This is a genomic window from Metabacillus lacus (genome assembly GCF_009674805.1).
GTDB lineage: Bacteria > Bacillota > Bacilli > Bacillales > Bacillaceae > Metabacillus_C > Metabacillus_C lacus.
In genome coordinates, this window is sequence record NZ_WKKI01000012.1 from 1 (window position 1) to 57671 (window position 57671).

Consider the following 57671-nt stretch of genomic DNA (forward strand, 5'->3'; position numbering starts at 1 on the left):
GAGATACTATAACAAAGCGTGTTGTTTTGTTCTACTATAATGGGAAAACGGCGAGATAGTATAACAAACAGGGCATCTTTGTTCTACTATGGGTGAGATACTATAACAAAGCGTGTTGTTTTGTTCTACTATATGGCAAAAAACGCAAGATAGTATAACAAACGGAGGCTCTTTGTTCTACTATGGGCAAGATAGTATAACAAACGGAGGCTCTTTGTTCTACTATGGGCAAGATAGTATAACATAAGGGTGCTCTTTGTTCTACTATGGGTGAGATACTATAACAAAGCGTGTTGTTTTGTTCTACTATAATGGGAAAACCGCGAGATAGTATAACAAACAGGGCATCTTTGTTCTACTATGGGCGAGATAGTAGAACAAAAGGGTGCTCTTTGTTCTACTATGGGTGAGATACTATAACAAAGCGTGTTGTTTTGTTCTACTATAATGGGAAAACGGCGAGATAGTATAACAAACAGGGCATCTTTGTTCTACTATCAGCGAGATACTATAACAAAGCGTGTTGTTTTGTTCTACTATATGGCAAAAAACGCAAGATAGTATAACAAACGGAGGCTCTTTGTTCTACTATGTGCGAGATACTATAACAAACAGGTGCTTTTTGTTCTACTATCAGCGAGATACTATAACAAACAGAGCCGTTTTGCTCACCTATCATGCAAAAACCGCAAAATATTATAGCAACTATACGCACTTTGTTCTCCAAACCCATATAACCCAGAAATCTTATATACTGCCATCAGCAAATTCTATAACAAACAGATACTATGTACCTACCAAATTATCCTGAATAACATTACCTGCAACTATTTCACCAAAAATTTCACACAAGAAAAGCCACCCACTATGTAGAAAGCTGTAGAATTTAATCGATTTTTAATTTTTTTGTAATATTTTTGTAACATTCAAGGAATATGTAACTTAACTGTTAAACTCCTAAGTGCCTAAGTCAGTTATACTAGATTTGTGAAAAAGGAGTGGAAAATATACATGAAGAGACCTATTATCGCATTAGGAGTAGCATCATCATTATTATTTGGTTCATTTATTCCCACTGTCACTCAAGCCAGCAGTGTATCATATGAAAATAGCCTTATTAATATTAGTAAACAATACATAGGGGTACCATATAAATGGGGTGGAACAACTCCATCTGGATTTGATTGTTCCGGATTTATCCAATATGTATTCAACAAAGTTGGTATTCAGCTTCCAAGAACAACAGGCGAAATGTTCAGCTCAAGCAAAATGACTTCCGTAAGCAAGAAGCAAGTTGGAGATATCGTATTTTTTGCCACAACGTCAAAACCTACTGTATCACACGCAGGGATTTATATTGGGAACAACCAATTTATCCACGCTTCTTCCTCTAGAGGAATCACGATCAGTTCTCTCAGTGAGTCTTACTGGAATAGTCGCTACCTTGGAACGAAACGTCACAATGCAGGCGGAGCTGTTTTGGCTGCATCCAGTGAAAACCTTGTGCAATCTTCTAAGGAATTATGGAGCAAGTATGAAAATCGTTACTCATCCGTGTCTAATATTAATGGGCAGGACCAGAATCTTTTAAAAGAATATAATTCTATCAAATCAAAAATTACATCTAGTACCCCTGCTGAAGCAAATGAGTTTCTTCTTCGTTCTGCAAGAATGATTGACAGTGTAAAAGTGGGTCAGGAATTAGATAGCAAGTTAAATTCTTTCCGTCAACAATTGATTAATGACCAAACAATGAATCCAAGTACATCTGCACTTTATGATCAATTTTCTGATGATATCCGCAAAGCAGAAAGTGTTGTAAGCAGAATTTATGGGCCGGATAATCGCAAAGTGTTCAATGACCGATTTGTCACACCAGCTAAAATTGCAAAAGAAACTGTTATCTATGAAGTTTCCATTTATCGTTTGCTAGACAGAATTGAAGGATTCGTAAATGCAGACAATAAACAAGCGGCGATTGAACATTTTGCTATGCTCGAAAGACTGGAAAAGAGAGCAGCATCCATTAAAGCAGATGGCAATGCATTGCACTCGGGTCAGTATCAAAGTCTGCCGAAAATGAACCAGCAGTTTGAGACTAAAAAAGCAGAATTGAATACAAGAATTAACAATATGTAATTCTTCTTAAGTGAATCCAATTTGCAGTTGGATTCACTTTTTATTTACCCGGATGATGAATTTCAAAACTCTTTTTTTGGAAAAAATTAAAAAGAAAATTTATCCATGTTACAATATTAGTAGAATGCATGGAGAGAGGAGTTTATTAGATTGAAAGTATTCTTAAAGGCTGTAATGTTTTCACTTTTACTATTTGTTCCGGTACAGACTTTTGCGGCAGGTGAAGACACTGAGTTAAGTGTGAAGGAAAAGAAAGAGTTTATGACGAAGACTGCCCAGGAGCACAATATTCCCCCTGAGCTGCTAAAAGCGATTGCTTATTCCGAGACAGCCTTTATGCAGTTTAAAAACGGGCAGCCTATTGTTGCGGCTGACGGAGGCATTGGCATTATGCAGATTACGATGAGTGATGCTGAATATGCTTCAAGAGGCATTGATAAAGAAAAGCTCCTCTGGGATACAAAGTATAATATAGAGTGGGGCGCTAAAATACTAAAGGAAAAATGGAACTGGGCAGGAACGCATATTCCAAAAATTAATAACCATCATCCCCACATGCTTGAACATTGGTATTTTTCTGTTATGGCATACAACGGCGTATCCAGAAGAAACGATCCAAACCACAGCTCTTCCACTTATCAGGATAAGGTGTACCGTTACATAAAGGATCATGCCCTCGTTGATATGCGCAGCTTTTCCTTTCAAACAGGCTACAACGCACAAAACTCATTAAGATTTCCAGTGATGAGCTATCAGTGGAAGGATGCCAATACAAGAGCGATGTCCACGCTGAAAAAGGGAGAAAAGGTTATTACAAAAAGCGGAAACTCCAATTTGCGAAACGGTCCTGACACAGTGGGTACGTCAGTGATTGCAAGCGTTCCTGGATACTCTGCTGTGGAAATTGTCAGAGGTCCCTATGAATCTCAAAGGGTAGAAAACTTTTTTTCCTTTTTTGAAGTAAAAGTAAACGGCAGGACTGGCTATTTAGCTACCACTAATCTGCAGGAGCTGGTCATTCCGCAGGTTGATATCTCTCTTCTTCCGCGGAAAGAGTCAGTCGGCAGGCTTGTCATTTCCCGTGACGTTCCGATTATGACAAGAAACGGAAACGGAGAAACGCTGTTTAGAATGGCTAAAAGGGGAGAGATGCTCCGCCTGTACGGCACTTCAGGTGCTTCCTATTATATTGGAGGACAGCAGTATGTGAATTTTGATTCCTCTAAGATGAATGTGATGATTGGCAGGCTGTCAACGCAGGGGCCAACGAGAATGTATAAAAAAACAGGAAACAAGCTGGAGCTTTTCCGTACGATCGGTAAAGGCGAAAATATTAGAATTTACAATTATGATGATCAAAACTACGATGTTGGCGGAGGGTACGTGATTCCGAAAACAGAGCGTCAGACAAGGTACTATCTTGGCTTCACAAAAGTTAAATCAGATACTGTATTGTACAGGCCGGATGGTACCCCCGAAAGGACGTTAAAAGCAGGTGAGTCTTTCCGTACTTATGAAATATCTCCGGATTCCTATGATTTAGGCGGCGGATATTATGTGAGAAAAGACAGAGTAGAATACCTGCCTCATTAAGTTGGTGAAAAAGCTCCTTTGCAGAGGAGCTTTTTGCTTTCAACTCCCTGCCCCATCAGTGAGTTTTTAATTTTGCAGACCGAAGTACATCTATTCCAAGTGTATGGTAGGTTAATGGTATAATAGATGCTAGACTGATAGATTGGAGGCAGAATATGAACAAAGTTATATCAGCGCTTTTCCTTGCTATGCTCCTGTCTTTTGCTGGATTAACAGTATCTGCTGGTGCCGCAGACCCCTTTCAGACGGCCAGGCAGGAAGGTGAAAAGCTTGCTGTTCAAAGAGCATATTTTACAGAGTTGATTAACAGCGGTGACGTTTTTTCAGTAAACGCCGCGTATGATGAGTTTACAAAACAGATTACGGTAACTGAATCTGCGATTGGCAGAGTTTCTGGCAAGGAACGCAGAAACAGCTTGAATGCATCTTATATAAAGCCTGCGAAAATTCAAAAAGAAAGAGTCATTTACGAGCTGTCTCAGTACCGTTTGATGAACAAGGTGGGCTGGGATATGATCTCAAACAGAACCAGCACAAATAATGGTGATCTTGCTAAACTTGCAAGATTAGTAACGAGAGCTGAACAAATTAAAAAGGATGGCGGTTATGGTGTTTTACCCGCTTTTTTTAATCAGTATTTAAGATCTTATGAAGGTCAGCTGAAAAGCAGAGAATTTGTTTCTTATGTGAGAGGGCCGAAAATTGGTCAGTTTGATTACGATGTTTTATTAATCACAAACGAAGAGCGTGTGAAAAACAAACTTAAACCTTTCACACTGGACATGAAGCTGTCCAATGTAGCACTTGAAAAATCGAAAGACATGTATACTAAAAAATATTTTAATCATCAATCACCTACTTATGGAAGCCCGTTTGATATGATGAAAAAATTTGGTATTACTTATCATTATGCAGGTGAAAATATCGCACAGGGCTATAATAATCCAAAAGCGGTTGTGAATGGCTGGATGAACAGTCCTGGACATAGGGCAAATATCCTAAATGCTAACTTCAGCCGGCTTGGAACCGGCTATCACCAGCAATTATGGACACAAATGTTTACAGGATGAAGAGAAAATCAAGAAAGCCTCCCAAAAAATAATAGGGGGGGCTTTTTTTAATCTATTAATTTTTTCCGTTCAAATAACCTTAAAAATTCAGATATGGTGCGGGTTGAAGCTGTTTAAATTAAGTTCATAAGAACCGTAAAATGCAATGAAAAAAGTCATTGTTTTTCGGGGTTAGAAATAACTAGGCCGAAAATGCAGTTTATTGCAGAATATTCAGTTTTATTAAATTATTCTTGTCGAAAATTTACAAATATTTATAAATAATCAACCAATAATTTACAAAATTAATAAAACTCTCATACTCTCTTAACAAAACGGGAATATAATTACTTTTGAATCTAGGAAGATATTAGGAAGGTGAGGAAATTACTGACATAATATAAACCTAATGAACTAGTTCACTATTTTATAATTCTATGGAGGTAAAGAGGATGAAACATCAGCTTTCGAGTTTAGTAGTTGCTTCTGCAGTGCTAGCGGGCAGTGCATTTACCCCGGTTCTGATAAATGAAGCAAGTGCTGCCAGTATCCAGAACAGTGTGAAAACTGCTGTGGAAAAGGTAGTTGTAAACGGCCAGGTGAAAAATGTTACAACAGTTGTAATTGGTAAAACAAAGCTTTATTCAACAAAAGACTTAGCAAGAGCGGCTTCCGCTTCAGTAACGTACAATCAAAACACGAAAGTTTACTCGGTTGCTAAAGGTGCTGGAAAGCAAAAAAAGGTGATTGATTATAAGGCAGATCATAACACTGCTGTAGCCAACGGAAAGAATATCAAATTAGGGACTCCGTCTAAAGTTGTAGGAAAGACTTTGTTTGTGGAAGCGAAACCTTTCGTACAAGCATTAGGCGGAGATATATTAACAGATGGTGGTCTATTAATATCATTAAATGGTGGAATTAAAGTTTCCTCAGCCAGCCTGAATGTAGAAGGCGCATCCAAATCAGTGGGCGTTCTCACAATCAACGGCAAAAAGCTTTATTCCGTTCAAGATGTTGCGAAACTTTTCTCTGCTACTGTAAAAGTGGACAAGCATCAGGAAGTAACATTATCCAAAAAAGGAACAACTGTTAAATTTAAAGTTTCGACCAATAGTATATCAGTTAATGGGGAATCTGACAATACAAAAGCCTTCCCTGTTTCAGTAAAGGGCACTGTGTACGCTGATCTTGCTGATCTTGTCACAGCACTTGGCGGTGACATCATCACTTCCGGCAAAAGTTCTCTTATCTCTTTAACCGGTTTGGTGAGCGGCGAAACATTCGGTCCACAGTGGGTCAATCCTTCAAGCATTCTTGTAACGAATGAAACAGAAGAGGGTGCTAGAACACTATTGATTGATGTGAACACGAAAAAGGTGCTTTTTGAAGTGAACGGCACTGAGCTTGCTGTATCTCCTAGCGGCAAACAGGCGCTCTACTCCGATGAGAACGGATTTGTCTACCTTGTTGATCTTCTTTCTAAGAAAACCATCGTTCTGAATGGTGAAGATGATTCAGTAAAGGTTGAATTTGTCTGGAGTCATGATGGCAAAAAAGCTTATTTCATTCAAGGTGAGAAGAGTGACAAAATCTACTCTGTTACTTTGGCTGATGGAAGTCTGAAAAAGATCTATGAAGACAGCAAAGCATACAAATCTGATCTTCGACTTTCAAAAGACGGTTCTAAAATCTTGTATTCCGTAGGTGCAGAAGGAAAAACAAAGTACACGGATGATGACAAAACAGATGTAGACACTATTGATCTTACGGATACAGAAGCACAGTTCTATACTGTCAGCCTGCTGGAAGCAGCCCCTAAAGCTGCAGCAATTACTGTTACGAAAGATATCAAAATCTTCCCTGAGTTCCTTGCCAATGGAAACGTTGTTTATGTAAGTGCTGATGCTGAAAGTGACGAGCTTCCTAAGCTTCACTTAATTGGTGCTGACAATAAGATGACTGAACTGGTTGTTAACAAAGACATCGTGGCAAGCACGGTTACGGCTCAAAACAAAGTGATGATTCTTGTTTGGGAGTCAAACAACACTTCTGTTATTTACGAAGTAAACCCTGTCAGCAAAAGGCTGGTAAAAGTAGCTGCTACACCTCTTGAATTAACTTCATTCTCAGTTTCTGCCAATGGCTTGTCCATCGCTGCCACAACAGAGGGTCTTGATGGCGAGAAAGTTGTATTCTTTAAAAACGGCGTATTCGAATCTGTAACAAAATAATTTAATTAAAAGGAGAATGTACACAATGAAAATGTTTAAGAAACTTTCCATTGCAGCAACGGCTGCTGTAGCTGCCATAGGTCTATCTTTCGGAGGATTTGCCGGTACTGCTGATGCTTCTTCCAAGCTATCAGGTAAGGTTGTCATCGCAGGATCAACTGCTTTGCTTCCATTAACTCAACAGGCTGCAAAAGAATTCAAAAAAGCTCATCCAAAAGTATCCGTTTCAGTATCAGGTTCTTCTTCAATCGCTGGACCTCAATCAGTACAAAAAGGATCAGCAACACTTGGAGCTTGTGACTGGGATGCGACTCGATCAGTACCTGGATTCAAAGCATTCAGCGGATTAAAGTCTCATAAAATTGCTGTTATTCCTTTCGCAACAATCGTTCATAAAACAAATACTGTTGGAAACCTTACAACAAAACAACTTCAAGATATCTATGCTGGAAAAATCACTAACTGGAAACAAGTTGGCGGAAAAGACGCTGAAATCGTAGTAGTAAACCGTGCGCATGGTTCTGGTACTCGTGTTAACTACCAAATGAAAGCTCTTAAAGGTGCTGCATTCATGACAAAAGGCGACAACTATAAAGAAGTTGGAAAAAGCGGAGACATGCTGACGAACGTTTCTAACAATCCTAATGCAATTGGCTATATCGATCTTGCTTATGTTAAAGGAAATGTTAAAGCTGTAAGCTATAATGGAGTTGCTGCAACACCTGATAACGTAATCAAAGGAAAATACCCGGTATGGAGCCACGGCTACCTGTTAACTAAAGGAGCTCCAAAAGGTGCAGACGCTGAGTTCATCAAATTCATGCAAAGCTCTAAGTTCCAAAATGGATCTCTTAAGAAGTTAAAATTCATTCCTGTGAGTGCAATGAAGTAATCTAAGTTCATTAGCACAACCTGCCAGCCCTTTAGGGGGCTGGTTTTACATTCGTTTAATTTTGGAGGGCCGCCTTATGGCAAAGATTGAACAGGATTTGCAAACTCCTGAAATTACGATTGGAAGTGAAATTACTAAAAATCGTAAAGGAACGTATTTTAAAAACTCTTCTTTCCAAATTTTTTGTTTTTCAAGCGCGATTATTCTAGGAATTGTACTCTTATCCATTATTGTTTTTATCGGTAAAACAGGGCTTTTGGTTTTTGAAGACGTATCAGTAACAGAGTTTTTCTTTTCTACAACATGGGAGCCTTTTGATGAAAAGTATGGTGCCGCGACGTTTATTATTGGAACTCTTTCCCTGACGGCTCTTACTCTGGTGTTTGCGACACCTATTTCTATCGCAGTTGCTGTCTTCATTGTGGAGGTGGCTCCAGATTCAGTAAAGAGAGTGATGAGGCCGATCCTCGACCTTTTGGTAGGCATTCCTTCTATTGTATATGGTTACCTCGGACTGACGATTTTGATTCCCTTTATTAGAGAAGCGACAGGCTCCATCATGGGAGACGGACTGCTGGCCGCAGCCCTGGTATTAACACTGATGGTACTCCCGACGATTACCAGGATCAGTGATGATGTGATTGCTTCTGTGCCCCGGGAATTCCGTGAAGCCAGCTACGCAATGGGCAGCACCAGGCTGCAGACCATTTTTCGAATCATCCTTCCTGCTGCAAAGCAGGGGATTGTAACAGCTGTGATTTTAGGAATGGCCAGAGCAGTGGGAGAAACAATGGCAGTTGTTATGGTCATTGGAAACACACCGCAGCTTGCAACAGACCTGCTAACTCCAACGTCTGTTCTGACAAGCAACATTGTTATGCAGATTTTAAATGTTGAGTTTCAATCAACCTGGAACTATGCGCTGTATATGATGGCGTTTCTCTTATTGTTAATTTCAATGTTCATGATCATCGTGATTCGCAGAATCAGAACTAAAGGAGTTTAGTTATGGAAGAAAGTACAGTATCACCACTCATCAAAAGAGGAAAAAAGAAAAAGTACATTGCAGACCGATTGTTGACGGGTGTCCTATGGGGACTTTCTGCAGCAGTGATGATTATCATTTTCCTTTTGCTGTTCCGTATCCTGGCGCAGGGTCTTCCGAAAATAACTCCATCATTTTTGATAGATTTGCCGGATGAGCTTGAAGCCGGGGGAGGAATTGGACCTTTCCTATTTAACTCGTTTTATATTCTGGTGCTTTCTATGATTATCTCCATTCCAATTGGTCTGGGTTCCGGCATCTATCTTGCCGAATATGCACCTCAAAACCGTTTAACAGAATTTATCCGAACGTGCGTCGAAAGCCTTGCTTCCGTACCGTCCATCGTATTTGGACTGTTTGGTTATGTGTTGTTCGTTGACCTCTTTGATGTCGGCCTGACGATTCTTGGGGCTGCTGTTGCTCTATCACTGCTCAATCTCCCGGTACTCACACGGGTATCTGAAGAAGCAATCTCTTCCGTGCCTAATGAACTTAGAGAGGCTTCGTATGCATTGGGCGCGACCAAATCTAAGACCATTTTGTCAGTCGTCATTCCTGCTGCCATTGCCGGCATTGTGACTGGCGTCAGTTTAACGGCATGCCGGGCATTTGGAGAATCAGCTGTTATCCTGCTTGCCGGAGGAAGCGGCACATCAGGGAATATGTGGGATTTTAATTTATTCTCACAAGGCGGATCGCTTCCGGTTCATCTTTGGTACATCCAATCAGAAGCACTGGTTGAGGATGCACGGGAAATTGCCGATAAATCTGCGGCTATCCTTGTGCTCATCATTCTATTTATCAGCTCAGTCACAAGGCTTCCTATCTGGCTGAAAGATTTTCAAATGAGAAAGCGTTCTAACTGATTTCCTTTGTTGTTTCCCTAACAATAAATGAATATAGCAAAAAGACACGTTCCCAGAAAACGTGTCTTTTTGTTTTGTGTTTGAAGCTAATTATTGCCCTTCTTGAAGAGGTGTCACTCTCCAAGAAGATAAATCAGGTTCTTCTTTTCTCAACAGCGCCGTTGGGAAAACAAATGACCACGGCTTGCTTGTGTTTGCTTTTACAGTGAAATCCTTCAGCTGAAATACGCCTTGCGCAACAACATCGTTTGCTGCATCTGTGACCATAAGCGGAAGCTGCTCCAGCTGCACATCATTCAGGCTGCCGTTTCTGATCAGCAGGGTGACATGCAGTTCTTTAGAGGGAGCCAAACCTGCATTCAAACCGATAAAGTTCACTTCATTTTGTTTTACCGGCGGCATTTTTTCCATAAGTGCCTGCAGGTTTCGGCTTTGTTCTTCTGAAAAAGCATTTTCTCCAAGATCCAGCTTGTGTTCCTGTTTCTTTTTCAGCTCAAAGGCGAGGACCCAGCCTTCTTCGGGTACTTTCTTTCCTTCTTCTATGCTGCTCGCAGGGAAAAAGAATTTCCATGGTCTGGAGCTGTTGGCAGGAAGGTCGCCAAATTGATACATATCAAAAGATTCTCTTGCGACGATGTTTTCCTCTGCATCCAGCAGCAGCAGCTGCAGCATTTCAAACTTCAGCGGCTCGCTGACCGTGCTGCGCACAAAAGCTGTTACGGAAAAGAAGTCTTCAAAGGACTCAAGCTTGATGCCGGTTATATTGATTTGGTTTTCCTTCATAGGGAGAAGCTGCTGATGGTGAAACTGATATACATACTCTTCCTGCTTGCTGAGCTCCCATTGAGGATGAAGGGAGAGTGTCGTGTTGACGGCTGCATGTTCTGTCATAGGGAAGTGTCCTCCATTTCTTCTGTTCTGTTGTATAGGTTATACAAATTCTTAGCAACAGAATGGTGATAGTTGTGCAGCGTTTCCTGAAATGCTTTATAGCCTTCCATTTGAAACAGCCTGTATGGATCCTCCTGGGCATATGAACGGAGGTGAATGCCATCTTTTAATTCTTCCATAATATCAAGATGCTCCACCCAGGCAAGATCAAGCTGATTCAGCAGGTGTTGTCTTGTTTCATACACTGCTTGTTCTTGCTGAAGCTTCATGGCAATATCCTGCTTGTATGACTGAAGATCGGGGGAGACAAGCGCCTCGATTTGATAACGCTCTTTATAAGAAAGTTCTTCAAAGGCAAGTGACAGCGGCAGGATATTGCTTAGTTCTGCATGCAGTCTATCAAACTCCCAATCTTCCATATTCACTTCATCAGGAAGGTAGGTGTCCAGAATATCTTGATAAACAGTGTTGTATGTTGTGAGAACTGTATCAGTCAGCGTTTTGCTCAGGAGAATGCTGTTTCTCATTTCATAGACCGTTTTGCGCTGCTGATTCAGGACGTCTTCCAGCTTCAGCAGATGAACGCGGCCTGAGAAATGCTGATTTTCAATGCTTTCCTGAACCTTATTGATGAATTTTTGCGGATCAGGAGAGAGAATTTCGCCTTTTTCATTGCTTTTCATCTTTTTTGTCCACTTTTCAAGATCTTCAACATCATATTGGTGAAGAAGGTCATCTTCCAGTGAAACAATGAACTGAGAAGAACCCGGGTCGCCCTGGCGTCCTGCGCGGCCGCGAAGCTGCATGTCAATCCGGAGTGATTCATGACGCTCTGTGCCAAGAATATGAAGGCCTCCAAGCTTTGCAACGTCCTCGCCAAGAAGAATATCAGTACCTCGGCCGGCCATGTTGGTTGCGATGGTAATCTGGCCTTTTTGGCCTGCCATTGAAATTGTTCTGGCTTCCTGTTCTTCTGTTTTCGCGTTTAACAGCTCATGTGGTATTCCGTTCTTCTTGAGAAGGGCGGAAATTCTTTCTGACTGATGAATGCTGGTCGTTCCAATCAGGATTGGGCGCCCAGTTTCATGATATTTTTTTACCTCAGCAAGAATTCTGATATCCTTTCGCTCCAGAGTGGAATAAATGGCATCAGGAAAGTCCTCGCGAAGTTTAGGTCGGTTTGTGGGAATTTCGATGACATCAAGATTGTAGATGTCCATAAATTCTTTTTGTGCGGGAAGTGCACTTCCTGTCATCCCGGAAAGTCCTTTGTACATACGGAAATAATTTTGGACTGTTACGGAAGCCTGTGTCAGGTTTTCTTCATTGATCTTTACGCCTTCTTTGGCTTCCAGAGCCTGATGAAGGCCGTAGCTTAAATTGCGCCCTTCCATAATTCTGCCTGTAAATGCGTCAACCAGCTCGATTTTTCCTTCTCTCACGATATAGTCTACATCCTTGCGCAGAATAAATTGAGCCTGCAGGGACTGATTGATATAGTGCATGAGGACAGAGTGTTCAGAAGAGTAAATGTTGTCAATGCCGAACACCTTTTGAATACTTTCAATTCCTTCTTCTGTGAGATGCACCTGCCTGAAGGAAAGCTGCACTTCTACTTCCTTGTCGGGCTGAAAGGACTTAACAAGCATGGAGGTAATGTGAAAAAGCTCAATGGACACATCTGATTTGTTGGCAATAATCAGGGGTGTTCTGGCTTCATCAATCAAAATGCTGTCAATTTCATCAATAATGCTGTAAGCTTGTCCGCGCTGTACCTTTTCAGATTCACTCATGACCATATTGTCCCTGAGATAATCAAAGCCGAATTCGTTGCCCGTTCCATATGTAATGTCTTTTGAATAGGCAAGCTGCTTTTCAGAAGTTTCCATTTTGGAAAGATTCAATCCGACCTCAAGACCAAGAAAACGGTGAATCTGCCCGATTAATTCGTAATCGCGTTTTGCAAGATATTCATTTGATGTGATCACGTGAACGCCTTTTCCTTCCAGGGCAAACAAAAAGGACGGCAGAGAGGAGACAAGCGTTTTTCCTTCACCTGTCTGCATCTGGGCGATATTCAAATCAGAGAGCACCAGCCCGCCGATTAATTGGACATCATAATGACGCAATCCTGTTGTCCGCTTTGAAGCTTCTCTCACCAATGCAAAAGCTTCGGTCCGGATGTCTTTCAGGGATTTCCCCTCTTTGACGGCGGCTTTCAGCTCAGCTGTTTTCTCCTGAAGCTGTTCATCAGACAGTTCGCTGAAGCGGGGTTCAAGATTGTTTATAGCATCAACAATTTTATATAGTTTTTTTATTTCAGAACGAGATTTAATCTCCATATACTTATCGTAGATTTTCGACATTTTCAGTGCTCTCCCATATGAAGTATTCCTTTTAACACCGCAATTATATCATATTGGGCACTCTTACTTTGGTAAATTTTCTAAATTTTGTAGTGTGTTAAAAAACTATTATATAGGAAGTGTTTAATTTTTTTGGCAGGTATGATATGTTGAATGGGGCAGTTTTATGATAATCCTGCAGCATTTGGCTAACCTACACATAATGATAGTAAATGACAATCCTATGTCTTCTCGACATTGAATGACAAAAGAAGCAGCAATTGTGCTAAAATGAATTTGTTTGAACTATTTTCTTAATTAAGGAGAAGATCATACTATGAAAGTACCTATGCTAGACCTTTCTGAACAATATATGAGTATGCGTGAGGAAGTATTGGCGTCGCTCGATGAAGTGATGAAATCTTCCCGTTTTATCTTGGGTGATCACGTTAAGAAACTTGAAGCAGATGTTGCTGAATACAGCAATGTTCCTTATGCAGTAGGAGTTGCAAACGGAAGCGATGCTATACATATTTCCCTGCAGGCTGGGGGCGTAAAGCCTGGTGATGAAGTAATTACGACTCCTTTCACATTCTTCGCAACCGCGGGCGCAATCGCACGCTGCGGAGCTGTCCCTGTTTTTGTTGATATTGAACCGGTTACTTTTAATATTGACCCAACTAAGATTGAAGCGGCAATCACGGAGAAAACGAAAGCGATCATTCCAGTTCATTTGTACGGACAGATGGCTGAAATGGATTCCATCATGGAGATTGCGGACAAACATAATCTTCTGGTTGTTGAAGATGCTGCCCAGGCAATTGGCGCGACATTTAAAGGAAAGAAAACAGGTGAATACGGCCACACAGCAACGTACAGCTTTTTCCCTACTAAAAACCTGGGAGCTTACGGAGATGCGGGCATGATTGTTACACGTGATGCTGATATCGCAGAGCAAATGCGCGTGATCCGTGTACATGGAAGCAAGCCGAAATATTATCATCATGTTCTTGGCTACAACAGCAGGCTTGATGAAATGCAGGCTGCAATTCTGAATGTGAAATTCCCTCATTTGAATGACTGGTCTGAAAAGCGCCGCGCGCATGCTCAGCGTTATACAGAACTTCTGAAAGAGCGTCTTGGCACTGCTGTTGTGACGCCGATTGAAGAAAGCGATCGCCATCATGTGTTCCATCAGTACACAATTCGCGTTGCAAAACGTGACGAGCTTCAGCAGTTTCTGAAAGAACAGGGTGTTGCCACAATGGTTTACTATCCAAAGCCATTGCACGTTCAGCCTGTATTTGCAGAGCTTGGTTACAAACAAGGAGACTTCCCGGTTTCCGATCAGGCTGCAGAGGAAGCAATTTCCCTGCCGATGTTCCCTGAGCTGACTGCAGAACAGCAGGATTATGTTGTGGAGTGCATCGAAAAATTCTATCAATAAACACAATAAAAAGTCACCTGTTGCCAGGCTGAGCCAGCCGGCAACAGGGGCTTGTTTTTTAGTAAATAAAACTATTTTTTTCAAGGAGCTATAAATGGAAACTGGAAAAAGGTACGCATTATATGAATATTTGGTATTTTTCTGGAAGAAAAAATGGCTGCTCATTCTGATTCCCGTGATTGCAGCAGCTCTTGTTTATGCATTATCTGCATTCGCAGCAAGCGGCTATGAAGGCAAGGCGGTTTTTTATACGTCCTCCACAAAGCTTGATAGCTTAACATCTCCTGAGATACTCAAGGCAGATCTCTCACAAAAGCTTGGGCACAAAATTGAGGCTGACGTACTGAGTAAATCCAGAATGCGTTTATCAATGAGCGGCGGCAGTGAGGCAGAAATTGAGGAAGCCTTCTCACAAGCGGTAGAAGATTATGAAAAAGAGCTCTTAGAAGACTATCGGACACGCTATGACTTTACTGAAGAAAATATAGGGAATGCACAGGACACCCTGGCAGATGCAGAAGAGGCTTATGGCATTATGATAGGGGTTCTTCGCAATAGCAATGAGTCCAGCCTGACGGAGGAGTTTGCTGAATTGGCTGAAGCTACCGCATTAACTTTGGACAATGTATCCAGTGAAAGAACGAAGATTAAAAATATGAGTACAGATTTATTGTTCTTTGAAGAACCTAGATTGATTTCATCTGAAATCGAAAAAAACGATTCCAATGCACTGGCCAACAGCATCCTCACTTTTGTGATTTCATTATTTCTGACTGTACTTGGGTTGATGCTGGCCAAATATATTCTTGATGCCAGAAGGGGACAACTTCATGATTAATTTTGCCATCGTCGGAGCAGGATTTATTGCAAAAAAACATATAGATGCAATTGAAAAAACAGAAGGCGCACAGCTTGTGGCTGTTTGCGATACAAATCCTGAGCGCCTTGCAGAATACGAAGGAAAAGTGAATACATTTACGGATCTTGAAGAGATGCTGAAAAATCAGGGTGATCTTCATGTCGTGAACATCTGCACACCTTCCGGGCTTCATGAAAGACTTGTCTCCACTGTTGCTTCCTACAAGAAGCACATCATTGTAGAAAAGCCAATGGCACTGACTGTGGAGGACAGCGAAGCGATTATAACAGAAGCGAAAGAGCATGGAATCAAGCTTGCTGTGCTTCACCCGAACCGCTTTCGACCTGCCATCAAAAAGCTTCGCGAAGTGTATGATGCAGGAAAGTTCGGCAAGCTGAGCCATGCGAATGCAACTGTGCGCTGGAACCGCGGACAGGAATACTATGATCAAGCGCCTTGGCGCGGAACGAAGAAATTTGACGGCGGTGTCCTGATGAATCAGGCGATTCATAATCTGGATCTTCTCCTTTGGTTTATGGGCCCTGTTGAAAGTGTACAGGCTATGGCAGCAACAAGATTCCGCAAAATCGAAACAGAGGATCTTGCTGCGGGTGTCATTCAATTTCAATCAGGTGCTTTAGGCATCATTGAAGCAGCTACAACGATTTATCCAAAAAACCTGGAAGAATCCCTGAGCATTTTCGGGGAAACAGGAAGCGTCAAGATCAGCGGCCGCAACGCCAATTTTATTGAAACATGGGATTTCCAAGATGTATCAGAAGAAGAAGCACAATCACTGGCTGAAGAAATCAAGGCTGATCCATTCGGCAAGCCCGGCCATCAGTGTATTGTTGAAGATATGGTTGCTGCTATTAACGAAAACAGAGAACCGGTTGTCGGCGGTGAAGACGGCCTCGCGCCGGTCAAACTGATCGCGGCATTGCTGGAATCTGCAGAAACAGGAAAAAAGGTTACATTTAACTAAGGAGATGACATTATGGGAACTCACTTTCATGAGTTACTTTCTAAATTAGAATCAAAACAAGCAACAATCGCTGTAGTAGGGCTTGGCTATGTAGGGCTTCCGCTTGCTGTTGAAAAAGCGAAAGCGGGCTACAAGGTTATTGGCTTTGACGTGCAGCAGTCACGTGTAGACATGGTTAACGACGCACAAAATTATATCGGTGACGTTGTAAACGCAGACTTGAAAGAGGTTATTGACAGCGGCATGCTGGTTGCAACAACCGACTATTCCAAAATTCAGGAAGTCGATGCAGCAGCAATCTGCGTACCGACACCGCTGGATCATCATCAGCAGCCTGATACTTCATATGTAGAAAGCTCTTCAAAAATGATTGCGGAAAACGCACACCCTGGCATGCTGGTTGTTCTGGAGTCAACAACTTACCCTGGCACAACTGAGGAAATTGTTGTTCCTGCCTTAACGAGCAAGGGCTACATTGTCGGCGAAGATGTATTTGTTGCTTACTCTCCTGAGCGTGTTGATCCGGGAAATAAAGAGTTTAAAACAAAGAACACACCAAAGGTTGTCGGCGGTGTAACAGAAAATTGTACAATCGTTGCATCCACTATGTATCAAAACGTGCTGGAAGGCGATGTTCATGAAGTATCCAGCCCGGCAGTAGCTGAAATGGAGAAAATCTTTGAAAATACGTTCCGCCACATTAATATTGCACTAGCCAATGAAATGGCGATTCTTTGCGAAAAAATGGGCATTGACGTATGGGAAGTCATTGACGCCGCAAAAACGAAGCCTTACGGATTTATGGCATTCTACCCTGGTCCAGGGCTTGGCGGGCACTGTATTCCAATTGACCCGTTCTATCTTACTTGGAAAGCAAGAGAGTACAACTATCATACCCGTCTGATTGAGCTTGCCGGTGAAATCAACAACTCTATGCCTGAAATTGTAGTAGAACGCAGCATGCGCCTGTTAAACAGAGAAGGTAAAGCACTCCGCAACTCTAACATTGTTGTACTTGGCGTTGCGTATAAAAAAGACATTGACGATGTCCGTGAATCTCCAGTGCTTCACATTCTGAACAGCCTGTACAATGAGGGTGCCAACGTGACCGTTGTTGATCACTACGTGAAATCTTTCAAAATGCATGGAGACATCAAAGAGACGGTAAACCTGTCTGCAGATGTGCTGAGAGATGCTGATCTGGTTTTGATTACGACTGATCACAGCGACTTTGATTATGAAATGATCGCAAAGGAAAGCCCGGTTATTTTTGATACAAGAAATGCGCTAAAAGGAATTGAAGTAAAGCCGGAGAAATACACAAAACTATAAGTAGTAGCGGGGGAATGTACCATGAATATGATCGATCCTTCAGTCAAGCTGGATGATTCTGTTGTACTCGGCCACTTTAACGTGATTGAGAGCGGTGCGGAGATTGGGAGAGATGTAACAATCGGCAGCCATGTGACCATTTATGGGGGAACTGTCATCGGCAACGGCGTGCGTATTTCTGACGGTGCTGTCATCGGCAAGCAGCCGACACCGGGCAAAACCAGTACAGTGAAGCTTTCTGCAGCTGTACCTGGCTTGAAGATCGGAGACGGCGCTACGATAGGCAGCAACGCAGTTCTTTATGCAGGTTCTGTCATTGGCAGCTCCACACTTGTAGCCGATCTTGCCAGCGTTCGTGAAAACGTCGAAATCGGTGAAGAATGCATCGTCGGCCGCGGAGTAACTGTTGAAAACTATGTAAAAATCGGCAAACGTGTAAAAATTCAATCTAACTCCTATATCACAGCATACACGGAGCTTCAGGATTTCGTCTTTATTGCTCCTTGTGTGACAACAACGAATGACAACTATATGGGCCGGACGGAAGAGCGCTTTGACAAAATTAAAGGCGCAGTGGTGAAAAAGGGTGCACGCGTAGGCGGTGCCTCGATCCTGCTTCCGGGTGTAACAGTTGAAGAAGAAACCTTTGTCGCAGCAGGTGCACTTGTGACGAAGGATACGGAAAAAGCAACGGTTGTAAAAGGCTTTCCTGCCAAATATCTCCGTGATGTAGAAGAGCGGGAGTTGTTATAAGCCTTGTTGAATCAGCTTAAGCGTCTTGGAGGGGATTCCCTCCTTTACGCATTAATGAACGTGGGTACAAAGCTGATTGCGTTTCTGATGATTCCGATTTACACTTCCTACCTGGGAAGAGAGCAGTTTGGTGCTCTGGGAACGATTGATTCTTTTACTAGCATGATGACATTTCTTGTGATATTCGGAACAGATTCCGCACTGGCTTATTATTACTTTGACAAAGATCATAAAGGAAACAAAATTGAGTATGTCCGGAACGTTCTTCTGTTCCGGTTTTATGTGGCATTATCGCTTTTGATACTGTCGGTTTTGTTCGGACCGGCGCTGTCTTATGCAATCACAGGCACACGAGGGTTTGAACTTGTGCTGCAGCTGTCATTTATCGTTCTTTTGCTGGAAGCACTGATTACCCTAGTGCTGACATATTTCAGATATGAATTTCTTTCTAAAAGAGTTGTCATCATGACGGTGCTAAGGCTCGGACTTGTTGCGCTTCTGTCTTATGCATTTTTGCGTTTCATCAGTCCTGATGTGGAAATGGTCATTTACGGGCGTATGGCAGCAGCATTGGCCATTATTGTATTTCTTCTTCCGCAGCTCAAGAGATTTGCAGCATTCAAGTTTAACGGCAAGCTGATGAAAGAGCTCCTGACATATGCGGCGCCGCTCGTTCCTGCTTCCATGGCATTCTGGGTAATCTCTCAGTCCAACAAGCTGTTCATCACGCATTTTGAGGGGCTGGAGTCAGTCGGGCTGTATGAAGCGGCACTACGGTTTGCCACTGTGATCACACTGTTAACGTCGAGTGTTCAGATGGCCTGGCGTCCATATTCGATGTCCATTAAGGATAAACCAAACGCCAAGAGTATTTTCAGAAATGTGTATGTGCTGATTTTTGCAGTGGGCATGTTCGGTTTGATGGGAGTTGCAACCTTTGTCCCGTTTATTTTCGAAGCATTCCTGGGAGAGGACTTTCATGAAGCAAGTATGTATATACCGCTCTTGAGCCTTGGTACGTTTTTGAACTTTTACTATTTAATTATTTCAGTAGGATTGTTTATCGAAAAGAAAACCAAGCCGATATCTTTCTATTTTGGAATAGCAGCCGTCATCAGTGTGATACTAAATTTGATACTGATTCCGCTGTTTTCGCTATGGGGAGCAGCTGCAGCCGTAACCGTTGCGTACGGTTTTGCCTGCGTGAGCATCTTCCTGCGCAGCCAAAAAGAATATTATGTTCCAACTCCTGTTGGAAGTATCATGTTTATGTTTGTCACAGGCCTCCTGTCAATTGCTGCAGTGCAATATGTACTGCAATTCTCTGAATTGAGCATATGGTATGTGCTGATTCCATGGCTGTTTTTTGCATTAACAAACGGCGGGGTTCTGGCGACGCTTAGAAGAAAAGGAAGAGTGGAGGAAACAGCTTGAAGAAGATTGTCACAATTATTGGAGCGAGGCCGCAGTTTATCAAGGCGGCACCTGTTTCAAGAGAAATCCGCAAACATTTTACAGAAATCATTGTTCATACAGGACAGCATTATGATAAAAACATGTCAGATATTTTCTTTGAAGAGCTTCAAATTCCGAAGCCTGATTATTCTTTGAATGTTGGGTCAAGTTCACACGGAAAGCAGACCGGCGAAATGCTGATACAAATTGAAGAAGTGCTGCTAAAAGAAGAGCCGGACTATGTGCTGGTTTACGGAGACACCAACTCTACTTTGGCAGGATCACTTGCAGCTTCTAAGCTTCACATCCCTGTGGTGCATATAGAAGCGGGTCTTAGAAGCTTTAACAAGAAAATGCCGGAAGAGATCAACCGCATTATGACCGATCATGTGTCTCAATACCTGTTCTGCCCGACGCAGACAGCGGTTGATAACTTGAAGGACGAAAACATCACGCAAGGTGTGCACAATGTAGGTGATGTAATGTACGATGCCGTTCTTTATAATTTGCAGCTGGCAGAGAAATCATCTGTTCTTGAAAATCACGGTCTTGAGAAAAACAGCTATCATCTAATTACACTGCATCGTGCAGAAAATACGGATGATCAGAAAAGAATGGAAAATATCATTTCGGCATTTCAGCAGATCGACAAAACACTGATTTGGCCCATTCATCCAAGAACCAAAAACAAGCTGGAAGGCTACGGCATTCGTCTCGATGAGATTTCTAACCTGAAAGTGATTGAGCCGGTAGGCTATCTGGATATGCTGACACTTGTCAGCAATGCGGAAAAAATTCTGACAGATTCCGGCGGCGTCCAAAAGGAAGCATACTTCTTAAAAATTCCTTGCGTGACACTTCGTGAGGAAACGGAGTGGGTCGAAACTGTACAGAACAAAGGCAATGTCCTTGTCGGTTCTGATACGGAAAAAATTCTTGCAGCTGCCAATAGCAGCTATGTATCAGAGTATCAGCCCGCTTTTGGTGATGGCGAGAGCGCGAAGCATATTGCAGAGTTGCTCAAACGTTAGTTTAAGAATGGGGCGGGCAGTATCTGTCCGCTCACTTACTTTGTAAAGGAGTTATTTTTGAACCATGTTTTATTTTCTGTTATGGATCCTGATCCTGGTTACTTCTTTTCTTCTGTTCCGTAAAGTTTCCGGATCAATGTCCCTTTTAACGCCGAATTTAATATCCATAACGTTCTATTACTCCCTTTTAGCTTCGTCTTACATCGGATCGCTTCTCATTGTCCTCAATATTGATGAACACTATATGATTCGTTTACTATCAGACGACATTTACCGTTTATATGGCTTTGTTTTTATTTGTTTTATTATGATTTTCATGCCGTTAACCATGTTTCTGTTCAGCAAGCTGATTGGCTTTGAGGCTGAAGCTGAATTTAAACGATACGTGGAAGCTCCTGTTTACAAGGAGGAAAATCCTAACCTGCTTTTTCTGACGTATGCAGGATTAACACTTGTTTCCCTGGCGGCAATCGGCTATACAGTGATGAAAATAGGAATCGGCAACGTCCCAATACTATCACTGCTTCGCGGCGGCGGAAATTTGGATGCGATGAGGATTGAAGCATCACATAATTTTAGCGGAAACACGATCATCAGGAATATTTTTGGTGTTGCACTAACGCCGATTCTTTCAATGATTACGTTCATTTATTTTCACCAGACAAAGCAGCTCCGCTGGCTGGCACTGTTTGCCATCACTGCGGGAGGAGCCGTATTTATGCAGGTGTACGACCTTGCAAAAGGCCCGATCATCTTTTATATGATGATGGTGATTCTCCTTCTGATTTATTTACGGATTATCAGGCTGACCTGGCTGAAAATTTCCGTTCTTGCCGGCTTTGGCGTCGGATTGATTCTGGTGATGTACATCTTTATCATGGGCGTAACCGATACAGAGGCTTTTCTCTCCTTTAACAGGGGACCAATTGGAAGGGTCATTCTCTCGCAGATCGCGCCGTTTTATTTGCATCTTGATTTGTTTACAGATCGTCTGCCGCTTTTGATGGGGCAGAGCCTGCCATCCTCTTTGATCGGCCTGTATGATCTTGAGCAAATTCGTTCCGCAAGGCTTGCGATGGAAGTATTCTTTCCGCAAAGAGTCGAAGCCGGTACAGCAGGAGTGCTGAATACGCTGTTTGCTGCAGAAGCTTATGCCAACTTTGGTTATGCCGGAGTGATGATTGGCACCATTTATGTGGCACTGTACATTCAAATCATCTACGTCCTGTTTATCAGGCTTCCAAAAAATCCGTTGTTTTTAACGCTGTTTGTTTACTTTTCTGTCAACATTCCGCGTGTCGTGATCGGCGGCTTTGCAGACTTTCTGCTCAACACGCTCTGGGTTTCCATACTCGTGGTCCTGTTAACACCGTATTTAGTGCTGCAGGCTTATAAATTGTGGAATAACCGTAGGCAGCTGCAGGAGCTGTCATAACCTCTATAGATATGTGTTTTACCCGCAGACAGCGTCTGCGGTTTTTTCATTAGTAAAGCAAAAAAAGATGACCCAAAGGCCGTTTTCAGCGGCTGCTTTGGATCATCTTCTGGTCTTTATTTTGATACGGTTGTGCCCGGGTAGTAATGTCTTACGATGTCTTCAGCTTTTGTGCCGTTTTCAGCGAAGCCTTTAGCTCCGTATTGACTCATCCCGATACGGTGGCCCCAGCCTTTTCCGTTTATCTCGATGGATTTAGGATCAGCTTCTCTTGTAATCGTGCCAGATGCTGTTTGAATGGTCGCAGTCCCGCTATTTACAGCGACTGTTGAACCGTTTGCGAGCATCACTTGTGCTCCGTTTACACTGTAAGCCCCGTCAGAGGATGATGCTCTCTGAATGGTATATCCTTTGCTCGCTGAGAGTGTAAACCAGTTGGAGCGAAGCATATTGTATGCTGCCGGAACAGGGAAGAGCTTGCGAATGTCATTTTCATTGCCGGAAAGTGTTTTAGTCCCGTTAGACGTAGTAACAGTCACACTGCCGATTTCCCCGTTTGCTCCTTTTGGATTGGCTTTTACATCATACAGTACAGTGTTGCTAGGATTGTATCCAAAGCTTGTAAGTATCGTACTTGAACTAAATGTTTCCCTCCAGCTGCTGTGCGGGGAAGACTCATATGGATCTGCCACTGATATCAGGTAGGGAAAGCTTGCCTGACTGGAGTTCCATACATCTCCGACATTTGCTGTTCTTCCTCCGCTTGTTGAGTAGAAGAAGGTTTGAATCGGCTTGTTGTTGTATTTCACCATTATGCCGTCCGTGTCAGTGACTGCTTTTGTTGTTGAAGCCGTTTCAGATGAATATCCTTTATACACCTGGCTGGCTGTAGTGCTGCTGAGCGACATGGTGTTGGCAGCATAGCTTCTTGCTACAATCGCTTGTGCTTTTAACGCTTCAATATGCCATGATGCCGGCATTTCATTTGGCACAACACCTTTAAGATAATCTTCAAGAGCAAGGGAATTGGTTAAACGGATTTTGCTTCCGTTCGCTTTCAGCTCTGCACTTCCTCTGTATGAAGCATGATTGTAGCGGATCGTCGAAATGCCTGCTGGTGAGTTTTCAAGAAGAGTTGTTTGAGAACTGACCCATCCTCTTACCCCGTCAGAAAGCTGAATGTTGTACCAGACAACTCCACCGCTAGTGATCGATGAAATATACTCTGCAGCTTCGTTTCTTGTTAAAGTTCTAACAGCATCATAGCTTGCGCCTGCACCCTTGCGAACAACAGTGTCACTCGTAAATTTAGCATATCTGGATGTCGGGTTTTTTGTCTCAGATATGCGGAAGCCTGCATTTGCTGTATATGTTTGACCGTTTGCAGTAAGTGTCGGCCTGCTTCCCGGTGACGAAGCGGAGAGTGTTAATCCCGGCAAAAGAAGGACTCTGTCCCGTGAAGTCAGGTTTTCAAGCTCAAACAGCCCGTTTAGCTGAAAAGATAGTGATGCATCTTCCTTCAGCTGAACATTTACCTGGCTGCTGTAGCTTGCTTTTTCATAGGCTGAAGCTGCAGGTGCACCGGCACCCGCAATCAAAGCAGCTGAGAGGGCGATGCCTCCGAACCATTTTTTACAGTTCATGTGATTATTTCACCTCGCCGTGCTTGGCCTCTATCCAGCCTCTCGTACCGTTTGCAAGCTCAATATTATACCAAACTTCATTTTTATTATTCTTAAATGCAGTGATATATTTCAGGTTCTGACCTGCAGAAGCGGTTCCGACCTGTCTGTAATCTGCAGTAGCTCCGCTGCGTACTGCTCCTGTTGTTTTCACACTGAATGTTGTAAAAGGAGCAACTGCAGCTGTGGTGACTTCACCAGCCTGGATCCAGCCGAAGGTACCGGAAGAAATTTCTACTCTGTACCATTTTCCTTCCGCATTTGTATGCTCTTGAACTACTTTTAAAGAACTGCCGGCAGGAAAACTTTTAAGGATGCGGTATTGTTTTAAAGCGCCGGAATGCACATCTGCAATAACAGATTTCACGTTTACTGAGCTTGGCAGGGCAGGAACAGCAGCTCCGCCTCCGTTGCTCACTGCCTGGCGAAGAGCTGCCACTTCAGCCTCAAGGCTGTTTACTTTTGTTTTCAAGGGATTCAGCTGGGAATTGACCCATTCAACGCTTGCAAGAATCACATTGCTGTTGGCAGAAGAGATTGCAGGTGTTACCATGCTTCCCAATAAAATACCGCTGGCAAAAATCAGTGCAGCCTGTTTCTTTTTCATAGCTTAATAGCCTCCATCAAAATATTTTTTAATTCCGTTATAAATACCTTCTGCCGCTCTTTTGCGAACAAGGTCCTGTCTCAGCATATTTTCTTCTGTCGGATTAGACATAAAGGCAAGCTCAACTAATGCACTTGGAAGATTGTTATAACGCAGCACGTAGAAATTAGCTGCTTTTGAACCTCGATCCGTTGTATTCAGCTGCTTAACAAGCTCCTGCTGAATCAGACGGGACAAGATGGAGCTCTTGTCTCCATTAAAGTTATAAGCCAAGTTAAAGAATGTTTCTGTTCCACGGGCTGATTTATTCGTGCTGGCATTTGCATGAATGCTCACAAAAATATCATGATCGGAAGAATTTGAAATGGTTGTTCTCTGATCGAGAGTTAAATAGATATCAGTTTCTCTCGTATATGACACATGTGCGCCATTGCTGGTTAAATAGGTTGCTAGATGTTTAGCGACAGCAAGTGCCACTTCTTTTTCACGCAAACCTGTAGGACCTATCGCACCTGGATCTGTTCCGCCGTGGCCTGCATCAATGATGATTTTCTTTCCTTGTATTCCAACCGGCATCACCGTCAGGCTCAGCTGGTTGTTTTTATCCCTGACCGTAAACATGTAATTTGCCTGAGGCTTGATTGTCAGGAAGTCGCCGGAATGAGAAATGCTGCTGACACCTTTTAATGCTCCAGCCGGCAAATCAACCATTAATCCTTTCACGTTCACCTGAATAGAACGGTCGCTCAGCAGTTTATAAGATAATGCAGCTGAAGTGGTTTTGTCCCAAGTAAGCTCAGTATCAGTTCTGCTGTTTGAGGTGACTCTGAAGTTCATCAATCCATTAGGCTGATACGCAGCGACCTTTGTGCTTTGAATCCATCCTCTGACGCCTTTCAGCGTTTCCACGTTATACCATCCGTTGATTTCATTCAGAAGCAGCAGTGTTTCTCCGCCGCTGACAGAAGCCCTTGACGCGTAGGATGCGGAAGCGCCTCTTCTGATAACATCACTGGATTTCACGTAAACGAACTTTCTGGAAGAGAGCGTGTCGTAAAGCTCCCAGTGCGGAACCCAGCCTCTGCGCCCGTTGGAAAGCTCAACGTTTACCCAGCGCTCTCCAGTGTTTGTTAAAAATTCAGACAGGGATGTGACTCTGCTGTTGTAAGGCAGTTTTTCCACCACAGCATAAGAGTAGCCTGCACCTCTGCGCAATTCGGCATTATAAGTACCGATTAATTTGCTGATGCTGCTTTCCATAGGCTTGTCCTGCAGCAATGTTGACAGAACCCACCCGAACGTACTTTGGTTTAGCTGGACTCTCAGCCAGCGTTGACCTGAACTGTTTACATATTGATCAACGACCTTAACAGATGTTCCGCTGTTCAATGCAGTAAGTATTCTGTAATCAGTTGATGCGCCTGAACGTATATTTGTGTTGTTTACTCTTACATAGAAAATCCCGTTAAGTGTCGGCTCTGTACCTGTTTGGACGTTATGAATCCAGCCAAACTGGTTAGGTGCAAATTCTACGCGGTACCATTTCTCATTAAGATTGTTTGTAAAAGAGCTGACAACCGAAAGCTTTTCGTTCAGCTTAGCCTGATATACAATGCGGTAACTATTCAGAGCCCCGCTTCTCACAGTGGCTTGATCTACTTTTGCATACACAATTGTTGAGTGTTCGATCAAGTTGGAGGGACTGGCAGTTGCTCTTAATGTTAATTGTGCGGCAGGAACCCAGCCCATTGTGCCATTGGACAGTTCTAACCGGTACCATGGTTCATGATTTGAATTGGTGAAGAAGTCGATGATGCTGACCCTTTCATCCTGTTTCAATGTATGAATTGTCAGGTAGCCGGACTCTGCTCCGCGCTTGACAGCAATTCCGCCCTTTTCTACAAAGCCAGATAACTTTTCGGGTTTCTGGCTAAGATCGTTCATCAATACCCATCCAGTAACTGAGTAAGCTTCTATGCGAAGCCAAATTTCATGGTTTTGGTTGACAAATGAGTCGAGTACCTTCACCATGGTGTTTTTTTCCAATGTCTCTGTAATGCTGTAATTCTTCGTGGCACCTCTGTGGATCGTTACATTGCTTTTTGCAGTAAAAAGAAATGCATCCAACTTCGGGCTGGTTGAAACGGCATTGCTCATTGTCCAGCCGGTTGTGCCCCCATGCTGAATCCTGAACCATTTTTCTCCTGAATTGTTTACAAATTCATCCATTACAGTAACCTTATCAGGTCTATGAATTGTCTTCACAACAGCATAGTCCGCAGTGGCACCTCTGTGAATTGCAGTTGAGTCTGAAATTACCTCGCCCAGCAGGGGTTTAAAGATAGTTTCAGCGTTTGAATGAATGGGTAAAAGTCCAATGACAGTAAAACATACGATAGCAAACACCCATTTTTTCAATTTACTTTGATCACTCCCTATATTTTATTCAAAAAAAATACCTCTGACTGCCATCAGAGGATATTTTTGTCTATATTTTAACAAATATGTCGGGATATGTCCTAGGACTTTTTAAACATTTTACAGATTATTATTATTTGTTTACGAAATTGTAAGAAAAAATGGATTGATTTTCTAGAAAAATAGGTAACTGGACCTAAACATCTTTTTATTCAGTATTTTTACGGCTGTAAGCGGGGCGTGCATGCTCCAAGTGGACTTGAAGCTCTTCCTGAATGGTCAGCAGGCTTTCATCATCGGGTTCAAAATAATATACTCCGCCAATGTAGATGTCCTCGCCTTCCAGTGTCAGCTTATCAATGCTGGAGCCGGAAAATCCTGAATAGCTTCGCTGAAAAGAAAGTGCTTCTGAGATTCTCAGATTGCTATTCACATTTTGGCCGACATGATAGGCAATATCATCAATTTTCAAGAGGTTAGAAGGTGAAATGGCTTTATCAATGGCAGCAGAAATAATTTGTTTTTGTCTTTCGTTTCTGCCAAAGTCTCCGCGGGGATCACGCTTTCTCATTCTTGCATATGCCAAAGCTTCTTCGCCGTTCATCGTCTTAGGGCCTTCTGAAAAGTAAATTCTTTTTCCAGTTTCATCGCTTTTTTCCCAAAAGTCGAAAGGAACGTCTACTTCCACACCGTTCAGCTCGTCAACGATTTCTTTAAAGCCGTCAAAGCCGACAGTCGCATAATAATCAATTGGTATCTCAAGAAGATCCTCTACCGTTTCTATCGTCAGGTCTTTCCCGCCGTATGCAAAGGTATGATTGATTTTAGTTTTTCGCTCTCTGCCTGGGACGCTCACACGTGTATCACGGGGAATGCTGAGCATTTTCATCGTTTTCTCTTTTGGATTCAGCGTCATCAAAATCAATGTATCACTGCGCCCGTCTGCTCCGCCTGTCGAATAGTCCTCCACTCCCATAATCAGGATGCTGACCGGATCTTTGGCAAGCTCAACTGCTTCTTCACGAAGCTTCGACTTTTCTCCGCGGTTTAGCTCTTCAAAGGATTGGTTGGCTGCATCATAAGCAGTGTAGGCGAGATAGGCGGCATAGCCCCCGACAATCAGGAAAGACAGGACGAATACCGTCAGCAATACGCGAAGCCACCTGATTTTTTTCTTTTTCTTCTTCTTATTGGATCTTCGTAAATCTGTCATGAAATCTACTCCTCTAGATAGGCTGCTCTAAGTATGTGACTTCCCCTTCGGCCACGGTGCTTTTTCCATTGGTCAGCTCAGTCATCCACTCGCTGAACTCTCCTTTTTGGCCTTCTTCCACGTACACTTGAAATTCAACATCCTCTACATAAGAAATGTCTTTTATTGTATATATGGAAGATCTCAGCTCGTTCTCTATTTTTCCGAGCCAGGTATATTCAATTTTAATATGCATCACCCGCATCAGTGTTCTCTCTACGATGCCGATCGCATCCAAACCTTCCGAGACAGACTTTCCGTAAGCACGGATCAATCCGCCCGCCCCAAGCTTGATGCCGCCAAAGTAGCGGGTTACAACCACCACTGTGTCCTTCAGCTTCCTTTTCTTCAGGACTTCCAGCATCGGCACTCCGGCTGTTCCGCTTGGTTCGCCGTCATCATTGGCTTTTTGGATGGAATCGTGCTCGCCGATTAAATAGGCAGAGCAGTTATGATTTGCATTATGATGTTTTTTCTTGATTTCCTGAATGAACGCCTGTGCGTCTTCTTCCCTTTCAGCACGCTTTGCATAACAAATAAAACGTGATTTTTGAATGGTAATCTCATGCTCTCCGTACTCTTTTACTGTATAATAATGAGAAAGCACGCTTATACACCTCCTAGCGGACAATTTGTATATCGAAACCGAAAGCATTTCGATGTAAAGTCTGGACTATTGTATCTGTTATTTTGTTCAAAGTAGCCTTTATACTAATTTGTGTACTTTTATTGAAAGATCCTATAGAAACTGACTTCAAAGCATAAAGCTGAGACAAGCAGGAAGCGAAAGGGTATACATAAGGAAGGGTGTCGCTTTTTACCCGTTTCTGTTCAAGGTATTCATGCTGGTCGGAGCCCGACAGGATGTCGAGTCATGCGTTGCCACAGGACGTGGCGCTTTTAGCATGACATCCTTAATAAGGCGCCTTCCGCTTTTCGTTGTCCAGCTCCGGCAGCCAGGCCCTCGAGGTCATAAGTCAATCATCTCAAAAGGCAAAAAGCGCCTTTAGAGATGCTCGCCTTATGCTGGTCGAAGGCCGACAGGATGTCGGACAGTCATGCGTTGCCACAGGACGTGGCGCTTTTAGCATGACATCCTTAATAAGGCGCCCTGCGCATTTCCTTGTCCAGCTCCACCGGCCAGCCGCTCGAGGTCATAAGTCAATCATCTCAAAAGGCAAAAAGCGCCTTTAGAGATGCTCGCCTTATGCTGGTCGAAGGCCGACAGGATGTCGGACAGTCATGCGTTGCCACAGGACGTGGCGCTTTTAGCAAGACATCCTTGGTTTGTGTTTTCTACCTTGTCCAGCTCCACCGGCTAGGCCCTCGAGGTCATAAGCCAATCATCTCAAAAAGGCAAAGAGCGCCTTTTAGAGATGCTCGTCTTATGCTGGTCGGGCCTGACAAGCCGGTTCCGCTTTTCGTTCTTGTCCAGCTCCGGGCGCCAGGCCTTCGAGGTCATAAGCTGTCTAGGCCATAAGGGCAAAAAGCGCCCTTACGTCCAAGCCATCTTATGCTTGTCAGGCCTGTGCAGGCGCCCTCCGCTTTTCTGGTCATTCTTTCATTATAAAGCGACAGTATTTTCACTTCAATAAATTTTTGATGCCTTTGAGCTGCATCGATGGGGGTAATTGGCATGGCTTCCAATAAGCTGGATAGCAGGCTGCTGGATGACATTATTGGCAAGATGGTCACAACTGTTGATTCCAGCAAGGATGAGATATTTCAAATTGGCGAACATAGCCGCCAGCAGTATGAATCGCTTGTAGAAGAGCTGAAGGATATAAAAGAACAGGTAACAGATGTGATTGACAGCGGGGACAAGCTAGAAGTGCATGCCCGCCTGGCCAGAAAGAGATTGTCGGAGGTTAGCAAACATTTTGACAGGTTCAGCGAGGATGAAATTCGTGACGCCTATGAGAAAGCTCATACGCTTCAGGTAGAGCTAAGCATGATGCAGCAGCGCGAAAAGCAGCTGCGCGACAGGCGGGATGATTTAGAGCGGAGGCTTCTGGGCCTTCAGGAGATTATTGAAAGATCAGAATCGCTTGTGGGTCAAATTTCAGTTGTGCTGAATTACTTGAATCAAGATTTAAGGCAGGTTGGCATTCTTTTGGAAGATGCCCAGCAAAAGCAGGACTTTGGACTGCGAATTATAGAAGCGCAGGAAGAAGAACGCAAAAGGGTGTCCCGTGAAATTCATGACGGACCAGCGCAAATGCTCGCAAATGTAATGATGCGGTCAGAGCTGATTGAGCGCATTTTCAGGGAGCGGGGAACCGAAGAAGGCTTTGGGGAAATCCGCAGCCTGCGCCAAAACGTCCGCAATGCTTTGTATGAAGTCCGCAGAATTATCTACGACCTTAGGCCAATGGCACTAGATGACCTTGGACTCATCCCGACATTGCGAAAATATCTTCATACAATAGAAGATTATGACGGAAGTACAAAGATCCTGTTTACAAGTGTTGGTGCCGGGGAAGAGAGACGGCTTCCTTCCCGCTTTGAGGTCGCCCTGTTCCGAATGGCTCAGGAGGCAGTGACAAACGCCTTGAAACATGCGGAAGCAAAGGAAATTTCAGTAAAAGTTGAAGTTAACTCAGAAAATGTCATTCTTATCATTAAAGATAATGGAAAAGGGTTTGAATTGGGAGAAATCAAGACAAAAGAAGTGAAATCTTTCGGGCTGCTCGGAATGGGCGAGAGAGTGGAACTGCTGAACGGGAAGATGACAATCGACTCAAAGGTAGGCCTTGGGACATTTATTATGATTCAGGTACCGCTCATTCTTCAATAACCTAGATATATGTTCCCATTGACGCAGGGAAGTTCCGATAGAATACTATGAACATAGGGAGGCGTGAGCATGAAGACTAGAATAACAATTATAGACGATCATCAACTTTTCCGTGAAGGAGTAAAAAGAATCCTCGACTTTGAACCAAGCTTTGAAGTTGTTGCGGAGGGCGATGATGGAGACGAAGCACTAAGACTGGTAGAAGAGCACAAGCCTGATGTTGTGATTATGGACATCAATATGCCGAACGTGAACGGAGTGGAAGCAACAAGACAGCTTGTTGAAGCCAATCCAGAAACAAAGGTTATTATCCTATCCATACATGATGATGAAAACTACGTAACGCATGCGCTGAAAACCGGTGCCCGCGGATATCTGTTAAAAGAAATGGACGCTGACACACTGATTGAAGCTGTTAAGGTTGTAGCGGATGGAGGCTCTTATCTGCATCCGAAAGTAACACATAACCTTGTGAACGAATTCCGCCGTCTTGCTACAAGCGGAGGATCGGGCGGAGGGCATCATATTCAGCCTGAAATCCGCAGGCCGCTGCATATTTTGACGCGCCGCGAATGTGAAGTTCTTCAAATGCTTGCTGACGGAAAAAGCAACCGCGGTATAGGGGAAGCTTTGTTTATCAGCGAAAAAACAGTTAAAAACCATGTAAGTAATATCCTTCAAAAAATGAATGTAAATGACCGTACACAAGCAGTAGTCGTTGCCATTAAAAACGGCTGGGTGGAAGTTCGGTAATTCGATAAATATCTACAGGGGCAGGTTCCCATGCATAAATGCATCGGCGCCATGCCCTTTTTCTATAGTTTCTAAACCTTTTTCCCTTCCCTTTCACAAAATCTTAATGAAAATTTATATCTTCTTCTATAGAATAGATAGTATGATACTAGATAGATAAATTCTATTGTGAGGCAGGTTCTGTTTGAAATGAAAACTGCAATCGTAACCGATAGTACAGCTTATATTCCGGAAGAGCTGCGAAACAAGCATGATATACATATGATCCCTTTGAGTGTCAATTTTGGAGGAGAAACCTATCAAGAGGAAGTCCAAATCTCCGCAGCAGATTTTTATGAAGAATTAAAGAACAGAGAAGACCTTCCCACAACATCACAGCCGCCAATCGGACAGTTTCTCGATTTATTTGATCGTTTGTCCAAAGATTACGATGCTGTAATCAGCGTTCATCTTTCAAGCGAAATCAGCGGTACATATAATGGAGCAGCGGCAGCAGCAGAGATGCTGGAAGGAATGAAAATATATCCTTTTGATTCAGAAATCAGCTGTATGGTTCAGGGCTTCTACGCAATCGAGGCGGCAGAAATGGCGAAAGCTGGAGTTTCCCCGCAAGATATTTTGAACAGGCTGAATGAAATGAAAGTAAGCATGCGTGCTTATTTTATGGTGGATGATCTTACAAATTTGCAGCGCGGCGGGCGTCTCAGCGGCGCGCAGGCACTTATCGGAAGTCTGCTGCAGGTAAAGCCAATTCTCCATTTTGTTGACAAGAAAATTGTGCCGTTTGAAAAAATCCGCACAAAGAAAAGAGCGCTGAGCAGGGTATATGACCTATTTCGTGAAGATGCGGCCCTTGGAATTCCCATGAAAGCAGTGGTGATTCATGCCAATCGTCCCCAGGAGGCAGAACTAATGAAAGCGGAGCTGCAGGTGACCTATCCTCATGTTGAATTTGAAATCGGTTATTTTGGCCCTGTCATCGGGACCCATCTTGGTGAAGGTGCTTTAGGACTGGGCTGGTATAAAAAGTGAAAATTTTGTTATGAAGGCGCACTATGAATATTCTCATAGTGCTTTTTTACTAATTTACACCTGGTTCCAATGGCATATTTTGTAAAACGCTACCGAAAACCTAGAAATATTATCTAGACAAAGGGTATATATTCCAACATAATACAGAAGACGAAAGGAGATTGATGACTTATGGTACTTCAGCGAAATGAGCAAAAACAGCGAACATACAAGCATTGGACAACTCTTGAGGATAAGAGGCTTATTCAGCTTCGCGAGAGTGGAATGCGGTACAGGCAAATAGCTGAAAAGCTGAAAAGAACTCCTCTCAGCGTAGAAAAAAGATATCGAAAAATTACCAATCCAAACTATATGATGGACTAGCATGAAATTTATCTTATCCCAAGGTAAATTACTCTCTTCAATTTCCAACCATTCAAATGGCAGGCCAATTTCAACATTTTCCGCACTGCCTCATCTTCCATTAACACAGAATTATCCTTTTTCACAAAGTCTTCAGAGTTTTCTGTACGGCAGAAAGCTGCTGATGGACGAGCTGCCGTTTCCTCTAGAGGAAATTCAAACACATTATGAAAATGGTTATATCTCCTATGGATACGGCGTTATTCAAAAGGGACGCAAAGCTTTCTGCTGCAGATGCGGAAACGAGGAAGCAGCACTTTTTGCCTCCTTTCCTTGCAGCAGATGCAATGAGGACTGCACCTATTGCAGAAGTTGCTTGATGATGGGCCGGGTAAGTGAATGCACGCCGCTTCTCACCTGGAGGGGGCCGCAGCCGTCAGAAGTTAACGGCAACCCTGCGCTCGCTTGGAATGGTGTGCTTTCACCGGGACAGCAGACTGCCTCCAGCAGGATGGTGAGTGCAATAAAATCACGATCAAAGCTGCTGATCTGGGCAGTTTGCGGGGCAGGTAAAACAGAAATTCTGTTTGAAGGCATAGAATATGCTCTTCAAAAAGGGCTCAGAGTCTGCATTGCTACGCCACGAACAGATGTAGTGCTCGAGATCGCCCCGCGACTAGCAAAGGTTTTTCCGGGTACAAAGGTTGCCGCTTTGTATGGCGGCAGCGAAGACAGATTTCAACATGCTCCTCTTACCATCTCAACAACTCATCAGCTTCTTCGCTTTCAGCATAGCTTTGATGTGCTGGTCATTGATGAAGTAGATGCCTTTCCTTATTCCGCAGATATTACTCTTCATTATGCCGCAAACGCTGCAAGAAAAGAAAAAAGCGCCCTGATCTACTTGTCTGCTACTCCTGATAAAGCTCTGCAGCGTCAAGCAAGCAGAGGAAAGCTTCCCTTTGTTAAAATCCCACGCCGTTTTCATCATCATCCGCTGCCTGTGCCTTTCTTTTACTGGTGCGGCAATTGGAAAAGTAAGCTGAAGCAGGGAAAGCTGCCAAACAACCTGCTAAGCTTTCTGGAGACTCAGCAAACTGCGCAAAAGCCCCTTTTTCTGTTTGTCCCTACTGTAAAAACCCTGTCAGCGATTGTACCTGTTCTGAAGAAGTTGTTTCCCGCAGTGGAAGGAGTTCACTCTCAGGATCCGCAGCGAAAAGAAAAGGTTGAATCCTTCCGTGAAGGAAAAGTGACCATTCTTGTCACAACAACAATACTGGAAAGAGGCGTGACAGTCCCTTTTGCAGATGTGGCGGTGCTGGGAGCGGAGGATGATATTTTTACAGAAAGTGCGCTTGTCCAGATTTCCGGGAGAGTCGGGCGCCATCCGGACTGTCCGGATGGAAAGGTCTACTTTTACCATTACGGAAAAACGGAGAATATGATAGCTGCAAAAAAACACATCGAAAGAATGAATGATCTTGCACAGGGAGAATGACTATTCTACCAATTTAACATCAATATATTTCCAATAACTGCGCTTTATGCAATAATGAGGGAAAATAAAGTACAGGAGGTGTTTGCTCTGATTTACAATGTCATGGAGCAGATTATGATCGATTTATTTGACGAATACAGAGACCGCCTTGGAATGAAATGTACCTGCAGCCGCTGCCAAAGTGATGTGCTGGCACTTGCCCTGAATAAAACGCCTCCTAGATATATCTCTCAACAGGATAAAGCTGCCTATGTGAAAGCGGAATTTGTTGACAAGCAGGAGATGACAACTCTTTTGGTCAAGCTTGCAGAATGCTCTAAAATTGTCTCTGATCAGCCTTACTGCAGAAAAAGCGGGGTGGCGGAAAATTCAGTGCCTTATTTGTACAGATAGCCTTACTGTAACGGTCTCTTGGCGCAGCCTCCTTTTTCTGGAGAAAGAAAAGCGAATTTGCGAAGAATGCAGCGCTCAGCTTCTCCCGATTTCTGGAACAGTCTGCAAAAAATGCTGCAGGCCCCAAGAAACAGAAAGTCTCTGCGATGATTGCAGCATTTGGGAAGAAACAGAGGAGTTTCGCGATATGCTTCAAAGGAACGTGTCTCTTTTCAGCTACACTCCTTTTATGAAAGAAGTGCTATCCACCTATAAATTCCGCGGTGATGCGGAGCTTGCGAAAATATTTCAACCTCTTATGGTCAAAGCGTATCAGCAGCATTTCTCCTCCTTAAAACCTCTGCTTCTTCCCATTCCACTCAGCCCTCAGCGATTATATGAACGCGGCTACAATCAGTCAGAACTCCTGATAGCCCCCTTGCTCAGAAACAGCACTTCTTCTCCCCTTATTAGAATAAGCAGTGAAAAACAATCCAAAAAAACAAAAAAAGAACGCATGCAGGTACTTCCTTTCAAACTCTCTGGACAAATTCCCCAAAGACCAATTCTTCTGATCGACGACATTTATACGACAGGGGCCACGCTTCATCATACAGCTAAGCTGTTGAGAGATAATGGAGCTTCCGAAGTTTATTCTCTTACGCTGATACGAAGCTAAACGTTTTCCGCTTTCTGCCGATAATAAAGATATAGTAAGATGTAGGAGAAGAGTGAATGAACAATTTAGAAAACTGTCCTCAATGCTTTCAAGTTTTTGTGAAAAATAATCTGCAAACCGTCTGCAATGACTGCTTTCAGGAAGAAGAGCAGCTCTTTCAGAGGGTATATATATTTTTAAAAAAACGGAACAACCGCTCCAGCACCCTTTCTGAAACTTCAGAGGCAACTGAAGTAAAGGAAGATCTGATTCTCAAGTTTATCCGCCAAGGCAGAATTCAGCTTTCCAACTTTCCGAATCTGGGCTATCCTTGTGAAAAATGCGGAACTCTCATTCGCGAGGGTAAACTGTGCTGCAGCTGTAAATCCAGCTTAACCAATCAGATCCGTCAAATGGAACGGGAAGAAGAGCATAAAAAAGAGCGAAACGAATTGTCGAAATCAGCCACTTTCTATGCCAATAAGCCCAAAAGCATCTAAACTGCTAAACTAGCTGGAGCATCAGTCGATAAGTATGATATCAGCATATATGAAAGGAATGATACTGCCGTGAAAATTAACCAATATGGTACTCAGGGAATCAATCCTTATAAACGAAATTATGAAAAACAGTCACTTCCAGAACAAGGACCAGTGACGAAAAAATCCGATAAAATCGAAATTTCATCCGCAGCAAAGGGACTGCAGCAGTCCAATGAGATTGTCCGTTCCAGACAGGAGAAAATTTCTTCTATTAAGCACGCAATAGAGACAGGAAACTATGAAATCTCTTCAAAAGAAATCGCGAAAAGTGTGCTTGATTTTTACAGCAAGCAATAAACAGGGAGTGTGAAAAAGTGTCTGCAAAATCATTGATCCTCAGCCTGGAGTCCCTCTTGGAAAAGCACCATGAGCTGTACAGCATCGGACTGGAGAAAACAGAGCTCCTAAAGTCCAACAGAGTAAAAGAGCTTCAGCAGCTGATTCAGAAAGAACAGGCAGCTCTCTCCTCTCTTCAAAAATTAGAAGAAAAAAGAATGCAGGAAACAGCTTCCTTTTTGGGAGTATCAGAAAACACAACACTGTCGGCATGCGCGGAAAGGGCACAACCTTCGGAAAGAAAAACCCTAGAGAAGCTGATGGAGAGTTTTTACGATATTCACGAAAAGCTTAGGGCTGTAAACACATTAAATCAGCAGCTGACTCATCAGGCGATGCAGTTTGTCACACTAACCATGGATATGCTGATGCCGCAGGAAACAGCAGCTGTTTATACAAAACCGGCCGCAAAAACGGAAAATAAGCGCCGGCCGCTATTTGACTCAAAAGCATAACGCACGGAGGTAAAAGGAATGCGCTCAACATTTATGGGATTGGAAACAGCAAAACGGGGTATGTTTGCTCAGCAAAGTGCCCTTTACACAACAGGGCATAACATTTCAAATGCGAATACAGAGGGCTACTCCCGTCAGCGCGTCAATTTCAGCGCAACAGATCCGTATCCGACTGCTTCTATTAACCGTCCGCAAATACCGGGCCAGATGGGCACGGGCGTGGAAGCGGGAAGCGTTCAGCGCATTCGTGAAAGCTTTCTGGATGTTCAATATCGAACAGAAAACAATAAGCTCGGCTATTGGGAATCCAAAGCTGCAGCTCTTACTAAAATGGAAGATATCATGAATGAACCGTCCAACTACGGCCTTTCAAAAACAATGGACCGCTTTTGGCAGTCGCTCCACGATCTGGCGCTGAATCCTTCCAAAGAAAATTCAGGTGCCCGTGCGGTTGTCCGTGAACGGGGAATTGCTGTTGCGGATACATTTCAGTATTTATCAGGTTCTCTCCAAAGCATTCAAAGAGATCTAAAAGAAGAAGTGAATATTACCGCTAAAACAATAGACTCGCTTGCAAGGCAGATTAACAACATCAACAGGCAGATTGCTGAAACAGAGCCGCATGGCTACCTGCCAAATGATTTGTACGATCAGCGCGATCTGCTTCTTGATCAATTGTCTTCCCTTGCAAATATTAAAATCACTACCGAAAAAAGCGGCGGAAATGCCCTCGCAATAGCAGAGGGTGCCTACACAATTGAACTTCTCAACGACAAGGGCCAGCCGCTTGCTGTTTTAGTTGATGGCAAAACGCTCCAGGCGAACAGTGTTGAAGTTGGCTACCATGAGAGCGGCTTTACAGAAAAAATAATCATTGGCGGCCAAGAAATCAATATTTCTGATTTTACGAGCACAGGAAAACTTCGCAGCCTGATTGATTCCTATGGCTACATGGACGGAGCCGAGGTAAAAGGCCTTTATCCGGAAATGCTCCATGAGCTTGATAAAATGGCGTTCGCTTTTGTTACTGAGTTTAATGCAGTGCATCAATCAGGCTATAACCTGAAGGATTTTGAAACAGATCCTCTTGTTAAAACGCCGGTAAACTTTTTCGCTGAATTAACTGACTACAAGGGTGCGGCAGGAAAAATCAGTCTTTCGAATGAGATAAAAAGCTCGCCAGATTATATTGCAGCGGCCTCAGCTCCTTATGTAGGAAATGGACAAAACGCAATAAGATTGGCTGAAGTGAAAAATTCTGTGATGACAATCGGCGGCAGAAGCACCTCTATTCAAAACTTTTACGAAAGCCTGATCGGCAAAATGGCTGTAGAAACTCAGGAAGCACAGCGACTGACAGGAAACAGCAGGTCGCTGCGTGATTCTGTTGAAAACAGACGTCAGTCTGTAAGTGCAGTGTCACTGGATGAAGAAATGACCAACATGATTCAATTTCAGCATGCGTATAACGCATCAGCCAGAATGATTTCGCTTCAAGATGAAATACTCAATACTATCATTAACGGACTTCGCGGAAGGTAGGTGACAGCAGATGCGCGTAACTCAAGGAATGCTGGCCGGCAACTCGCTGCGCCACCTCAGCAACAATTACAGCAAAATGGATAAATACATGGATCAACTGGCAACAAACAAGAAAATCACCAGACCGTCTGATGACCCTGTTGTTGCCATGAAGGGTATGTTCTACAGAACCAACCTGTCAGAAGTTGAGCAGTACAAACGAAATCTGTCAGAAGTGTATCAATGGATGGAAAACTCAGAGAGCGGCATTGAGCACAGCACACAGGTACTGCACCGTGTGCGAGAGCTTGTTGTGCAGGCTCAGAATGGGACAAACAGCCCTGAAGACTTGAACTCTATTAAGGTTGAGATCACTCAGCTCAAAGAAGACTTGGCGAATGTAGCAAACACAAAGGTTGCCGGCCGTTATATTTATAACGGTAATGACACGTCGAAGCCTCCTGTCACGCTGGGTAATCCTATTGGAGTTAGCATGGATACCGGTGACTTTACGGTGGAAGTTTCTAAGGGTGTACAATTAAAAGCCAATGTGAACCCGATTAACGCGTTTGGCGGAATTGTAGACGGAAAAAGCTTGTTTGCAACATTGGAGAGTTTAGAAACAGCATTGGGAAGCGGAAGCTTGGGGGACAGCAGCTACTTAGATCTTCTCGATCAGCACTTCTCTAACATGAGTGCAGAGCGATCTGACCTGGGTGCAAGGCATAACCGCCTGGACCTCATCAGTGACAGAGTCAACAGTCAGGAAATTATTGCAACACGAATTCTCTCAGACAATGAAGATGCAGATGTGGAGAGGGTTATTACAAACCTGAAAACACAGGAAAGTGTCTTAAGAGCATCACTGTCAGCCTCTGCGCGAATCATTCAGCCAACACTGATGGATTTTCTACGATAAAACTTTCAAGCTATCTTTTCCTAAGATAGCTTTTTTACTAGGAGGAGAAGTGAGTTGAACATTCCTTCAATACGGATTGAAAGCACAAGAGCACAGCTGGGAATGAAAACACTGCCACCACAGATGGAGCAGGAGCAGAGACCGGCGGATGTATCTATTCAGCAGCCATCTGCAGAGGTTACAATGGAAACAACCCCTTCCGTCCTGAACATTGATCAATCAAAAGCCCGCGAGGATATGGATTTAAAGTCTATTGGAAGGCGAATAGAGGAATTTGCACAGCGGGGTTACCAGGACTGGCTGCAGGGCATGGAGCGCCTGTCCATACAGGGAGATCAGCTGATGAAAATCGAAGGGGGAGGCAGCCCGATTGCTGATCAGGCGATTGAAAACAGCGGCTCACCTCAGTACGAGTTTAATATAGGATTTGTTCCTTCTCACGGCAGTGTACAGATTACCTATCAGCCTTCACAGCTGAAGATTGAAGTTAATCCAAGAAAGCCGATTATTGAAGTACAGCAAAATAAACCGCAGCTAGTTTATCAGGCGGGAAAAGTTCAGTTTGAGATGCTGCAGCATCCCCAACTGGAAATTGATTTCATAAATTATAAAGCATAGGAGGACTGTTATGCTGATACAGACGAAATATCATGGTGAATTAAATATTGAGGAACAAGAGGTACTGAGGTTTGAAACCGGCATACCTGGCTTTCTGGAAGAAAAAGCATTTGCGCTGCTGTCACTGGATGAAAATTTATGGATTCTTCAATCGATCACAACTCCGCAACTTGCATTTGTTGTCACGAATCCGTTTCTCTTTTTCAAGGGCTATGAATTTCAGCTTTCAGAGCAGGTGAAAGAGCTGTTAAATATACAAAGTGAAGAAGAGGTAAGTGTTCTCTCCATTTTGACAGTTGCGGAACACTTTCAAAATAGCACGGCCAACCTGCAGGCACCGATTATCGTAAATATGCGCACTAAGGATGCGAAACAGGTGATACTAACTGACACAAACTATCAAACAAAACATGTTCTTGCTGGATAAGGAGGGGAAAGCATGCTCGTATTAAGTAGGAAAATCAATGAAATTCTGCAAATTGGAGATGATATTGAAATTAAGATCCTCTCCATCAGCGGCGATTCAGTAAAGTTAGGAATAGATGCTCCAAAGCATATTGATATTCATAGAAAAGAAATCTATCTGTCCATTCAAGAAGAAAACAGCAAGGCAGCCAATCTTTCCCCGGACTTCCTGAAAAATTTACCAAACAACAAACTACAGCCTTAAACAAACGTTTGAGGTTTTTTTTATTTTTTCCATATAAAACTATAAAACTCCCTGAATCCATGACGATATAAAGAGTGTAGCAAGCAGGGGGAAGGCGGCCGACTTTCCCGCTGTTTGCAAAATCTAAAGCATTCACAAGGACGTGAATCGCTACACATATCAGGGAGGAAACAAAAAATGAGAATTAATCATAATATTGCTGCTTTGAACACTCACCGTCAGTTGAATAGTGCTAATGGTTCACAAATGAAATCAATGGAGAAGCTCTCTTCCGGACTTCGTATTAATCGTGCTGGTGATGACGCAGCTGGATTATCAATTTCAGAGAAAATGCGATCCCAAATCCGTGGTCTTGATCAGGCCAGTAAAAACTCTCAAGACGGTATTTCTCTAATCCAAACCGCAGAGGGAGGACTAAATGAAACACATGCTATCTTACAACGCATGAGAGAGCTTGCAGTACAGGGGGCAAATGGAACAAATGACTCTTCGAATGATTTAGCAGCTATAAAAGCAGAGTTAGATGAATTAACTTCTGAAATTGACCATATTGCAAGTTCAACTAATTTTAACGGTACTAACTTGTTGAATAATTCATCTGGTTCGGTAACTCTACAAATTGGTGCTAATAATCAATCATATGATCAACTAACGTTATCACTTTCTGATTTTCAGGCTGATGCTACAACTTTAGTCGGGGCTACAACAATCACTTTGGCATCTACATCAGATGCACAAGGTTTAATGGATACTCTTGATACAGCAATCAATACAGTTTCAACTGCACGTTCTAAGTTAGGTGCTTACCAAAACAGACTAGAGCACACTATAAATAATTTAAATACTTCATCAGAAAATCTAACCGCTGCAGAATCACGTATTCGTGATACTGATATGGCTAAAGAAATGATGGAACAAACTAAAAATTCTATATTAGCACAAGCTTCACAAGCAATGCTAGCTCAAGCTAATCAACAACCGCAAGGGGTATTACAATTACTACGTTAATATAAAAATTATTAACAATCCTATCTCCCATTTTGGAGATAGGTTATTTAAAAAAGGGGCCTTATTTAAGGGAGTAGGACCTTTTTTTAAGTAATTCTAAGTCATCTAAGTAGGAGTGTTACAATTGAGACCGACATTATCTATCTGTATGATCATTAAAAATGAAGAAGAGGTATTAACAAGGTGCCTAGAATCAATTAAAGGAATAGCAGATGAAATAATTATAGTTGATACAGGTTCTACAGATAGTAGTAAATTTATTGGAATAAAATATACCAACATGGTATTTGATTATAAATGGGAAGGTAATTTTTCTAATGCCCGTAACTTTGCAGCTTCAAAGGCAACAGGAGAATGGATATTAGCTCTCGATGCAGACGAATATGTTGATCGTGAAAGCCTGTTAAACTTCAAGGAAGAATTGAAGGAAAATCCACCAGAGGAAAATATTATTGCAGTCCAAATAGTTAATTTTTTAGGAACCAGTGGAAATAGTACATCATTAAATTATCATGAAAGACTTTATAAGAATGATGGTTCTATTATGTATTACAGAAATATTCATGAGCTATTAAAGCACAAAGATTCAAAGGAAAACAGAGGATTAGTAGAATTTCAAATTTTTCATACGGGTTATATGGGAAAAGTAGAAAAAGAAAAGGATAAATCTAAAAGGAATTTATCCATGTTAATTAATAAAAAGGATAAAGAACCGATTGATTATTACTTTATAGGTAATGAATACGATAAGTTAGGAGAACTAAACGAAGCAATCGATTATTATAAAAATGGTTTTGCTTTGAAAGATAACATTAATTCCTATTGGGTAAAGAAATTGTTAGTAAGACTTATAAATTCTCTTCAAAGAGCTAATAAAAATAATGAGGCATTAGAAATTGCTGAAACATGCGAAAAAATTTATAGTGACATAGTTGATTATAGATTTTTTAAAGCAAAGATTTACTATGAAAAAGGGGATTTTGGGTTTGCTAAAAGTATCTTTGAAGACATATTAATGAAAAAAGATGTCTTTATTGCAAATTCCAGTGGTGATTATCTAGAATTTCTACCCCATCTATATCTAGGTGAAATTTTTGAAAAGGATAATCAATTGCATTTGGCTGTTCAACATTATACTAAAGCGATTTCAATTAATGATTTAGACGATTATGTTTGGATGAGATTAATAAATTTATTAGGACAACATTCTACAAAGGATGATTTAGAAATCTTCATAAATAAAAATTGTTTGAACCGTAAGTCTATGAGTCAAGTAAGAATGGTTAAAATACTTTTGAGTGTTCCAAATTTAAATATACAAAAACTTACTAAGTCGATCGGGAATTCTGGACTGAGTAATAATGAACAAGAAGCCCTTTCTATTAAGTTACTTTTTATTGAGGGTGAATTTGAAGGAATTATGAAAATATTGGATGAAAAGAGTATCAATGAATTGAATAAGCTATTATCTATTGGGATATTTAATTTAGTAGATTTTATTTTATTAACGATTGTGACAAATAAGCCACATTTCAAAAGTTTCCTAAAAGATCTTAAATCTAAAAACTCTATAAATAATTTATTAAGTGTTTTATTTGGCAAAAGAAAAAAACTATCTTCCTTTGAGGAGGAGTTATTTATTGCTCTTTTAAAACAAGCTCATATTATTAGTAATAGTAAATTAATGATTAATTTAAATAAAAAAATAGACACTCTAAGTGTTAAAAGTAAGATTAGGTATAAAAAAGAAATGACCCAATACAAGTTAATAAAATAAATTAAAGTGAAAAATATTAATTTGTCAATACTATTTGGAGTTTGGGAGTGAATGGGACAAGAAATGAAAGTATTACAAAAGGTTGAAAGATATATCACTGAGAATAGGTTAGATGAAGCCCTTGAATTCATAAATAGGTTTCATTCTAGTTTTATAAATAACACTGAATATTTTAATCTAATGGGAGTAATCTACCTTAAACTTGAAAATTATAAAGCTGCTATTGAAAGTTTCGAAAAAAGCTTATTAATTGATAATGAAAATGCTGATGCTAGCTATAATCTTGCCTATTCATTTGAAAAATTAGGCTGTATTAATGATGCTAATAAATATTATGAATTGTCTTATCATTTTACAAAAGATGATAGTCTAATAGAAGAGTTAAGAGAAAGAAAAAAGCGGACATCCAAGAGTCCGAAAACAAGTGTAATAGCGCTTATGTATAATCATCTAGATACTACAAAAAAATGCTTTGAATACTTAGTGAAGTACACTGATTTAAAGGAAGTTGAAATAATTGCTGTTAATAATGGATCAGCGGATGGAACAAAGGACTGGTTAGAAGAACAAACTTATATTTCTAAAATAATACACTTAAAAGAAAATGTAGGCCTTACAAAAGGATATAATTTAGGAATTAAAGCTGCAACATGTAATGAAATTTTTCTTTTAGCTAATGATATCCTTTTAACTCCAAATTGGCTCGACAATCTTAGAGCTTGTTTATATCATGAGGAAAACGTTGGTGTTGTTTCACCGATTATGAATGTTGCAGCTTATCATCAAGATATTCCTGTACAATATAAAACTTTTGAAGAGATGGAAGAATTTGCATTAACCTATAACAAATCGAATCCTGAAAAATGGCAGTATCGTACAATGGTTGTGACTTGCTGTGCATTTGCTAAAAGGAGGGTTCTTGAAAAAATTGGATATTTTGACGAAAGGTATCCAGCTGCAGGTAGTTACTGTGATGTGGATTTGACACTTACTGCTACAGAAATGGGTTATAAAAATTATGTGTGCTATGATACCTTTGTTCATCATTACGGATCACAAACGATAAGTAAAGGGCTTGCCATTAATCTTAAATTAGGTAAAGGATTATTTAGAGAGAAAAAAGGATACTGTGGGGATGAAAACAGTGGAACAAACAGTTTAGTTCTTCAGCTAAGGCAGTTTATTCAAAATCAACCAGATAGTTTAATTGAAATTGGTACAGGTTTTGGTATAAGTTCATCCATCTTTAATTATAATTTCCCATATATACAATATGTTGGATATGAAAAAAATAGGACTGTAGCAGATATTGCTGGAAAATTTCTAGATATTAAATACGTAGATAATTATAAAAACATTCCATTAATAAAATATGATTATGTATTTTTAAACGGAATATTAATGGAAAAAAATTTAGATTTAAAAAGTTTAGAATATGCCCTAAGTCTAACTAATGATAGGGGATTTATATTTGGGTATTTTCAGAATAAAGACTTTATTGGTAATTTAAACGTTAATTACAAAAATACTTTCACTAATGAAGGAATAATAGAATTATTAATGAATCATGAATACAGTTCTTATGAAATTATACCTTGTAAGGTTTCTATAAAAGACCAAACTATTGAAGCAAAAGAAGTTTGTCAAAGACTAGCAGATGTAAGAAATATAAGCTATGAGTTATTACTTACGTCATCATTTTTGGTATTAGCCAATAAATAATAGGGGGAGAGAAAAAATGGAAACAGTTGGTTTAATACCTTGTGCTGGAAAAGGTACAAGGTTAGGTTTACCATTTTCAAAAGAAATGTATCCAGACGTTCATGGGAAAGAGTATAGGCCAATTATAATGCATACGATAGATGCTTTCAAATTAGCCGGAATAACAGAAATTATAGTAACCTTTAATCCTGACAAAAGAGATATTTTAAAATACTTGGGTAATGGTAAACAATTTGGTATTAACATTTCTTATTGTATGCATCCCACTCCAAAAAGTTTGCCAGAATCTCTAAATGAAGCATTTCATATAACTAAAAATAAAAGAGTTGTATTTGCCATGCCTGATACTATTATTACACCTAACAACTTCGTTTTACAGGCGCTTAACTTCCATGAAAAAGAAGGCGCTACTGTTACTTTGGGCTGTTTCAAGACAGACAATCCTACTAGTGTATCGGTAGTAGAGTTTAAAGAGAATGATAGTACAGTAGTAAATGTTATAGAAAAGCCAAAGGAAACTAACCTAAAGTTGATGTGGGGAATGATGGTGTGGGAGAATTCTTTTTCACATACACTTAATCATTTTTGTAATAATGAAACTCCAAGAGTGGGTGTAAAAGAGTTGTACCTTTCTGATGCTCTTGCACCCCATATTAGAAATTCAGAAATAAAAGGAATTAAATTAGAAAATGGAAATTATAGAGACCTAGGCACATTTCAAGAAATAACAAGGTGGGCAAATGTAAAGTACTTAGATTCAGTGTCTGTATGACACTGAATCTAAAAACTAGTAAAAAGCTTACCGAATTTTCAGTGCTACGAAACATATTAATGTGGAAATAACACTACTTTATTTTTGAAAGACTTAGCTGCTAAATGTCCCGAAACTGACAGATCAATGTCCATAATGTAGGGGAAGCAATCAATGTTTCCCAAATCATTTTATAAATCAACTTGACAACGTCTCATTATTCTTAAGGTAGAACCTTACATCATTTCGATCAGTGAGTTTATACGGCATGAAAGAGTCCTGCCATTTCCAAGATAGGTCATAATATTCCCCACATCGCATCTTATACCCAGCATTGTCTCTCCAAAATACAACCCAACAATCCCTTTCTTCATTGCAGTTCATTGCTTTCCAGATTTTTCATGAAAGCTCACCCTAGTGACTTGCTTAATCATATGATCATCAGTAATTCTTTTCGCCCATTTTGTGAGCCATAAAGTAGATAATGTGTGCAGAGTTATTTATGAGCCTTGCGGCATCACCAGAATACCTATGGATTCGTCGAGTGCCCTGGCTAAGAAGTTGATCAACTCCGCATAACAAAAATGCTTAGAAACATATTCTTACTGTGCTATATCCATTTATAGTATTTATGGTGTAGAAAATGCAATTAAACTAGTTTCTTAAGAGCGTTCTAATCCATGTGCAAAACAATCGGTTTAGAACACCGATTCAAAAACTTAACTACTTCTGGAGAAAATTTAACTGCTAAGTTTCGTGTGCGTGACTAGACATGAGACATACCGAAAGAAGTAACGAATCAAACTAGAAACTCAATCTTTCTCATGCTGCTCAAACGGTGCTTGCGCAAGCAAATCAGAAGTATTAATAGGGAACCTGTAAAATCAAAGCAGGAGTTCTTTTTTCATTCTCCTCTTAAATTTTCCTTACACAAGCCGATATATCTACTAGAGTAACTTAACTTATTTCATATTTAGGCGAGGATAATGAATGGACATTGACCGGCTTTCTACTCAAGCAGTTCCTACAACTCAAGAATCGCAGCAAACGACAGATGCAACAAAAAGAAAAGCACCAGAGCTGACTCCTTCTCCTGCGAGTGAACAACTTCACTACAAAGAAAAAATTATTGGCATCATCGACAGCTTGAACAAATTTCTAGTTCCTATGGATACTTTTGTGAAATTTGAGTTTCATGAAAAGTTAAATGAGTATTACGTCACATTGGTTGATCAACGGACCAACGAAGTAATCAGGGAGATTCCGTCAAAAAAGATGCTCGATATATACGCGTCTATGGCAGAGCTGATGGGAATTGCAATTGATAAAAGAATTTAAGGGGAGGGAACACTATGCGCATAGGCGGCCTTGCAAGCGGCATGGATGTCGATACAATGATCAAAAATCTAATGAAGGCTGAACGACTGCCATACAATAAGCTATCACAAAAGAAGCAGGTGCTGGAATGGCAACGCGATGATTATCGTCAGGTGAACACCTCTCTGAAGCAGCTTGATACTTTCCTATTCGACAACTTAGTCTTACAGGGCAGTACCATGACAAAGAAAACGTCAAGCACTGGGGAAAGTGTCGTAACCGCTACAGCTAATTCTTCTGCTGCCAATGTGTCCAGCAATATCAAAGTAGACCGTCTTGCTTCCTCAGCGACATGGGTGTCAGAAGGGAATGCTAAAAGCTTCGAAGCTAGAAACGGTGATCTTTCGCTGAAAGTGACCTCGGGATCTGGAGTTCTCAAGGACAAGGAAGTGACAGTGTCAATTTCAGCAACTGATACAGTGAAGGATATAGCTGCGAAGCTCAGCAATGACAAGGATCTAAATGTGTCAGTCATCTATGATGAAGTATCAGGCAAAATGTCAATCACAAGCAAGGATACAGGGCAAGCCGGCAGCATTGTGCTGGGAGATGAGGAAACAGTAAAGTTTTTTCAAACACTAGGTTTCTCTTTCTCTTCTGCGGCCCCTAATCAGGAGCTCACTGGCAAGACTGCCGGGACAGATGCTTTGTTTACCATTAATGGTTTGACCACAACAAGAAGTAGTAACACGTTTTCGATGAACAATGTGACATACACCTTAAAGGGAGAAGGCTCTTCCACTGTTTCTGTCAGCAACAACAATGACGCGCTTTTTGATAAAATTGTTCAGTTTGTTGGGAAATATAACGACACGATTGAGAGTTTGAATAAAAAAATCAATGAAGAGCGTTATAAGGGTTATCAGCCGCTTTCACAGGACGAACGAAATGAATTGAGCGAAAAGCAAATTGAGCAGTGGGAAGAAAAAGCGAAAAGCGGACTTCTTCGCAGAGACTCTTTAATCTCCAGCGGTCTTACAAGCATGCGAACACAGTTATATAACCCTGTCTCTATAAACAGTGAATTCAAACAGCTTTCAGCTATCGGCATAACGACAACTAGCAATTATCAAGAAAACGGCAAGTTGAAAATTGATGAAAACAAGCTGCGCGAAGCGATCGGAAAAGATCCCAATGCCGTGTTTCAGCTTTTCTCTGCTGACGGCGCCACTCCTGCTGAAAAAGGTTTGGCTCGCAGATTGAGAAATTCTATTAAAGACACTGTGGGGAAGATTGAAGAGAGAGCGGGCAATGCTACTAAAACCAATCAAAGCTTTGCAATCGGCAGAAACCTCATTAATCTTGATTCGCAGATGAACCGTTTTGAAAGCCGCCTGAAACAGGTTGAGGACCGATACTGGCGCCAATTTACCGCTATGGAAAAAGCGATTTCGAAATCCAATGATCAATATTCATTTCTGATGCAGCAGTTTTCCGGAAATTAACATACTAGGAGTGTCTATACTACATGGCCCTTAATAATCCATATCAAGCTTATCAGCAAAACTCTGTGAGCACCGCCTCTCCGGGAGAATTAACGCTGATGCTTTATAACGGCTGTCTGAAGTTTATCAAGCAGGCCAAGCTCGCTATTCAGCAGGAACAGATTGAAGAAAGAAATATCAACATCCTGAAAGCACAAAAAATTGTCCAGGAATTCATGGTTACCCTGGATATGAGTCAGGATATTTCAGAGAATATGATGAGCATGTACGACTACTGCCGTACCCGCCTGATTGAAGCCAATATTAAAAATGATGCTGCTATTCTGCAAGAGGTAGAAGAGCATATCACTGATTTTCGCGATGCGTGGAAGCAGGTTGTTCAGCTTCAGCGGCAGCAGCAATTTGGTCAGGGAGGGAGCGCCTGATATGGGTGTTGTCGAGAAACTTCACGATGCTACGTCTGCCCTTCTCGCTGTCCTTGACTCGGAATACGATAAGAGGGAAAGAGATCTTCATATAGATGAGATTGATATTTTGCTGGAAGAGCGGGATGCCTTGCTATTGCTGATGTCTCCTCCCTATTCACAGAAGGAAATGGATCTGGGTCAGGAGATTCTTGCCAACAGTGCACGCATTATGGATAAACTGAATGCGTTGCAAAGTAGCATTGGGCAGGATCTGGCTGATCTCAAGAAAACGAAAGTCACAACAGGTACCTATATCAATCCCTATCAATCTGCTTCATTTGACGGGATGTATTATGATAAACGAAAATAGGTGATCTCTTGCCGAATTTAACACCTGATCAATATTCCCTTCTTTCTTATTACTATCATTTGTTAAATACTGTCGAAGAGGGACTGGAATATGTCAGCGCAAGCTATGACCACTATAGTTACACAGAAGGCAGCAAAGTCTTTTCTGATATTTTGTCTGCTTTTTACCACATAGATTCCTCGCACTCTGTGATTCTGCTCATATCAGAAGCTTTTCCGGGTATTTCAGAAGAAATTCTCAAATTTGACGAAGTTATCTCTACTCTGGAAGAGTATGAGTCATCTCTTGTGGAGTACTCTTATCAGACAGCACTTGCAGCAAGGGGGCTTCTACCCGTTTTTCTGATTTGGAAAAAAGCTGTCCAGAACGTGATTGCTCCGATCATCACTCATTAACCCTGTCATGAATACGGCAGGGTTTTTCATTTTCATCAGGAATATCCATCGCCCTGCCTTCATATATTTTTTCCACCTTCACAAAATCTTCACAGTGAGTTTACGTTTAGGCAGGATTTCAGAAGGGAATTGTAGAAATAGGTTTACATATCCTTAATAAAAGGAGGAGTTCTGCATGAGATATAACGTCAGAGGCGAAAACATTGAGGTAACTCCCGCTTTGCGAGATTACGTTGAGAAAAAGATTGGTAAACTAGAACGCTACTTTGAGGACCCTGTTGAGGCAAACGTAAATGTGAATTTAAAATTTTACAATGAACAGGAATCCAAAATTGAGGTTACCATTCCGCTCACAAATCTTGTTCTAAGAGGCGAAGTGCATCACCAGGATATGTACGCGGCGATTGATTTGGTGACAGATAAACTGGAACGCCAGATTCGCAAGCATAAAACAAAGGTGAACCGCAAACTGAGAGAGCAAGGCTCTCCTAAATATATGTTCAGCAACAGCTATGACGAAGTACCTGTCGCAACGCAGGACCCTGAGGATGACACGATGGAAATCGTGCGGACTAAGCGTTTTACGCTAAAGCCGATGGACAGTGAAGAAGCAGTGCTGCAAATGAACATGCTGGGTCATAATTTCTTCGTTTTCACTAACGCGGAAAGCAATCAGACCAATGTGGTTTATAAGCGTAATGATGGAAAATATGCGGTGATTGAGCCGACAGAATAAGAAGTGTAAGGGCACCCGGATTCTCCGGGTGTTTTCTTTTTGCAGAGATTTTCTGACGGAGCTGTGGAAAACATGGCTTCTTTGCTCCTATACTGTCTGTAAAGAAGAAAATTTTTTATGTTCGCTGTGTGCATGTTCATACAGTGTAAAGGTCATATACGTGTTCTCATCAGATATTTATACACGCTTTGGTATTTTCATAGATGGTATGACAGCGTTGACAGTTGCAGGAAGTTTAGCAGATGCTGTGATTCGGCTATTAGGAGTAGTAGAACAGAAGTTGAACGACTATTCATAGGGGGTACTTATGAAACATCCATTGCATGTAAATTCTGAAATTGGCACGCTGCGCACAGTGCTGCTGCACAGGCCTGGAAAAGAGGTCGAAAATTTAACACCGAAATTTTTGAAAAGGCTGCTTTTTGATGATATTCCATACCTGCCTGTTATCCAAAAAGAGCATGATTATTTTGCCGCAGCTCTTCAAAATCGGGGAGTTGAGGTAGTTTATCTTGATAAATTAATGACGGAAACTCTTCAGACTCCTGACCTGAAGGAGCAGTTTGCGGAACAGATGATAGGAGAAAGCAAAGAAAATGTGAACGGATCTTCTGAACTGCTGAAAGAGTACCTGCTGTCTTTTTCTACGAAAGACATGATCCATAAAATCATGGAAGGCGTCCTGAAAAGAGACATAGATGAAGAGAAAAAGGTTCATCTGTACGAGTTCATGTCAGATCATTATCCTTTCTATCTTGATCCGATGCCAAATCTTTATTTTACAAGAGATCCAGCCGCTGTGATCGGAAACGGAATCAGCATCAACAAAATGTGTGAAGGTGCAAGAAGGCGTGAATCTATTTTCATGGATTATATTATGAAGCATCATCCGCGCTTTGCGCGCCACGATATTCCTGTCTGGTTTCACCGGGACTATGAGTTTCCGATGGAAGGCGGCGATCAGCTCATGCTGTCACATGACACTGTGGCAATTGGCGTCAGCGCAAGAACATCGGCCAAAGCGATTGAGCGCTTGGCAAAGCAGCTGTTTCAGCGCCAGGAAAATATTAAAAAGGTCATTGCGGTGGATATTCCAAAAACACGCGCATTCATGCACCTTGATACTGTGTTTACGATGATCGATTATGATAAATTCACAATTCATCCAGCCATTCAAGGGCCGGACGGGGAAATGAATATTTTTGTATTGGAGCGCGGCGATGATCCCGAGCGTCTTAAAATCACTGAGCGCCGCAATTTGGCACAAACGCTTAAAGATGTGCTTGGCCTGGAAGAGATTCTGCTGTTGCCATGCGGCGGAGGAGATCCCATCATTGCTGCGCGGGAACAGTGGAATGACGGCTCTAACACGCTCAGCATTGCACCAGGGGTTGTGGTCACATATGATCGCAATTACGTATCCAACCAGCTGCTTCGGGAAAACGGGGTAGAGGTTATTGAGATTCAAAGCTCCGAGCTTTCAAGAGGAAGGGGCGGCCCGCGCTGTATGAGCATGCCGCTGATGAGAGAGAATTTAGCAAGGTAAATGAGACCCGGTGAATGCCGGGTTTTTTGGTGTGAAGTGTATTCTGGCGGGGGCACTCATCAAGAAAAGAAATCCATAATTTTGCTATGTGTTGTCCAAGCCTGCAAATAATGATAGAATTAAGGATAGTTTCATTTTTATAGATTATGGGTATGATACCAGTCTAATTATAGAGGAGCGTTAACATGCTTGGAATTTTAAACAAGGTATTTGATTTTAACAAACGTACATTAAATCGCTATGAAAAAATGGCAGGTCAAATCGACGCGCTTGCTTCGGATACGGAAAAGCTGTCCGATGAGCAGTTAAAGGCAAAAACAGTTGAATTCCAAGAACGCCTGTCCAATGGCGAAAAAGTGGACGACTTACTTACAGAAGCTTTTGCAGTTGTGCGCGAAGCAGCGAAACGCGTGCTCAACATGTATCCATATAAAGTACAGCTCATGGGGGGAATTGCCCTTCATGAAGGGAACATTTCCGAGATGAAAACAGGGGAAGGTAAAACATTAACTTCCACCATGCCTGTTTATTTAAATGCGCTGTCCGGAAAAGGTGTTCATGTTGTTACAGTCAACGAATACCTTGCCAGCCGTGATGCTCACGAAATGGGACAGCTATTTGAATTTCTCGGATTAACAGTCGGCCTCAACCTGAACGGACTATCCAAGGACGAAAAGCGCGAAGCTTATGCGGCAGACATTACTTACTCTACAAACAATGAACTTGGTTTTGACTATCTTCGCGACAACATGGTCCTGTACAAAGAAGAAATGGCGCAGCGCCCGCTTCATTATGCCGTCATTGATGAAGTTGACTCCATACTGGTGGATGAAGCGCGTACGCCGCTGATTATCTCAGGTCAGGCAGCCAAGTCGACTAAGCTTTATGTACAGGCAAATGCTTTTGTTCGTACGCTGGAAAAAGAAACTGATTTTACTTTTGATATTAAAACAAAAAGTGTACAGCTGACAGAAGAGGGAATTACAAAGTCTGAACGTGCTTTTGGCATTGAAAATCTTTTTGACATCAATCATGTGGCACTGAATCATCATATTAATCAGGCCCTAAAAGCGCATGTCATTATGCATAATGATGTGGATTATGTGGTGGAAGAGGGCGAAGTTGTGATCGTTGATCCATTCACTGGACGCTTGATGAAAGGGCGCCGCTACAGTGAAGGTCTTCACCAGGCAATTGAAGCGAAGGAAGGCCTGGAAATACAAAATGAGAGCATGACGCTTGCCACAATTACTTTCCAGAACTACTTCCGTATGTACGACAAGCTGTCAGGTATGACAGGTACTGCGAAAACAGAGGAAGAAGAGTTCCGCAACATTTACAACATGCAGGTTGTCGCGATCCCGACAAACCGTGACATTGCCCGTGATGACAGATCTGATCTTGTATACCGTTCAATGGAAGGCAAATTCCGTGCAGTGGTGGAGGATGTATCACAGCGCCATGCAATCGGCCAGCCCGTTCTTGTTGGTACAGTTGCCGTTGAAACGTCAGAGCTGATTTCTCAGCTGCTGAAGCGCAAAAATGTACCTCACTATGTCCTGAATGCAAAAAATCACTTCAAAGAAGCGGAAATCATTGAAGAAGCAGGCCGCAGAGGTGCTGTGACAATCGCGACGAACATGGCGGGACGCGGTACAGATATCAAGCTTGGCGAAGGCGTAGTAGAGCTCGGCGGACTTGCTGTTATCGGTACAGAGCGCCATGAATCAAGACGTATTGACAATCAGCTGCGCGGTCGTTCCGGACGTCAGGGAGATCCTGGTATCACACAGTTCTATCTCTCTATGGAAGATGAATTGATGCGCCGCTTCGGCTCGGAAAATATGATGAACATGATGGACCGCCTTGGCATGGATGATACACAGCCAATTCAAAGCAAAATGGTGTCCCGTGCTGTGGAATCTGCTCAAAAACGTGTAGAGGGCAACAACTTTGACGCACGTAAGCAGCTCCTTCAATATGACGATGTGCTCCGCCAGCAGCGTGAAATCATCTATAAACAGCGCTTTGATGTATTAGAGTCAGAAAATCTGCGCAATATTGTAGAGGAAATGATTAAATCCACAGTGGAGCGATATGTGAGTGCGCATACGCCGCGTGAAGAGCTTCCTGAAGAATGGAACCTGGAAGGCATTGTGGATTCTGTGAACGGAAATCTGCTTGAAGACGGCGCGCTGTCATTGAACGACTTAAAAGGCAAAGAGCCTGAGGAAATGATTGAGCATATTCTCGGCAGAACAAAAGTAAAATATGATGAAAAAGAAGAATCATTCGGCGAAGAGCAAATGCGCGAGTTTGAAAAAGTCATTGTGCTCCGCGCTGTGGATTCCAAGTGGATGGACCACATCGACGCAATGGAGCAGCTTCGCCAAGGTATTCACCTTCGTGCATACGGCCAGACAGATCCGCTTCGTGAGTATCAAATGGAAGGCTTTGCAATGTTTGAAAGCATGGTTTCTTCTATTGAAGAAGATGCAGCGAAGTATGTCATGAAGGCTGAAATCCGCAACAACCTGGAACGCCAGGAAGTTGCAAAAGGCCAGACTGCGGTTCATCAAAAGGAAGGCGATGAGCCTGTTAAGAAAAAGCCTGCCCGCAAAGCGGTTGAAATTGGCCGCAATGATCCTTGCTACTGCGGAAGCGGCAGGAAATTCAAAAACTGCTGCGGCAGCTAACACTGTTTGTTGAATGGGGGAGAGGGGCTGAAGGCCTCTCTCTGTTTCAGTTTTTTAATAACATAAGAGGTGACGAAAATGGAATTAGTAGAAATTAGACAAGAGCTTGAAAAAATGGCTAAAAGATTAGCTGACTTTAGGGGGTCTCTTTGACCTCGATACAAAGGAAGCCCGCATAAGAGAGCTTGATGAAATGATGTCCCACCCTTCTTTTTGGGACGATCAACAATCAGCGCAAACTGTCATCAATGAGGCAAACGGCCTGAAGGATGCTGTGAATCAGTTTAATGACATGCAGGACATGCACGAAAACCTAGAGGTAACTCATGATCTTCTAAAGGAAGAACCTGACGAAGATCTTCTAACAGAGCTGGAAACAGAAATCAAAGAACTTACGAGCAACATGAATGACTTTGAGCTGCAGCTTCTGCTGAGCGAGCCTTATGATAAAAACAACGCCATTCTTGAGCTGCACCCTGGTGCCGGCGGAACAGAGTCTCAGGACTGGGGCTCCATGCTGCTTCGCATGTACACAAGATGGGCAGAGCGAAAAGGCTTTAAAGTGGAAACACTCGATTATCTACCAGGTGATGAAGCAGGTATTAAATCTGTGACATTGCTGATTAAAGGTCACAACGCTTACGGCTATTTAAAAGCGGAAAAAGGCGTTCACCGTCTTGTGCGCATCTCGCCGTTTGACTCATCAGGCCGCCGTCACACGTCTTTTGTGTCCTGTGATATTATGCCGGAGTTTAACGACGAAATTGAAATCGACATTCGTACGGAAGATCTAAAGGTCGACACATACCGTGCCAGCGGTGCCGGCGGACAGCATATCAACACAACTGACTCAGCAGTCCGGATTACGCATTTGCCGACCAATGTGGTAGTATCCTGCCAAACAGAACGATCACAGATCAAAAACCGTGAGCAGGCAATGAAAATGCTGAAGGCTAAACTATATCAAAAGAAAATTGAAGAAAAAGAAGCGCAACTTGCTGAAATCCGTGGTGAACAAAAGGATATCGGCTGGGGAAGCCAAATCCGTTCCTACGTCTTCCATCCATACTCAATGGTAAAAGACCACAGAACAAACACCGAAGCAGGAAACGTGCAAGGTGTCATGGACGGAGAACTAGACGCATTCATAGACGCATACCTGCGCTCTAAAATTTCATAATGTAAACCAAAAGACAAGGCGGCTGCCTTGTCTCAGACTGTAGACAAAACGCGATGAAACTCAGCGTGTCTACAGTCTTTTTTTGTTTAGTGGAAGAATGAGGATTGTTGATTTCCGTTCCAGGCGCTTCGCTTTCCGCGGGGCTGGCGGTGAGCCTCCTCGTCGCTGACGCTCCTGTGGGGTCTAACCCCTCCAGCTAATCCCGCAGGAGTCTGCGCGCCTTCCACTCCAATCAACAGGACTTCTAAACACAGCGTAGAAACAGTATGTAGTCTATTTTAAAAGGGGTACATATCATGGTTGAGGTGATAAAAATGATAATGAAGAAAAATCCAATCTAACGAGGTTCATTGAAAAAATGGCTGCTTGAGTCCAACTGATTTCTAAGTAACATTTAGTTGTATTAAAACACATACATATATATTTCAATATATTAACATTTTTACAATGATTTAATATTTGGCTGTTTTCGTAAACTTTGTTGTTTTCCGATAGTTAGAAAAAATATGGTATAATTTATCAAATGAAAACAGATAAAGGGAGTGTGGATAGATTATGAAAATTGGAGTGATTGCTGATATTCACGGCAATGCTCCTGCCTTAAAAGCGGTTCTTAATGAGTTTGATAAAAGGCGGGACATTGAGCATATCTATTGTTTAGGAGATATGATAGGAATAGGACCAGATACAAATGAAGTCTTGGAAATTTTATTTTCAAGAAATGATGTATCTATGATTACTGGAAATCACGATGAAGCAGTTTTGGCACTTCTAAAGGGGGAAGAACATCCATTAAGCCACTCTCACGCTAAGGAACATCACCAATGGATAGCGGATAATATGGACAAAGGTTTCATCTCAAAATTAGAACAGTTGCCTCGGACAATCAATTTAACAATTGAAGGTAAGTCTATATTGTTTATCCATTATCACATTGAGCAAGCCAAATTAAATGAACATATTAGCAAAGACCCTTTTAGTAGAATTGCTGAGCCGAGTTTAGATAATTTGCTCTCTCTATTTAAAGGAAACGAAGAAAATTTAATATGTTTTGGACATCATCATCCACTTCATTTTTTCGAGAGTAACGATACTATCTATTTAAATCCAGGTTCTTTAGGGTGCAGTTCAAAACCAACTGCCCCATATTCAATAGTAGATATAGAAAAGGACAAAATTATAGTTAGTTTAAAAGAAGTCTCATATGATAACACAAAGTTTTTAGAGTCATATGAATTATTGCAGGTTCCAGAACGTGATTTTCTTATCAAAGTATTTCACGGCAATCAGTTAAAACAGTAAACTTAAAAGGGAGATTTGTTTCCCTTTTTTTATGCCGATTTTAAATGGCTAACTGTACAGTGATTTGATTTTTGACACGATGAAATAAGCATTTGTTCTACTTGTTTTTCAAAGGATAAATGCTTGTCTATTTCGA

The 57671-nt window shown here is 42.0% G+C and carries 52 protein-coding genes (1 of these 52 running past the window's edge); 44 read left to right on the forward strand and 8 right to left on the reverse strand.

Features of this window, described 5'->3' with window-relative positions; genetic code table 11:
- Positions 1-1011 precede the first annotated feature (1011 nt).
- From GJU40_RS08420 to pstA, 7 genes are all read left to right on the forward strand, one after another.
- Positions 1012-2139 (forward strand): NlpC/P60 family protein, encoded by a 1128-nt coding sequence (locus GJU40_RS08420; protein ID WP_154307296.1) that lies wholly within the window; start codon positions 1012-1014, stop codon positions 2137-2139.
- 150 nt (positions 2140-2289) lie between these two features.
- Positions 2290-3732 (forward strand): transglycosylase SLT domain-containing protein, encoded by a 1443-nt coding sequence (locus GJU40_RS08425; protein ID WP_154307297.1) that lies wholly within the window; start codon positions 2290-2292, stop codon positions 3730-3732.
- Between the two features lie 155 nt (positions 3733-3887).
- Complete coding sequence (locus GJU40_RS20700) at positions 3888-4802, forward strand: CAP domain-containing protein (RefSeq protein WP_170289360.1); 915 nt, start codon at positions 3888-3890, stop codon at positions 4800-4802.
- Between the two features lie 431 nt (positions 4803-5233).
- Positions 5234-7015 carry a stalk domain-containing protein gene (locus tag GJU40_RS08435; protein WP_154307298.1) on the forward strand — a complete coding sequence of 594 codons (1782 nt, stop codon included), beginning with the start codon at positions 5234-5236 and terminating at the stop codon, positions 7013-7015.
- A 25-nt stretch (positions 7016-7040) separates the two neighbouring features.
- Positions 7041-7907, forward strand: a complete 867-nt coding sequence (locus tag GJU40_RS08440) for a phosphate ABC transporter substrate-binding protein (protein ID WP_154307299.1) — start codon at positions 7041-7043, stop codon at positions 7905-7907.
- Between the two features lie 76 nt (positions 7908-7983).
- Entirely contained in the window at positions 7984-8913 is a 930-nt protein-coding gene (pstC, locus tag GJU40_RS08445; RefSeq protein WP_154307300.1) for a phosphate ABC transporter permease subunit PstC, read from the forward strand.
- Positions 8914-8915: 2 nt separating this feature from the next.
- Positions 8916-9818, forward strand: a complete 903-nt coding sequence (pstA, locus tag GJU40_RS08450) for a phosphate ABC transporter permease PstA (protein ID WP_154307301.1) — start codon at positions 8916-8918, stop codon at positions 9816-9818.
- A gap of 90 nt (positions 9819-9908) precedes the next feature.
- Here pstA and GJU40_RS08455 read toward each other — a convergent pair whose 3' ends face one another.
- Together GJU40_RS08455 and secA2 are read right to left on the reverse strand one after the other, a co-directional pair.
- Positions 9909-10709: an accessory Sec system S-layer assembly protein gene (locus GJU40_RS08455; RefSeq protein ID WP_154307302.1), complete on the reverse strand. Its 801-nt coding sequence runs from the start codon at positions 10707-10709 to the stop codon at positions 9909-9911.
- A complete protein-coding gene (secA2, locus tag GJU40_RS08460; protein ID WP_154307303.1) occupies positions 10706-13075 on the reverse strand; it encodes an accessory Sec system translocase SecA2 in 2370 nt (789 codons plus the stop codon). The genes GJU40_RS08455 and secA2 overlap by 4 nt, the downstream gene beginning before the upstream one ends.
- 316 nt (positions 13076-13391) lie before the next feature.
- On the opposite strand from secA2, the gene GJU40_RS08465 reads away from it, so the two are divergent.
- The 8 genes from GJU40_RS08465 to GJU40_RS08500 all read left to right on the forward strand — a co-directional run bounded on the left by GJU40_RS08465 (position 13392) and on the right by GJU40_RS08500 (position 22351).
- Positions 13392-14501 carry a DegT/DnrJ/EryC1/StrS family aminotransferase gene (locus GJU40_RS08465; protein WP_154307304.1) on the forward strand — a complete coding sequence of 370 codons (1110 nt, stop codon included), beginning with the start codon at positions 13392-13394 and terminating at the stop codon, positions 14499-14501.
- A 94-nt stretch (positions 14502-14595) separates the two neighbouring features.
- Positions 14596-15339 (forward strand): hypothetical protein, encoded by a 744-nt coding sequence (locus tag GJU40_RS08470; protein WP_154307305.1) that lies wholly within the window; start codon positions 14596-14598, stop codon positions 15337-15339.
- Positions 15332-16345 (forward strand): Gfo/Idh/MocA family protein, encoded by a 1014-nt coding sequence (locus tag GJU40_RS08475; protein ID WP_154307306.1) that lies wholly within the window; start codon positions 15332-15334, stop codon positions 16343-16345. The genes GJU40_RS08470 and GJU40_RS08475 overlap by 8 nt, the downstream gene beginning before the upstream one ends.
- Before the next feature lie 12 nt (positions 16346-16357).
- Positions 16358-17677, forward strand: coding sequence for a nucleotide sugar dehydrogenase (locus GJU40_RS08480; protein ID WP_154307307.1), 1320 nt, complete (start codon positions 16358-16360; stop codon positions 17675-17677).
- 21 nt (positions 17678-17698) lie between these two features.
- Positions 17699-18430 carry an acyltransferase gene (locus tag GJU40_RS08485; RefSeq protein WP_154307308.1) on the forward strand — a complete coding sequence of 244 codons (732 nt, stop codon included), beginning with the start codon at positions 17699-17701 and terminating at the stop codon, positions 18428-18430.
- Between the two features lie 3 nt (positions 18431-18433).
- Positions 18434-19864, forward strand: a complete 1431-nt coding sequence (locus GJU40_RS08490; RefSeq protein WP_154307309.1) for an oligosaccharide flippase family protein — start codon at positions 18434-18436, stop codon at positions 19862-19864.
- Positions 19861-20916 carry a non-hydrolyzing UDP-N-acetylglucosamine 2-epimerase gene (wecB, locus tag GJU40_RS08495; RefSeq protein WP_154307310.1) on the forward strand — a complete coding sequence of 352 codons (1056 nt, stop codon included), beginning with the start codon at positions 19861-19863 and terminating at the stop codon, positions 20914-20916. The genes GJU40_RS08490 and wecB overlap by 4 nt, the downstream gene beginning before the upstream one ends.
- A gap of 64 nt (positions 20917-20980) precedes the next feature.
- Entirely contained in the window at positions 20981-22351 is a 1371-nt protein-coding gene (locus GJU40_RS08500; RefSeq protein WP_154307311.1) for an O-antigen polymerase, read from the forward strand.
- A 116-nt stretch (positions 22352-22467) separates the two neighbouring features.
- Here the strand turns inward: GJU40_RS08500 and GJU40_RS08505 are convergent, their stop codons facing one another.
- The 5 genes from GJU40_RS08505 to GJU40_RS08525 all read right to left on the reverse strand — a co-directional run bounded on the left by GJU40_RS08505 (position 22468) and on the right by GJU40_RS08525 (position 28917).
- The gene (locus GJU40_RS08505; protein ID WP_154307312.1) at positions 22468-23994 is read right to left on the reverse strand and encodes a SpoIID/LytB domain-containing protein; all 1527 of its coding nucleotides are present in this window, start codon (positions 23992-23994) and stop codon (positions 22468-22470) included.
- A gap of 4 nt (positions 23995-23998) precedes the next feature.
- Entirely contained in the window at positions 23999-24640 is a 642-nt protein-coding gene (locus tag GJU40_RS08510) for an SH3 domain-containing protein (protein ID WP_154307313.1), read from the reverse strand.
- Positions 24641-24643: 3 nt separating this feature from the next.
- On the reverse strand, positions 24644-27058 hold the full coding sequence (locus tag GJU40_RS08515) for an N-acetylmuramoyl-L-alanine amidase family protein (RefSeq protein ID WP_154307314.1): 2415 nt from the start codon (positions 27056-27058) through the stop codon (positions 24644-24646).
- Positions 27059-27266: 208 nt separating this feature from the next.
- Positions 27267-28271: an LCP family protein gene (locus tag GJU40_RS08520; protein WP_154307315.1), complete on the reverse strand. Its 1005-nt coding sequence runs from the start codon at positions 28269-28271 to the stop codon at positions 27267-27269.
- 13 nt (positions 28272-28284) lie between these two features.
- Positions 28285-28917 (reverse strand): YigZ family protein, encoded by a 633-nt coding sequence (locus GJU40_RS08525; RefSeq protein WP_343031476.1) that lies wholly within the window; start codon positions 28915-28917, stop codon positions 28285-28287.
- Between the two features lie 1029 nt (positions 28918-29946).
- On the opposite strand from GJU40_RS08525, the gene degS reads away from it, so the two are divergent.
- The 29 genes from degS (at position 29947) to GJU40_RS08670 (ending at position 57535) form a co-directional block, all read left to right on the forward strand.
- The gene (gene degS, locus GJU40_RS08530; protein WP_154307317.1) at positions 29947-31107 is read left to right on the forward strand and encodes a two-component sensor histidine kinase DegS; all 1161 of its coding nucleotides are present in this window, start codon (positions 29947-29949) and stop codon (positions 31105-31107) included.
- A gap of 69 nt (positions 31108-31176) precedes the next feature.
- Complete coding sequence (degU, locus tag GJU40_RS08535; RefSeq protein WP_154307318.1) at positions 31177-31860, forward strand: two-component system response regulator DegU; 684 nt, start codon at positions 31177-31179, stop codon at positions 31858-31860.
- A gap of 189 nt (positions 31861-32049) precedes the next feature.
- The gene (locus tag GJU40_RS08540; protein WP_154307319.1) at positions 32050-32892 is read left to right on the forward strand and encodes a DegV family protein; all 843 of its coding nucleotides are present in this window, start codon (positions 32050-32052) and stop codon (positions 32890-32892) included.
- Between the two features lie 171 nt (positions 32893-33063).
- The gene (locus GJU40_RS08545) at positions 33064-33255 is read left to right on the forward strand and encodes a Myb-like DNA-binding domain-containing protein (protein WP_154307320.1); all 192 of its coding nucleotides are present in this window, start codon (positions 33064-33066) and stop codon (positions 33253-33255) included.
- A 1-nt stretch (position 33256) separates the two neighbouring features.
- Positions 33257-34732, forward strand: coding sequence for an ATP-dependent helicase ComFA (locus tag GJU40_RS08550; protein ID WP_154307321.1), 1476 nt, complete (start codon positions 33257-33259; stop codon positions 34730-34732).
- A gap of 102 nt (positions 34733-34834) precedes the next feature.
- On the forward strand, positions 34835-35125 hold the full coding sequence (gene comFB / locus GJU40_RS08555; protein ID WP_425481213.1) for a late competence protein ComFB: 291 nt from the start codon (positions 34835-34837) through the stop codon (positions 35123-35125).
- Positions 35126-35312: 187 nt separating this feature from the next.
- Positions 35313-35783: a ComF family protein gene (locus GJU40_RS21010; RefSeq protein ID WP_246188317.1), complete on the forward strand. Its 471-nt coding sequence runs from the start codon at positions 35313-35315 to the stop codon at positions 35781-35783.
- A gap of 56 nt (positions 35784-35839) precedes the next feature.
- Positions 35840-36262 carry a TIGR03826 family flagellar region protein gene (locus tag GJU40_RS08565; protein ID WP_154307323.1) on the forward strand — a complete coding sequence of 141 codons (423 nt, stop codon included), beginning with the start codon at positions 35840-35842 and terminating at the stop codon, positions 36260-36262.
- Positions 36263-36331: 69 nt separating this feature from the next.
- The gene (gene flgM, locus GJU40_RS08570; RefSeq protein ID WP_343031477.1) at positions 36332-36601 is read left to right on the forward strand and encodes a flagellar biosynthesis anti-sigma factor FlgM; all 270 of its coding nucleotides are present in this window, start codon (positions 36332-36334) and stop codon (positions 36599-36601) included.
- A gap of 17 nt (positions 36602-36618) precedes the next feature.
- Positions 36619-37095: a flagellar protein FlgN gene (locus GJU40_RS08575; RefSeq protein WP_154307324.1), complete on the forward strand. Its 477-nt coding sequence runs from the start codon at positions 36619-36621 to the stop codon at positions 37093-37095.
- Positions 37096-37113: 18 nt separating this feature from the next.
- Complete coding sequence (flgK, locus tag GJU40_RS08580; RefSeq protein WP_154307325.1) at positions 37114-38637, forward strand: flagellar hook-associated protein FlgK; 1524 nt, start codon at positions 37114-37116, stop codon at positions 38635-38637.
- A 10-nt stretch (positions 38638-38647) separates the two neighbouring features.
- On the forward strand, positions 38648-39535 hold the full coding sequence (flgL, locus tag GJU40_RS08585) for a flagellar hook-associated protein FlgL (RefSeq protein ID WP_154307326.1): 888 nt from the start codon (positions 38648-38650) through the stop codon (positions 39533-39535).
- A 54-nt stretch (positions 39536-39589) separates the two neighbouring features.
- Entirely contained in the window at positions 39590-40153 is a 564-nt protein-coding gene (locus GJU40_RS08590; protein WP_154307327.1) for a DUF6470 family protein, read from the forward strand.
- Between the two features lie 10 nt (positions 40154-40163).
- Positions 40164-40580: a flagellar assembly protein FliW gene (gene fliW, locus GJU40_RS08595; protein ID WP_154307328.1), complete on the forward strand. Its 417-nt coding sequence runs from the start codon at positions 40164-40166 to the stop codon at positions 40578-40580.
- Between the two features lie 12 nt (positions 40581-40592).
- Positions 40593-40823: a carbon storage regulator CsrA gene (gene csrA, locus GJU40_RS08600; RefSeq protein WP_154307329.1), complete on the forward strand. Its 231-nt coding sequence runs from the start codon at positions 40593-40595 to the stop codon at positions 40821-40823.
- 177 nt (positions 40824-41000) lie between these two features.
- The gene (locus GJU40_RS08605) at positions 41001-41831 is read left to right on the forward strand and encodes a flagellin N-terminal helical domain-containing protein (protein WP_154307330.1); all 831 of its coding nucleotides are present in this window, start codon (positions 41001-41003) and stop codon (positions 41829-41831) included.
- A 124-nt stretch (positions 41832-41955) separates the two neighbouring features.
- Positions 41956-43608 (forward strand): tetratricopeptide repeat-containing glycosyltransferase family 2 protein, encoded by a 1653-nt coding sequence (locus tag GJU40_RS08610; protein ID WP_154307331.1) that lies wholly within the window; start codon positions 41956-41958, stop codon positions 43606-43608.
- Positions 43609-43659: 51 nt separating this feature from the next.
- Positions 43660-45330, forward strand: a complete 1671-nt coding sequence (locus GJU40_RS08615) for a glycosyltransferase family 2 protein (protein ID WP_154307332.1) — start codon at positions 43660-43662, stop codon at positions 45328-45330.
- Positions 45331-45346: 16 nt separating this feature from the next.
- Complete coding sequence (locus GJU40_RS08620) at positions 45347-46102, forward strand: sugar phosphate nucleotidyltransferase (protein WP_154307333.1); 756 nt, start codon at positions 45347-45349, stop codon at positions 46100-46102.
- Positions 46103-47071: 969 nt separating this feature from the next.
- Entirely contained in the window at positions 47072-47419 is a 348-nt protein-coding gene (flaG, locus tag GJU40_RS08625; protein WP_154307334.1) for a flagellar protein FlaG, read from the forward strand.
- A gap of 14 nt (positions 47420-47433) precedes the next feature.
- A complete protein-coding gene (locus GJU40_RS08630; RefSeq protein WP_154307335.1) occupies positions 47434-48903 on the forward strand; it encodes a flagellar hook-associated protein 2 in 1470 nt (489 codons plus the stop codon).
- A 23-nt stretch (positions 48904-48926) separates the two neighbouring features.
- Positions 48927-49328 carry a flagellar export chaperone FliS gene (gene fliS, locus GJU40_RS08635; protein WP_154307336.1) on the forward strand — a complete coding sequence of 134 codons (402 nt, stop codon included), beginning with the start codon at positions 48927-48929 and terminating at the stop codon, positions 49326-49328.
- A 1-nt stretch (position 49329) separates the two neighbouring features.
- Complete coding sequence (gene fliT, locus GJU40_RS08640; protein ID WP_170289361.1) at positions 49330-49680, forward strand: flagellar protein FliT; 351 nt, start codon at positions 49330-49332, stop codon at positions 49678-49680.
- An 8-nt stretch (positions 49681-49688) separates the two neighbouring features.
- Positions 49689-50075, forward strand: a complete 387-nt coding sequence (locus tag GJU40_RS08645) for a DUF8042 domain-containing protein (protein ID WP_154307338.1) — start codon at positions 49689-49691, stop codon at positions 50073-50075.
- Between the two features lie 175 nt (positions 50076-50250).
- The gene (gene hpf / locus GJU40_RS08650; RefSeq protein ID WP_154307339.1) at positions 50251-50811 is read left to right on the forward strand and encodes a ribosome hibernation-promoting factor, HPF/YfiA family; all 561 of its coding nucleotides are present in this window, start codon (positions 50251-50253) and stop codon (positions 50809-50811) included.
- 307 nt (positions 50812-51118) lie between these two features.
- Positions 51119-52357 (forward strand): arginine deiminase, encoded by a 1239-nt coding sequence (arcA, locus tag GJU40_RS08655; protein ID WP_154307340.1) that lies wholly within the window; start codon positions 51119-51121, stop codon positions 52355-52357.
- Between the two features lie 185 nt (positions 52358-52542).
- The gene (gene secA / locus GJU40_RS08660) at positions 52543-55053 is read left to right on the forward strand and encodes a preprotein translocase subunit SecA (protein ID WP_154307341.1); all 2511 of its coding nucleotides are present in this window, start codon (positions 52543-52545) and stop codon (positions 55051-55053) included.
- A 78-nt stretch (positions 55054-55131) separates the two neighbouring features.
- A protein-coding gene (gene prfB / locus GJU40_RS08665) for a peptide chain release factor 2 (protein WP_154307342.1) occupies positions 55132-56233 on the forward strand; the annotation gives its coding sequence in 2 pieces (ribosomal slippage) (positions 55132-55203 and positions 55205-56233; 1101 coding nt in all).
- 555 nt (positions 56234-56788) lie between these two features.
- The gene (locus tag GJU40_RS08670; RefSeq protein ID WP_154307343.1) at positions 56789-57535 is read left to right on the forward strand and encodes a metallophosphoesterase family protein; all 747 of its coding nucleotides are present in this window, start codon (positions 56789-56791) and stop codon (positions 57533-57535) included.
- 29 nt (positions 57536-57564) lie between these two features.
- On the opposite strand, the gene GJU40_RS08675 is transcribed toward GJU40_RS08670, so the two are convergent.
- Positions 57565-57671 carry the 3' end of an IS1595 family transposase gene (locus tag GJU40_RS08675; RefSeq protein ID WP_154307344.1) on the reverse strand. The gene runs 901 nt beyond the window's last position, so 107 of the gene's 1008 nt are visible here — the last part of the coding sequence; its start codon lies off the right edge, out of view — the gene reads right to left on this strand; it ends in the stop codon at positions 57565-57567.

Excerpts from the sequence above, each read along its gene's own strand:
- GJU40_RS08565 (WP_154307323.1), top strand. The coding sequence starts at position 35,840 with ATGAACAATTTAGAAAACTGTCCTCAATGCTTTCAAGTTTTTGTGAAA.
- flgK (WP_154307325.1), top strand. The coding sequence starts at position 37,114 with ATGCGCTCAACATTTATGGGATTGGAAACAGCAAAACGGGGTATGTTT.
- flgL (WP_154307326.1), top strand. The coding sequence starts at position 38,648 with ATGCGCGTAACTCAAGGAATGCTGGCCGGCAACTCGCTGCGCCACCTC.
- GJU40_RS08505 (WP_154307312.1), bottom strand. The coding sequence starts at position 23,994 with ATGAACTGTAAAAAATGGTTCGGAGGCATCGCCCTCTCAGCTGCTTTG.
- degS (WP_154307317.1), top strand. The coding sequence starts at position 29,947 with ATGGCTTCCAATAAGCTGGATAGCAGGCTGCTGGATGACATTATTGGC.
- fliT (WP_170289361.1), top strand. The coding sequence starts at position 49,330 with ATGGGTGTTGTCGAGAAACTTCACGATGCTACGTCTGCCCTTCTCGCT.
- hpf (WP_154307339.1), top strand. The coding sequence starts at position 50,251 with ATGAGATATAACGTCAGAGGCGAAAACATTGAGGTAACTCCCGCTTTG.
- GJU40_RS08500 (WP_154307311.1), top strand. The coding sequence starts at position 20,981 with ATGTTTTATTTTCTGTTATGGATCCTGATCCTGGTTACTTCTTTTCTT.
- GJU40_RS21010 (WP_246188317.1), top strand. The coding sequence starts at position 35,313 with ATGCTTCAAAGGAACGTGTCTCTTTTCAGCTACACTCCTTTTATGAAA.
- flaG (WP_154307334.1), top strand. The coding sequence starts at position 47,072 with ATGGACATTGACCGGCTTTCTACTCAAGCAGTTCCTACAACTCAAGAA.
- GJU40_RS08550 (WP_154307321.1), top strand. The coding sequence starts at position 33,257 with ATGAAATTTATCTTATCCCAAGGTAAATTACTCTCTTCAATTTCCAAC.
- pstC (WP_154307300.1), top strand. The coding sequence starts at position 7,984 with ATGGCAAAGATTGAACAGGATTTGCAAACTCCTGAAATTACGATTGGA.
- GJU40_RS08470 (WP_154307305.1), top strand. The coding sequence starts at position 14,596 with ATGGAAACTGGAAAAAGGTACGCATTATATGAATATTTGGTATTTTTC.
- GJU40_RS08455 (WP_154307302.1), bottom strand. The coding sequence starts at position 10,709 with ATGACAGAACATGCAGCCGTCAACACGACACTCTCCCTTCATCCTCAA.
- GJU40_RS08540 (WP_154307319.1), top strand. The coding sequence starts at position 32,050 with ATGAAAACTGCAATCGTAACCGATAGTACAGCTTATATTCCGGAAGAG.
- GJU40_RS08465 (WP_154307304.1), top strand. The coding sequence starts at position 13,392 with ATGAAAGTACCTATGCTAGACCTTTCTGAACAATATATGAGTATGCGT.
- GJU40_RS08605 (WP_154307330.1), top strand. The coding sequence starts at position 41,001 with ATGAGAATTAATCATAATATTGCTGCTTTGAACACTCACCGTCAGTTG.
- GJU40_RS08520 (WP_154307315.1), bottom strand. The coding sequence starts at position 28,271 with ATGACAGATTTACGAAGATCCAATAAGAAGAAGAAAAAGAAAAAAATC.
- GJU40_RS08630 (WP_154307335.1), top strand. The coding sequence starts at position 47,434 with ATGCGCATAGGCGGCCTTGCAAGCGGCATGGATGTCGATACAATGATC.
- GJU40_RS08485 (WP_154307308.1), top strand. The coding sequence starts at position 17,699 with ATGAATATGATCGATCCTTCAGTCAAGCTGGATGATTCTGTTGTACTC.
- GJU40_RS08670 (WP_154307343.1), top strand. The coding sequence starts at position 56,789 with ATGAAAATTGGAGTGATTGCTGATATTCACGGCAATGCTCCTGCCTTA.
- secA (WP_154307341.1), top strand. The coding sequence starts at position 52,543 with ATGCTTGGAATTTTAAACAAGGTATTTGATTTTAACAAACGTACATTA.
- GJU40_RS08475 (WP_154307306.1), top strand. The coding sequence starts at position 15,332 with ATGATTAATTTTGCCATCGTCGGAGCAGGATTTATTGCAAAAAAACAT.
- GJU40_RS08480 (WP_154307307.1), top strand. The coding sequence starts at position 16,358 with ATGGGAACTCACTTTCATGAGTTACTTTCTAAATTAGAATCAAAACAA.
- GJU40_RS08615 (WP_154307332.1), top strand. The coding sequence starts at position 43,660 with ATGGGACAAGAAATGAAAGTATTACAAAAGGTTGAAAGATATATCACT.
- csrA (WP_154307329.1), top strand. The coding sequence starts at position 40,593 with ATGCTCGTATTAAGTAGGAAAATCAATGAAATTCTGCAAATTGGAGAT.
- fliS (WP_154307336.1), top strand. The coding sequence starts at position 48,927 with ATGGCCCTTAATAATCCATATCAAGCTTATCAGCAAAACTCTGTGAGC.
- degU (WP_154307318.1), top strand. The coding sequence starts at position 31,177 with ATGAAGACTAGAATAACAATTATAGACGATCATCAACTTTTCCGTGAA.
- GJU40_RS08435 (WP_154307298.1), top strand. The coding sequence starts at position 5,234 with ATGAAACATCAGCTTTCGAGTTTAGTAGTTGCTTCTGCAGTGCTAGCG.
- GJU40_RS08440 (WP_154307299.1), top strand. The coding sequence starts at position 7,041 with ATGAAAATGTTTAAGAAACTTTCCATTGCAGCAACGGCTGCTGTAGCT.
- pstA (WP_154307301.1), top strand. The coding sequence starts at position 8,916 with ATGGAAGAAAGTACAGTATCACCACTCATCAAAAGAGGAAAAAAGAAA.
- GJU40_RS08620 (WP_154307333.1), top strand. The coding sequence starts at position 45,347 with ATGGAAACAGTTGGTTTAATACCTTGTGCTGGAAAAGGTACAAGGTTA.
- secA2 (WP_154307303.1), bottom strand. The coding sequence starts at position 13,075 with ATGTCGAAAATCTACGATAAGTATATGGAGATTAAATCTCGTTCTGAA.
- GJU40_RS08510 (WP_154307313.1), bottom strand. The coding sequence starts at position 24,640 with ATGAAAAAGAAACAGGCTGCACTGATTTTTGCCAGCGGTATTTTATTG.
- GJU40_RS08545 (WP_154307320.1), top strand. The coding sequence starts at position 33,064 with ATGGTACTTCAGCGAAATGAGCAAAAACAGCGAACATACAAGCATTGG.
- arcA (WP_154307340.1), top strand. The coding sequence starts at position 51,119 with ATGAAACATCCATTGCATGTAAATTCTGAAATTGGCACGCTGCGCACA.
- GJU40_RS08420 (WP_154307296.1), top strand. The coding sequence starts at position 1,012 with ATGAAGAGACCTATTATCGCATTAGGAGTAGCATCATCATTATTATTT.
- comFB (WP_425481213.1), top strand. The coding sequence starts at position 34,835 with ATGGAGCAGATTATGATCGATTTATTTGACGAATACAGAGACCGCCTT.
- GJU40_RS20700 (WP_170289360.1), top strand. The coding sequence starts at position 3,888 with ATGAACAAAGTTATATCAGCGCTTTTCCTTGCTATGCTCCTGTCTTTT.
- fliW (WP_154307328.1), top strand. The coding sequence starts at position 40,164 with ATGCTGATACAGACGAAATATCATGGTGAATTAAATATTGAGGAACAA.